The sequence below is a fragment of the Kribbella sp. NPDC049227 genome (assembly GCF_043197265.1).
Lineage (GTDB): Bacteria > Actinomycetota > Actinomycetes > Propionibacteriales > Kribbellaceae > Kribbella.
In genome coordinates this window covers 607,440-663,898 of sequence record NZ_JBICST010000007.1, presented here as the reverse complement: position 1 = coordinate 663,898, position 56,459 = coordinate 607,440, and the positions used below count along the sequence as shown (strand labels likewise).

Sequence of the window (56,459 nt, the reverse complement as noted above, 5' to 3'; positions counted from 1 at the left end):
GGTCAGCATGTACACGACACCCGAACATCGAACGATAGTGGCGATGCTGGCCGCGGGGAGCCCCGTTTGGTACGTCGCTGCGGTGATGAAGAGCGACCGGCACTACGTCTACAAAGTCGGTGCACGGCACGGCTATCCGGATCGTGCCGCGATGAGGCAGTCCCTGCAGCAGTTGGCTGAGGCCGGCTAGATCTCCGCGTCGTACCCGACGAGTTCGATCAGCGCTGCCCGGAGAGCCTCCAGTCGATCCTCGCCGACCTGATCGGCCCAGGCGCGCTCGACAGTGCCTCCCGCCTTGCGGGACTTCGGCCGGATCGCAAGCCCTGCCTCGGTGAGTACGACGAGCCACGCGCGCCGATCGTTGGGATCCGGACGCCGCTCGACCAGGCCGGCCGCGATCAGCTGCTCGACACTCTGGGCCATGGTCTGCTTGCGCACGTTGGCCTTGGTAGCGAGCGCCTGGACGCTGACACCCTCAGGCGGTACGAACGGGATCACTCGCGCGTGTGCCGCCGTGAGGCCGCGGACACCGAGCTTCTCGAGCTCCGCGTCCATCTCCGTGGACCAGCGCTGGTTCGCCAGGCGCAGCAGCAACCCGATGAGTGGTTGGGGATGCCCAGGCATATAGACAGCCTCCTGTCTTTCGATTACGGTGGTGGACAGTTGCCTGTCTATCTTAGGAGGAACACGACCATGAACGCACCGACACTCCCGTTCGGCACCGCGATGGCGCTGGCTGAGCGCAACCTGCGCGGTCCACTGACCCGGATCCTCACCGAGGAGGACCTCGAGCCCGGCGCATGGTTCACGCTCAACGCTCTTGGCCTGCGCGGCACTACCCCGACGAGGACCGTCAAGGATCTGCTGTCCACCAGCGGGTACGACGGCCCGAGGGCCGACGCGCTGCTCGCGCGCCTCGCCGCAGGCGGACTCATCGAGGACCGCGACGAGCAACTCCACCTCACCCCCGCAGGAGCCGAGCGCTACGCGTCGGTCCGTGACCGGATCGGAACAGCGAGCGGCCGGGTGTTCAGCCTCTTCGACCCGACTCGGGTCGAGACAGCCCGCGCCTTTCTGCAACAGCTCGCCGAGACCGACCCGGCGACGATCGAAGCGGTCGCATTCGACGAGGCGCCGGCGTGAGAAACCCGCGCCATACGGTCCGCTCGCTGCGCCGGTGACCGCCAGGTAGTGGTTACTGGCGGGCCATTGCTGCGCGGAGTTCGCTTTCGGTGTCGGTGATGAGGTCGCCGGACACGTCGATGGTGACGGTTCGGAGGGTGCCGGTGAAGCGGAACGGGGACGGGTAGTCCGGGGTGACCGGGGAGCCGGGGTTGGCGCCGCAGGTGAGGGCACCGGGGTTGAGGATGAAGGGCGTGGTCACCGGCGCCTCGGCCTGGGCGACGAGGGTCTCGTCCACGTAGAGCTGCATCTTTCCCGGTGTTCCGCGGCCGTTGGCCATGTCCGGTTGTCCGGTCGGCTCGAACTCGAAGCGCAGCTTGTGCGGACCGGCAGGGAGCGCCTCCGGAGTGGACACCTTGTACAGCCCTCGGCCGACGTAGTTGTGCACGTAGTGCAGCTTGTGGTCCTTGATGAACAGCGAGTAGCCGCCGGCCGCGGTGCCCTGGCTCAGCAGAACTCCCTCGGCGCCGTCCTCGGGCAGGTCCACATCGGCGGTGATGCTGTGCGGCCGGTTCAGCACCCGCGGCCCGGCGTTGAACGGGATCGACTGGGTGCTCGGCCGGTAGACGTACGTGTCCCGCGGTACGGCGGCCTGCGGCTTCTCGGCGAGGATCCGCGCAATGCCACTTCCGTCCACGGGCAGTACGCCGTACTTGCCGGCCTCGGCGTACCACAGGCCGATGAGTCCGATGAGTTTGTCGCGGTGCTTGCTCGCGACATCGTGGTTCTCGGCGAAGTCGTCGGCCACGTGGTACAGCTCCCAGCCCGTCGCGTCGAGCTCGGTGAGCCGGTCCGCCGAGATGGGTTCGCCGAAACCTACTCCGGCCTCGGCGAACGAGGGGCCGGGCCATGGGCAGACCGCGCGCCAGCCGTCGTGGTAGATCGAGCGGTGACCGAGCATCTCGAAGTACTGGGTGTGGTGCTTGGTCGGGGCGTCCGCGTCGTCGAACGTGTGCGCGAAGCTCACCCCCTGAAGCGGCGACTGCGTGACACCCCGGATCGTGGCCGGCGGCTCGAGGCCGAGCGCGTCGAGGACGGTGGGCACCATGTCGATGAGGTGCGCGTACTGCGTGCGTACCTCGCCGCGGGCCCGGATGCCCTGGGGCCAGCTGACGATGAACGGGTCGGAGCTCCCGCCCCGGTAGGTCTCGCGCTTCCACCGGCGGAACGGCGTGTTGCCGGCCCACGTCCAGCCCCACGGGTAGTGATTGAAGTGCTTGGGACCGCCGATCTCGTCGATGACCGCGAGGCTGTCCTCGAGCGACTCCTGGGCGTTGTTGAAGAACTGCGCCTCGTTGGTGGTACCGGTCGGGCCGCCTTCGGCGCTGGCGCCGTTGTCGGAGATCACCATGACGATGGTGTTGTCGAGCTCGCCCTGCTCGCCGAGGAACTCCAGCAGGCGGCCCAGATGGTGGTCGGTATGGCTGAGGAAGCCGGCGAAGACCTCCATCATCCGGCTGTACAGGCGGCGGGCCGGTGCGGGCAGGGACTCCCAGTCGGGTACGTCGGGGTCGTGACGGGACAGCTCCGCATCGGCAGGGACGATCCCCAGCGCCTTCTGCTCGGCGAACACCCGCTCCCGGTACGCGTCCCAGCCGTCGTCGAACTGGCCGGCGTACTTGTCCGCCCACTCCTTCGGGGCGTGGTGCGGCGCATGGGTCGCGCCGAAGCACAGATGCAGGTAGAAGGGTTTGCCCGGATCGACCTGCTTCGCGTCGACGACGAACTGGATCGATCGGTCCACCAGGTCCTCGGTCAGGTGGTAGCCCTGCTCGGGCGTCGCCGGCGGCTCGACCTGGTGGTTGTCGTAGACCAGGTCGGGATACCACTGGCTGGTGTCGCCGCCGAGGAATCCGTAGAACCGCTCGAAGCCGCGCGACAGCGGCCACCGGTCGTACGGCCCGGCCGCAGTCTCCTGGTTGCTCGGAGTGAGGTGCCACTTGCCGACCATGAACGTGCTGTACCCCTGCCCGAGCAGCATTTCCGACAGGAACCCGTTCTCGAACGGGACCACACCGTTGTACCCGGGATAGCCCGTGGCGAACTCGGTGATGCACGCCATCCCGTTGCTGTGGTGGTTGCGTCCGGAGACGATGCACGAACGGCTCGGCGAGCACAGCGCCGTGGTGTGCATGTTGTTGTAGCGCAGCCCACTGGCGGCCAGACTGTCGAAGTTCGGCGTCGCGATCGGGCTGCCGTAACAGCTCAGTTGGCCGAAGCCGGTGTCGTCAAGTACGACCATCAGCACGTTGGGAGCACCTGGCGTGGCACGGGTGGGCTTCGGCCACGCGGGGGACGACTCGTCCGCTGTCCTGCCGATCGTGCCGGTGAATCCGGTGCCGGCTTCGTACTCGTTCAGCGCCATCCATGGCCCCCTCGCAAGAATGTCCACCCACCTCAGCCGAACGCCGCGCGCGTCACATCCCCCGCGTGGGGTGATTACTCCGTGGTTGGCAGCTGGGTACCTGAGTGCTACTTCCGCCCGATCGTTCGAAGGAGCACTCAATGTTCGCGATCATCGCCGCTGTGATCTTTGGGCTGGCACTCATCCTGGACTGGGCCAACGCCAGCGTGAGTGATGCGTTCACGCCTCAGACGCTGCTGATGGCCGGCCTGCTCTGCATCGCGCTGCATTTGGCCGGTGTCGGGGCCGGGCGTCGGTGGGGGCGGCGCCGCTGACCGTCGTACCGCTCCCGCCGTGCAGCGGTGAACGATCATCCGGCCGGGACGATGTGGCCGGGGGCCTCGACCACGGATAGTGAGGGAGGTCGTCGGCGAGCTCAGGCGCCACGGCAGGTTCTCGCCGAGGTGCAGAGGGGGCCGCGGGGTTGTTCTCGTTCGGGAGGCACGTGTCATGACCGACTCGCAACGCCCAGCGGCCGCAGCACGCACAGCTGAGCGGCCGCCGGGCGGTCCACCGGCGATGGACCCGACCAAGGTCATCCGTTCGAAGCCGTATCTTTCCGCGCTGCTGCTCGCCGCGATCCTCGGCATCCCGATCTCGGCCGTCGCGTACGGTTTCCTCGCTCTGGTCAGCGCGATCCAGCAGGCCGTGTTCGACGATCTTCCGCAGCAGATCTTCAGCGGAGGCGTACCAGCCTGGTGGCCGGTGCCGTGGTTGGCGCTGTGCGGACTGTTGACCGGGTTGACCATTCGGTATCTGCCCGGCAACGGGGGGCACTCACCCGCCTTCGGGTTCCAGACCGGCGGAGGTCCACCGGCTGACCGGGACCTGCCCGCCATCATCCTGGCTGCCTTGACCACCCTCAGTCTTGGCGCCGTCCTCGGGCCTGAGGCTCCGCTCCTCGCCATCGGTGGTGGCCTCGCGGCACTGACCGTGCATCTGGTCAAGAAAGACGCGCCCCCGATGGCGCTGACGATCATGGCGTCCGCTGGTAGCTTCGCGGCGATCAGTACGCTGCTCGGCTCCCCGCTGCTCGGCGCGTTCCTGATCATGGAGGTCGCCGGCGTCGGAGGTGCGACGCTGAGCCTGGTGGCGCTGCCCGGCTTGCTGGCCTCTGGGATCGGCGCTCTGGTCTTCGTCGGTCTGGACAACTGGACGGGGCTCGGCAGCTTCTCGCTGGCCCTCCCCTCCGTGCCGCCGGCGGTGGATCCGACGGTGGCCACGATGGCCTGGGCACTGGCGATGGGCGCGGCTGGGGCGCTGCTGGGCTGGGTGATCCGCTGGATCGGGCTGTCGCTGCGTGCGGTCGTCCACGTGAACCGGGTGCTGGTGACGGCGGTTCTCGGCCTGCTCATCGGGCTGATCGCCATGGCCTACCAACTGATCTCCGACAACAGTTTCACTCAGGTCTTGTTCTCCGGCCAGGATGCCCTGCCCGCGCTGGTCAAGAACGCCGCAACCTACTCGGTCGGGGTGCTGATCCTGCTCGCCGTCTGCAAGTTGCTCGCGTACGGGCTCGCGCTGAGCGCGTTCCGGGGCGGCCCGGTCTTCCCCGCCATGTTCATCGGTGCGGTGATAGGGATCGCCGCGGCGGGTCTGCCCGGCATGAGTCTGGCGCCGGCGATCGCCATGGGCATCGGAGCGATGTGTGCCGCGATGCTGCGACTGCCGTTGACCTCGGCCCTGCTGGCCACCCTGTTGCTCGGTACCGACGGTGTGTTGGTGACACCACAGGTCGTGGTCGCTGTCGTGGTGGCCTTCGTCCTCACCAACGTGCTCCCGAATCCGGGTCCGCAACCGGCCAGACACCACTCATGAAGGCCACCGTCGTACTGCCTGACCGATACACCGTTCGTCCTCCTGAGCCCGGTGATGCCGAGGCGATGTTCGACATGCTGTCGGCCTACAACACGGCGGTGGTCGGGTTCGCCGACTGCACCTTGGAGGAAACCGCCTACTGCATCAGCGAGCCTGGCTTCGAGCGCACGACTGACGGCTGGCTCGTGCTCGCGGAGGGCGGTCTGCCGGCCGGATATGCGACCGCGAACGGCAGGGGCGATCGTGGAGTGGTCGGCATCGAGGTGGCGGCCAAGGACCCCGAGGTCGCCGGCTGGCTGGTCGAACAGACGATGCGGCGCGCCCGGGCGATGGCACGCGAACGTGGCCATGCCGAGGTCACCATCGACGCGTTCGTGTACCGCGCCGACGACCTGCTGCGCGGGTTGTTGTCCGACCACGACTTCGCCGCCGGTACGACGTACCACCGGATGCAGATCGACCACACCGGACCGGGGGCCACGCCGGAGATCCCCGAGGGCGTCGTGGTCCGCCGAGGCGCGTTCGATGCCGCCACCCGGTTGGCTGCTCACGAGGCCGTCAACGAGTGCTTCCGCGGACAGTTCGGCTGGGTCGAAGACCCGCACGACGAGTGGCTGGCGCACCACGAGGGCCTGCCCATCTTCGAGTGGTCCCAGTTGACGCTGCTGGAGGTCGAAGGCCGGCCGGTGGCGATCCGGGAGTGCACCGACGGGCATGTCGAGGCCGACAACTGCGGCCACATCGGCATGCTCGGCGTGGTCGAGGAGTTCCGGGGCCGTGGCTTGGCGAAGTTCCTGCTGCGCGATGCCTTCGCCCGCGACACCGCCGCAGGCCGGGCCGGCACGATCCTGCTCGTCGACACGAACAACCCGACCCCAGCCCTCGGTCTCTACCTGTCGGTCGGCATGAACCCCACCCTGGTCGTCGACGGCTGGCGCCGCGTCCTCCCTGTCGCCTAGACCCGGACTGCCTGTCCGCTTCGCAGGCGGTCCGGTCGAACCTACATTGGCTGTGTGAGCACGAAGATGCAGGACCTGATGTTCGGGAGCATGCCGCTGCTGCGGCATGAGCCGACCGAGATGCGGATCAGGGTCAGCGACGGGGTACTCCAGGTGGCGGACACGACGCGGGCGGTCCTGGTCTGGGAGCCGCGCCGGATCGTGCCGTCGTACGCCGTCCCGGTGGCTGATCTCCGCGGCGAACTGGCGGCCGGGACCCTGCCGTCGATTCCCGCGCCGGAGCGGATCCTCGATCCCGGGATCCCGTTCGCTGCCCACTCCTGCGACGGGGAGGCGGTCGACCTGGTCATCGGTGACACCAGGTTCGCCGGTGCCGGGTTCCGGCCGCAGGACCCGGACCTGGCCGAGTACGTCGTACTCGACTTCGCCGCGTTCGAGGCGTGGCTCGGTGAGGACGAACGGCTGATGGCACATCCGCGCGACCCGTATCACCGCGTTGACGTGCGGCAGAGCTCGCGGACGGTCCGCCTCGAGCTCGACGGCGCAGTCGTTGCCGAAAGCAACCGTCCGGTGCTGGTCTTCGAAACCAGCCTTCCGACGCGCTTCTACCTCCCGCGGGAGGATGTCCTCGCCGAGTTGACTCCGACCGAACGACGTACGGCCTGCGCCTACAAGGGACAGGCCTCCTACTTCACCGTGGCCGGCTACACCGACCTGGCCTGGACCTACCTCGAGCCGCTCGACGGAGCCACCGGGCTTACCGGGCGGATCGCCTTCCTGGACGACAAACTGGACGTCTTCGTCGACGACCGCCACCGCGACCAGCCACACTCCCCCGCCGCCGAACTCTTCCGCGACCGCTTCGGCCTGAAGGACACCTGAGCTACGTCTGCGGGTGTTCTCGACGGATGCGCGAAGGTGGTCAGGAGCTGCCGGATTCCCGCCAGGCTACTTCGGCGAAGCTGAACAAACGCTGCGGGGTCATCCGCAGCCAGGCCGTCGCCCAGTCCACGCTCCCGCCGTCGTTGCGGCGCCGCGTCAACTCCCACACGTCGTCGGGTACGGCGGTCAGCACCTCAGCCGGCCCCTCCGTGAGCACCGCGGCGTGCGCGTCGTGGTCACCTTCGAGGACGGACAGGGCCAGCCACGGATGAGCCTGCACGTTGCGGAGCCGGACCGCGCCGCCGACCGTGGGAAGCCAGAACGCCTCCGCGTAAAGCGAGTACAGGGTCGGCGCGGCGTGTGCACGACAGTCTGGCCGGGTGGAGGACGCGAGCGCGTAGCTCCGGCGCTCCAGATATCCGGCCAGCTGGGCGCCGGTCATCCGTCGCTCCGGCGGGTACGCCGTACGCGTAGCCGACCCCGCCCGGTCGAACGACTCGTCCTGCAACCGCCCCAACCAGATCGCGAGCTCGGGATCCTCCACCCGCCGGATCTTATCCGGCGAGCAGTCAGGGTCGGGCCAGGTAGGCGTAGTAGTTGCAGGCAGCGAAGAAGGTGCCGTCGGCGGCCGAACGGCGTTGGTGTGCGAGCCACTCGTCGACCTGGGCTACGGGCAGGAGGCCCTGCGAGGCGATCAACGGCGCGTAGGTCTCGGCCAGGTTGAGCATGAACGTGCTCGAGCCGGTCTCCGCGTAGACGTTTGCCTGCGTGACAAGCAGCCGGAGTCCCGCTTTCGGCAGCAGCCGCGGGAGCTCGCGCATGACTCGTGACGAGCTCATGATCATCGCCTCGAGCGCGGCTTCGACAGCCTTGCCGAGGGCCGGATCAGCGCAGTCGAAGGTGAGCGACGCGTAGTCGCCGTCGAAGACCGCAACGATGCCGTCTGGGCGGACGACACGCGCCATCTCCTTCAGTACCGCGAGTGGGTCGCGGACGTGGCTGACGAGGGTGTGGGCGATGGCAGCATCGAAGCCGGCGGTCGGGAGGTCGAGCTTGTGCGCATCGCCGACCGCGAACTGGACGCGGTCGGTAACGCCTTCGTTCGCCGCGAGCGTCTGGGCGACCGCGATGAAGTCCTCGCTCTGATCGACTCCCGTCAGCGTGCCGGCGAATCCATCGCGCGAGGCGATCGCGCGGGACACGACGCCGGTACCGCAGCCGACTTCCAGCACCCTGGCGGTCGGCGGCAGGCCCATCGCGTCGAGGTAGGCCTCGCGGTAGGCCACGAACGTCGGATCCTTGCCGCGGAGCTCGAGCCGTTCGATGAAGCGCTCGACTGTCGCGGCGTCCTGCTCGTTGACGAACTGCATCGCGTCCCGAACCTGCTGCTGTGTCGTCATCGCCCCTCCCCCATCGGCTGGCTCGTCCTTCGATGCTGGCCCTCAGGCGGGGCCCCGCACAATCGGGAGGTCCGTCCTACCTCCCGGCGACCGACGTCCTATCCCGGGCGCATACTCGAACTAGACATGGAGCCAGGACCGGCGTGGCCGAGGTTCGTGGGGCGGGCCGACGCGCTGCAACGCCTCGATGCGACGCTCGCTGCCGCGGCACGCGCTCGTGGGTCCACGGTCCTGGTCGAGGGCGAAGCCGGCATCGGCAAGACCCGACTCGTGTCCGAGCTGGGCGGTCGGGCGCAGCGAGCGGGTGCAACCGTACTGCGGGGGCGCTGTATCGACCTCGTCGGCAGCGGCATGTCCTACCTCCCTCTCGTCGAGGCCTTGTGGCCGCTGCGGGGATCAGCGGCCCTCATGGGTTGCTCGCTTCCGGAGTTGTCGCGGCTTGTCCCGGAGCTGACGGAGCCGCGGACGACCGCAGCTTCGGGCGGTCCTGACTCGCGGCTCCGACTGTTCGAGGAGACGCTCACCCTGCTCGAACACCTCGGCGCCCAAGCGCCGGTCGTCCTGGTCGTCGAGGACCTGCACTGGGCCGACCGATCGACGCTGGATCTCGTGTCGTTTCTCGCGCACGCCGCGCGTGAGCGGAGGCTGCTGCTGGTCGCGACGTACCGCAGTGACGAGCTCGTCGCGGACAGCTCGCTGCGACGCCTCGTCGGGGAGCTCTTGCGCGCGCGGGCTGCAACTGCTCTGGTGTTGGAGCCGCTGGAGCGTGACGAGGTTGCGCAACTGCTCGCCGGGACCGCAGAGGCACCTGTACCGGCGGAGCTGGCGAACGAGATCTACGAGCGCTCGCAGGGGAATCCGTTCTTCGCCGAAGAGCTCCTAGCGGCTGCCGTCCGTGGCGAGCAGACGCTTCCCCGGGTACTGCGCGACGTACTGCTGCAGCGACTCGACGGCCTCGATGGCGAGAGCCGCGCGCTCCTCCGCATCGCCGCCGCCGCTGGGCGTGACGTCCCGTACCGGCTCCTCGCCGCGGTCGCAGGCATGCCCGAGGAACGACTCGTCGAGGCGTTACGCGAGACGGTCGAGTACGACGTACTCCGGCCTGACCAAACGGCAGGGTCCTACCGATTCCGGCACTCGCTCCTGGCCGAGGCCGTGTACGCGACCCTCCTGCCGGGCGAGCGCGAGGAACTGCATGAGCGTCTCGCCCGCGCGCTGCGCGCGGAACCCGGTCTCGCCGGTGGTTCGACGGCGGCCGAGTTGGCGCACCACTGGTCGGCAGCCGGGAGGCCTGTGGAGGCGCTGCAGGCGTCGATCGAGGCGGCGCTGGACGCGGAGGCTGTTTCCGGGCCGGCGGAGGCACTCCGGCACTTCGACCGCGCGCTCGAGCTTTGGGAGCAGGTCGACGATCCCGAGTCCGCGGCCGGGCACGATCTCGGCGCAGTACTGGCCCGAGCGGCCGAGGTCGCGTACTTCGCCGGCGCCGGCAAACGGGCTCCGGAGCTGCTGCACCAAGCGATCTCGCTGGCTGATGACGATGCGGAGCTCGGCCTGCTGTACGAACGACTCGGCACGTACCTCCTCCCGATCGGCGATCGGGACGGCGCCAGGGCAGCGTTCGAACGGGCGGTCGAGCTTGTTCCGGAGCAGCCGCCCTCGCCGGAGCGAGCCCGTGTCCTCTCCGCACTCGGCAATGCGCTGAGCCTTTCCTTGCGGCCCGTCGAGTCACGCGCCGCCTGTGAGCAGGCTCTTGCAGTAGCCGCTGCGATCGGCGACGACTTACCCGCTCTGAGGGCGCTCGCCGTCCTCGGCCTGGACCTGCAACTCCTTGGGCGCGGCGCCGAGGGCGTCGAGTGTCTTCTGGACGCCCGTCGGCGCGCGGTGGAGCGTGGCGCGGTGGTCGAGGAGCTGCGAACGTACGTGTTGCTCTCGGACGTGCACCTGATCGGCGGCCGGCTGCGCGCGGCGGCCCAGGACGCGCTCGAGGGTGTCGCCAAGTCTCGCCGGTACGGGTACGAGCGAAGCAGTGGCATCGTCATCGCATCCAACGCGGCAGAGGCGCTCCTCGGGTTGGGCGACTGGACTCGCGCCGAGGAGGTACTCGACGCGGCGCTCCACCTGACCAGCAGTTTTCGGCCCGAGGGCGTGCACCTGATCCGCGCAGAGCTGGAGCTACGGCGTGGCGAGTTTGCCGTCGCACGGCAGCACCTGGAAGCGGCGGGGCCGGCGGCGCTCGAGCCGCAGCTGACGGCGGCGTACTCCGGCCTCGTGGCGGAGCTCGCCCTGTGGGAGCGGCGGCCCGAGGATGCGGCGAGTGTGGTCGATGCCGAGCTGCGCCTGGAATCGCCGGGCGAAGTGAAGATCCGCGAGCCGAGGTTGTGCGCTCTGGCCATCCAAGCCGAGACAGACCGTGCGCAGCTTGCGGCGGTCCGCCGCGACACAGCGGGTGTCGACGACGCGCGCCGTCGCGCGAAGCACCTGCTCGAACTCGCCCGCCACTCGGCCGCCGATGCGGCTGCGGTGACACTGGACGCGGCCGGCTGGCTCGCGATCGCCGAAGCCGAGCATTCCCGCGTCGAGGGCTGTTCCCAACCCGCGCTGTGGGGGGCGGCGAGCGCAGCCTGGGATCAGCTGGAGCGTCCATACCCTGCCGCCTACTGCCGCTGGCGGCACGCCGAGGCGCTCGTCGCCGCCGGCGCTTCGCGAGCGGACGCGGCGGTCCCCGCCCGCGACGCGCACCTGGTTGCGAGCAGGCTCGGCGCGCGACCGTTGACGAAGGAGCTCGAGCTGCTCGCGCAGCGGGCCCACCTCGACCTCACGGATCAACCCGCGCTCCGCGACCAGGACGACGCCCTCGGTCTCACGGCGCGCGAACGCGAAGTACTCCGGCTGCTCGCTCGCGGCTACACGAATCGGGAGATCGCCGCCGAACTCACGATCAGCATCAAGACCACCAGCGTCCATGTCTCGCACATCCTGCGGAAACTCGACGTCCCGAGTCGTCTCGAAGCAGCACGGATCGCTCACCAACTGGCCGCCGGCGACTGACGACTCAACCGGTGCCGCTGACGTCGAGGATGAAGCGTTGCGCGGGACTCAGCCGCTTGTACGTCTCGACCCGGAGGTACGCCTGCTGGTCGAGCTGCTGCGGCAGGTGGCGCAGCGCGAAGTAGGAGTGCATCGCCCTGCGCGGCTTGTCCGTGCGGTTCAGCGTGCCGCCGTGCCACAGGTGGCTGTTGAACACCACGACCGTCCCGGCCTTGCCGGTCAGCTGGATCTGCTCCGGGTGCTCGTCACCTGGATTGGCCATCTCGTCTCCAGGCATGGTTCCGCGCCGATGCGACCCCGGTACGACGCGTGTCGCGCCGTTCTCCGCAGTGAAGTCGTCGAGCAGCCAGATCGAGTTGCACACCTCGTACGCGCCGGGCTCGACCGGGTGGCCGAAGTCGGCATGCAGACCCTGGTGCCCCTGACCTGGCAACGCCGCGCGGCTGTTGAGGGACGACAACCTGAACTCGCCGAGCACATGCCGCATCGCGGCCAGGACGCGTGGGTGGCTGAAGCACACCTCGAACCTCGGGTCCTTGTTGACGAGGTCGGCGAGTCGGTCGGTGCCTTTCTCCTGGTGGACTTCCAGGCCCGCCCGGTCGCCCTCGGCGGCGGTCAGCTCCGCCATCCGCTTGTTGAGCCCGGACACCTCCTCCGCCGTGAGGATCCCCTCCAGCGAGAGGAATCCGTCGCGGTCGAGCTGGTCCTTCTCGCCTTGCGTGAGTACGTCGTCGGTCACGCCGAGGTCGCGCAGTGCGGTCGCCATATCCATCCAAGCACTCCTTCACAGATGCACGAATCGATGCCAGCATCGACGCGACGTACCAGGAAAACAATGCAGAAGGCGACAGCGGTTATGCACAGATCGCTTCGATTGCTCGGCGCCGGCGTACACACCGCCGGGCCGGGCAAGGACTACCCGTCGCACGCGCACACCTCGTGGGAGCTGGTGTACTACGTGCGCGGGCGGATCACCTGCCCGATCGGCGACGAGACGTACGCCGCCACGCCGGGGACCGTGCTGCTCACCCCACCGCGGACGTGGCACGCCGAGCTCAGCCGCACCGGCTACGCCAACCGCTTCCTGCAGGTCGACGCGGCTCCGCGCTGGCCCTGGCCACGCGTCTGCTTCGACGACGGCGACCGCAACCTCGGCCGGGTCTTCGACTCGCTCGTACGCGAGAGCACGCAGCCCAGCGACGACAGCGACCAGCTCTGCTCGTTGCTGCTCGGCGAACTCGACCTGCTGCTGCGCCGCGCGGCAGCTGCGCCGGTGACGGCGGCGGAGCAACTGGTCGCGCAGGCAGAGCGGATCTTCGAGGAGCGCTTCGCGTCGGGGATCCGGATCGCCTCGGTCGCCGCCGAACTCGGCATCTCGCCCTCCGGGCTCCGGGCATCCTTCGCTCGGCTGCGCGGCACGAGCCCGAGTACGGCGCTGCAGCACGTACGGCTCCGGCACGCACTGGGTCACCTCCGCAACTCCACGTTGCCGCTCCAGGCGATCGCTGACCTGACCGGCTACGACTCGGTCAGCCACCTCAGCCGCCACGTCAAGGCCGCCACCGGCTCGGCCCCAGGCGCGCTCCGCACCACCGACTAGGGCATGCTCTCTGGGTGGGCGGGAACCGATATCTGGGGATCGGGCAGAAGCAGGCGTGAACCGAATACAAACGGCCGCCTTCTCCCGCGAACGCCTGCCACCCGAACCGGGGCCACCGCCAGAGGCTGCCCTGAGGACCGATCCGGCCGGCCGGCGTACGGACGCCCAGCTCGTGTCCTCCAGCCAGGACTTCGCTCTGCTGTTCGATCGGTATGCCGTCGCGATCCACCGGTACGTCGCCCGTCGGCTCGGCACCACCGAGGCTGACGACCTGGTCGGGCAGACGTTCCTGATCGCCTTCGAACGCCGGCACCGCTACCACGAGTCCTCGGCGGGCGCGCTGCCCTGGCTCTACGGCATCGCCACCAACCTGATCCACCGACGGCGACGAGACGAGGTCCGCCAGTACCGCGCCTACTCGCGTTCGGATCCCGGTGGATCGTTCGACGGCGCGGACATGCTCGCCGCCGAGGTTGCCGCCCGGGTCGACGCGCAGTCGGCCTCGCGCGCCCTGGCCGGAGTACTGGCCGGTCTGCGGCAAGCCGATCGCGACATTCTGCTGCTCTTCGCGTGGGAAGACCTCAGCTACCCGGAGATCGCCGACGCCCTCGACATCCCGATCGGGACGGTCCGGTCCCGCCTGCACCGAGCCCGCCGCGCCCTGCGCGCCGCGCTGGGCCCCGACTTCCAGGAGAACCCTGATGAATGAGATCGACCTGCTCAAGCGGGTACGCGACGACGTACCCCCGCCGGATCCCATCGCACTCGCCCGCGCCCGTCAGCGTCTGCTGACCCCCTCTCCCGTACGCCGCTCCGTCGGCCGGCGCCGGATGCTGGTGGCCGGCGCCGTGGCCGCGACACTGGCCGTCGGCTTCCTGGTGAACGACGTCGTCATCAAGGACGGCGCCACGAAGCCCGGCGCGGTCGCTGACGCGGGCACCTTCCTGGCCAACGCCGCCGAACTCACCAATGCCAACCCGGACGCGCCGATCCCGCCGGGGCAGTACCGCCAGGTCACCCAGCGACACCAGGGGACGTGGAGATTCGGACCTCACAACTCGTACGTCGGCACGCGCCTCGACGTGAGCGACTGGTGGATCTCAGCCGACCAGAAGCCGCCGTACACAGCGATGTCGGTGCGCAATGCGAAGGAGGACTTCTCCCCCGCAGCGGCCAAACAGCTCTGGAGCAAGCTCGACCCGTTGAACATGAAGTCGGAGACGATCAAGTCGCCCTACGCGTGCGGGGTGGGCACGAGCGGCAGCATCATGCTCCAGAGGAAGGACTCGAAGAACGTCTGCATCCCCAGTTGGAGGATGCCTTCCGCGGATTTCCTCGCCCGCCTGCCGCGGGACCCTGACAAACTGCTGGCGGCGCTGCGCGCGGACGACACCCGGCGACTGGCGCACTGCCCGGCTGAGCAGCCGGACTGTGGTCTCCCGGTCCGAACGGCTCAGGCGGCGGACAACGAGGCGTTCGACCGCGTCGCCACCGTCATGGCCTCCGGGATCGCACCGGCCGACCTCCGAGCAGCCCTCTATCAGGCAGCCCGCAAGATTCCTGGCATCCAGCTCCAGGCCGACGCTGTGAACCTCGACGGGACGACCGGACGTGCGATCGGCCGCGTGCAGTTCTTGGGCGTGCGCCAGGACTTGATCATCGAGCCCACGACCGGCCGGTTCCTGGGCCTTCGCGAAGTCGCCACCGTCACCGCGCCCCGGAACTTCGACGGCGACCCGCAACCGCTGGTGCGTGGCGACATCGTCAACTGGACCTCCGTCAGCACTCGGATCACCCCCGACCGCCCCACAATCCGCTGACCCGAACAGCTGACTCGGCAGCCTCGCTGCCGAGTCAGCTGTGCGTGGGTCAGCTGTGCGTGGGTCAGCCGCCGAACATGTCGCGGAGGGCTGTTTCCTGCTCGGCGGAGAGGTTCGACTGGACCAGGCGGGCTGCTTTCTGGAGGCCGGTGGCTTCGAAGGTTTCCTGGACCTTGTCCAGGACGGCGTCGCTCGACATCAGGAACAGGGCCGAGGTGCCGGGGGTGATCTGGTCGCGGGCGGACTTGATGAAGTCGTCGTCGATGCCTACGTCGGTGAGCGATCCTGCGATGGCGCCTGATGCGGCTCCGATAGCGGCGCCGGCGAACGGCATCAGGAAGATCATCCCGAAGAGCATGCCCCAGAACATGCCGCCGATCGCACCAGCACCGGTCAGACTGCGCAACTGCCGGGTCTTGGGCCTCTTCGCCTCCGGCTGCCACGACACCGACGCCGCGTCGTGCACCCTGATCAGCCCCTGCTTGGCCAACCCCTCCAACGTGCCGATCGCTTGGTTGGCCCCGTCCCAGGTCGAGAACTTCCAGACGGTCAGTGTCGACATCCCGCGCGTCTCCCTCGAACTCCGAATGATCGCTGCCAGCCTCCCGCCCCCATACCCCGATCGCCTCACCCCACTCGGGTGACACCGCGCCGCAGCCAGCCAACGGCTTTGACCATGAGCACGCGCAGCGGGACCGAGGGGCGGTTAGGCTCGCGGGGGTTGGTTGAGCCGGTGGAGTTGGCGTGGGGGCCCGAGGCTTGGGATGCGTGGCGGCCTGAGGAGATTTCTACGCTGCTTGCGGGGGTGGACGCGCGGTGGTGTGTTGTGGGCGGGTGGGCGCTGGATCTGTTCCGGGGGCACCAGACACGGGCTCATGAGGATTTGGAGATTGCTACGCCGCTGTGGGATTTCGACGTACTGCGGGATCGGCTGTCGGCGTACGAGTTCTACGTGGCCGGGCGGGAAGGGTTCTGGCCGGTCGACGGGGCCGGTGGGGCGTACTTCGAGTACCAGCAGACCATGGTGCGGGATCCGGCGAACGGGAAGTGGCGCGTTGACGTGATGCGCTGCCCGGACGACGGCGCGAACTGGATCTGCGCCCTCGACCGAGCGGTTCACCGGCCGTACGACGAGTCGGTCGCCCACACGTCGGACGGCATCCCGTACCTCAAGCCCGAGCTCGTCCTGCTGTTCAAGGGCTTGCAGACCCGTCCGAAGGATCAGGCGGACTTCGAGGCCACCGCGCCGCTGCTCGATGCGGGCGCGCGCAGGTGGCTCGCGGAGGCGTTGACGGAGACAAAAGGTAGCGACCACCCCTGGATCAAGTCGCTGGACTGATCCCTTTCCGGGCCCAGGGAAACGATTCTTTCGGGTTATCCGGCCGACTTATCGGAATCAATTCGATATGCCGATATGCTGGCTTAATTCGGGATTTTGTGCTATTCTCGAAAAGCTTTGTATTGTGACCGCATGGTTCAAATCATTCGGTATCCGCAGGACGGTGTCGAGCTGGTCGGGGAGCTGTACGGCGTGGCGTCGTCCCCGCAGCCCGGGTTGCTGTTGATCCACGGTGGGGCTGGGCTTGACGAGCATGCGCGGGAGCAGGCGCAGCGGTTCGCGAGCGAGGGGTACGCGGTCCTCGCCGCCGACATGTACGGCGAAGACGTCCGGGGCGATCGCTCCAAGCTGATGGGCCTACTGGCCACCTTTCGCGACGACCACCATTCCCTTGCGAGTCGGGCGCAAGCCGGGCTGACCGTTCTCACCGAGCACCCCGCGGTCTCCGAGGTGGTCGCCGCGATCGGCTACTGCTTCGGCGGGATGGCCGCACTTTCCCTGGCCCGCGCAGGCGTGGCTCTCGCCGGCACGGTCAGCATTCACGGATCCCTTGCGACGCCAACCCCGGCGGCGGCCGGATCGATCGCCGCCAAGGTCCTGGTGTGTCACGGCTCGGCCGACCCGCACATCCCCCTGAGCGATGTCACCGCGTTCGCCGAGGAGATGGACGGAGCCCAGGCGGAATGGCAGCTCAATCTCTATGGCAACGCCCAGCACGGCTTCACGCACCGGCACGCGACTCCGGGTGATACGCCAGGCGTCGCCTACCAACCGGCTGCCGATGAGCAGTCATTCGACGACGTACTGCGATTCCTCACCACGCTGAAGAATTAGAGCCTCAGATGGGCCGGACGCCGGTGATGGTGCCGTCGGCCGTGGTGGCGTAGAGGCCCTTGGACAGGTCGACGAGGACGAGTTGGTTGCCGAAGGGGTCGCGAACTACGGCGACCCGGCCGACCGGGATGTCCAAGGGCCCGGTCACGACAGTGCCGCCGTGATCGGTGATGGTGGCGATCGCCGTGGGTACGTCGTCCACCAGCCAGTTGGGCTCGTACGGACTGGTCGTGGTCAGCACCAGTTCGCTGTCCCCGTCCGGGAGTTTGAGGCCGGCTTGCCCCAGGTCGTCGTTCCGCCAGAGGAGCCGGTGGCCGAGGGCCTCGACGTAGAAGGCGAGGCCATCGTCCAGGCTCGGCACCGGGACCTGTACGGCGTCGACGCGTCGCAGGAGTCCGTCATCAGGCATGCTCCCAGCCTCCGTCATCAGGCGGGAATGGTCACGCTGAATCAGAGCGCTCCGGAGATGGCCTTCTTGCGGAGATCGGAACGGTAGGCCTCGAGCGCGATCAGCTCGCCGAACATCTTGTTGTAGTCGTCGGCTCGATCGATCGGGTTCGTCCGCTGCAGCTTCGACTTCAGATCCTGGATCCGCCGAGCACACGTCAGCTCCTGCAGGCGAGCCAGCAACGCCAGCGCATAAGCCTCATCCGGTTCACGACCCAGTCGCAGCGGGTCGACCGCGAGCGCGCTCACGACGGCGGCGGCCGGATCGTTGCCGATGGCATCGCGTACGGCGACCACCCACGCCTCAGCCGCAGGCGCGGCCGACGGCCCACCGGCCTTCGCCATCGCGGACCGCACCGCGGCCAGCCACGGATGGGTGAAGTCGTGATCGTCCAACTCGTCGAACGCGACCCCGACCAGCGCGGGATGCTGCATCGCGATCTTCAGCACATCCCACTCGATCACGAACCGCTGATCCCGCGGCGACGGGATGTCGACGCGAGGCGGCGGCGCGGCGACCTCAGGCTGCCCCACCGGAGCACGGCGGTCCCCGACCGGCTCCGGCCCTCGCGACGCAGCGCGATAGACCTCGGACCGGACCTGGTCGACCTCCATGCCGAGCTGCCCGGCCAGCTCACGAGTGAACGAGTCCACCTTCGACCGGTCGCGGATGCTGACGACCAGCTTCGCGGCCTCGCGCAGCGCGTCGATCCGCGTGTCCGCGCGGTCCAGGTCGTACTTCGACAGCACGTTGGTCAGCACGAACCGGTACAGCGGCACCCGCCGGCCGATCAGCTCCCGGACCGCGGCGTCGCCCTTCTGCAACCGGACGTCGCACGGGTCCAGCCCGTCCGGCTCCACCGCGACGTACGTCTGCGAGGCGAAGGCCTGGTCGCCCGCGAACGCCTTCAGCGCCGCGCGCTGACCTGCCTCGTCACCGTCGAAGGTGAAGATCACCTCGCCCCGGAACTGGTCGTGATCCAGCAGCAGCTGCCGCAGCACCCGGGCGTGGTCGTCGCCGAACGACGTCCCGCAGGTGGCGACCGCCGTCTGCACGCCAGCCAGGTGACACGCCATCACGTCGGTGTAGCCCTCGACGACCACGGCCTGGCGGCCCTTCGCGATCTCGCGGCGTGCGAGGTCGACGCCGTACAGGACCTTGGACTTCTTGTAGATCGGGGTCTCGGGCGTGTTCAGGTACTTCGCTTCGATCCGGTCGTCATCGAAGAGGCGCCGGGCGCCGAACCCGATCACGTCCGACGACGCGTCCCGGATCGGCCACATCAGCCGGCCGCGGAACCGGTCGTACAGCCCGCGCTGACCGTCGGCGGACAGCCCGGACGCGACCAGCTCGGCGTTGGTGAAGCCGCGGCCACGCAGATGCGCCGTCAGCGCCTCACCACCGCGCGGTGAGAACCCGACCCCGAAGTACACGGCCGCGTCCCGGTCGAACCCGCGCTGGTCCAGGAACTGCCGCCCGGCCGCCGCGTCGGAGGCGCCGAACAGCTGCTCCACGAAGTACTCCGCGGCGACCTTGTGCGCCTCGACCAGCCGCGGCCGCTGGTTCCCCGGGCCGCGCTGCATCGGCGCGCCGGAGTCGTCGTACCGGAGCTGGATACCGACCTTCGCGGCCAGCGTCTCGACCGCCTCGTGAAAGGTGATCTGGTCGATCTTCTGGATGAAGTCGATGACGTCGCCGCCCTCTTGGCAGCCGAAGCAGTAGAAGAACCCGCGCGCCGGGGTGACGTTGAACGACGGCGACTTCTCGTCGTGGAACGGGCACAACCCCTTCAGCGAACCACCGCCGGCGTTCTTCAAGGTCACGTACGAGCCGACGATGTCGTCGATCCGGGCGCGCTCGCGCACCAGCGCGATGTCCTCGTCCTTGATCCGGCCTGCCACCCCGTGAGTCTACGATCATCGGCAAGCACTCCCGGCCACGGGAGGACGAACTGGGGAAAAGTACGTGCGCCTTCTTGCTCTTGCCGCGGCGTTCACCGCCGTGATCCTGACCGCCGGACCCGCGATCGCCGACCAGACACAAGATCCACCGCAAGCCCAGGCGGCCACCCGCCCGGCCCAGCCGAGACCCTTCGTCGAACTCGTCGCCCCGGGCGGCGTCGGCCGCCTCTACACCGCGGATCCCGGCGAGCTCGCCGCGGCGACCGGTGCGGGGTACAAGCGCCAGCCCGGCCAGGTCGGCTTCCTCGGCCAGGTGCAGCAGACCGGCGACACACCCCTCTTCCGGCTCAAGCCGACGGCGACCGCGACCAAGTGGCTCTTCACCTCGTCCACGCAGGAGCGCGACGCGCTGGTCCAGCAGAAGTGGATCCTCGAGGGCACCGCCGGGTACGTCGCCCAGCAGCCCGGCCCCGGCCTGATCCAGCTGCGCCGGTTCACCAACGGCAAGGAGTGGCGCCTGGCGCCGGAGTCGAGAACCACTGAACTCCTGAACGCCGGCTACACGCTCGACGGCCCGGTCGGGTACGTCCACCAGACCTGGATCCGCGCCGGCGCCGTGTACTTCGGCATGTTCAACACCCACGGCCACGGGACGATCATCGCCCGCACCAAGGAGATCTACGGCCGCGACAACGACTGGTGGGGCGGCGTCCGCGACTTCCACGACGGCACTCACTACGCGACCGACAACTGGCCCGGCCAGGACTGGTCGTACCTGAAGCCGTCCATCGGGTACTACGACGACTCGCAGCCCGCGACCCTGGAGAAGCACATCACCCAGGCGACGTCGGCCGGGCTGAGCTTCTTCAACTTCTACTGGTACTGGGACAACACCAAGCAGCAGCAGACCGTCACCGCGGCCGCACTGGACGCGTTCCTGCAGGCCCGCAACAAGGAGAGCATCGACTTCACCGTCGGCATTTGCGCCCACCCGTACGACACGCTCAAGATCCCGACCACGCAGTACGACGCGGTGGCCACGAACCTGATGCGGTTCCTCGGGCAGGACAACACGCTGCGGACGAACGACGGCCGCAAGATCCTGAACATCTGCGACGCCCGCGGCCTCGGCGACGGCAGCAACGCGCAGGTGAAGCAGTTCGTCGACGCGGTCCGGGCGAAGGCCCGCAGCCAGCTCGGCGAGGACATCTACGTGATGATCAACCAGGCCGGCTTCGACCCGAAGCAGGTCGGCAACGCCGGGGCGGACGCGCCGTACTGCACGACCGACGGTCCGGCAGTCGAGAGCCGCTCGTACGCGACGTACCTGCAGGGTCAGCGGGCCTTCTACAACCAGGCGCCGGGTGCGTACGGCCGCTGCATCCTGTCCGACTTCGACGAACGGCCGCGGTACCCGATCGAGACTCCCGACGTGAACGCGATCCGCTGGATGCCGGACCAGTCGTTCGACGGCTACCGCCAGGCGGTCCGCAACGCGACCGCCGACATGGCGACCTCGACAAGGCCGTCCACCGTGGACAACTACCTGTTCCTCTACGCGTGGAACGAGTGGCACGAGGGCGGCATCATCGAGCCCAACGAACGCGACGGCTGCGCCTACCTGGACATCCTGCACACCGAGCTCCAACTCCAGGGCCCCGGCTGTGTCGCTGATCCGGAAGGCACTCCCCCGAGCTGATGACATAGGTTGGAGGGCGTGCCACGAACCCTGCGCCCTGGTCAACGGTCCGAGCTCTACGTCGTCGACATCGCCACGGGCGAGCGTCGTCTGGTGCACAGCTCATCCACTCTGCTCTTCGAAGCACCCAACTGGATGCCGGACGGGCAGCTGATCGTCAACGGCGACGGGCGGCTGTTCAGAGTCGGCAGTGAGCTGCAGGAGATCGACCTCGGCGGGGTGCCGGCGATCAACAACGACCATGTGGTGAGCCCGGACGGTACGACCGTGTACGTGTCGGCCGACGACGGCCACGTGTACGCCGTACCGTTCGACAGCTCGGGCCCGCGGCGGGTGACCAACGACCGCGGACCGGGCTTCCACCACTACCTGCACGGTGTGTCGCCGGACGGGAAGACGCTGGCGTACATCGGACTGGAGCAGGTCGACGGGCGGCGGATCGCCAACGTGTGGACCATCCCGGCCGTGGGTGGGGCCGACGTCCAGGTGACGAACGACGTGTACGCCGACGACGGATCGGAGTACAGCCCGGACGGGAAGTGGATCTACTTCAACTCCGAGCGGGCCTCAACGACGCCGGGGCATGCGCAGCTGTTCCGCATCCTGGTGAGCACGGGTGAGGTCGAGCAGCTGACGTTCGACGAGCGGGTCAACTGGTTCCCGCACCCGGCGCCGGACGGGTCAGCGATCGCCTACGTCAGCTTCCCGTCCGGCACGCTGGGTCATCCCGCGGACGTGGACGACGTACGCCTGCGGCTGCTCAGCCCGGGCGGCGAGATCCGCGAGCTCGGGACGCTGTTCGGCGGCCAGGGCACGATGAACGTGCCGAGCTGGTCGCCGGACAGCCAGTCCTTCGCGTACGTCGCCTACCCGCTCTAGACGTCCGCCAGCTCCACCGACGTGTCGGCGAGCCGGGCCGGGTCGACCTGCTTCCCTGAGCGGATCAGGTCCTGGATGGTGTCGATCGTGTCCCAGTTGTTGACGTGCATGCCAGCCAGGACGTGCCGATCGTCGTCCAGCCAGAACGCGAAGTAGGCACCGGACTTCGGGTCGCCGCGCAGCACCACCTGGTACGACGTCCCGCGCGGAACCTCACCGGCGTACTCCATGCCGAGGTCGAACTGGTCGGTGAAGAAGTACGGGATCGCGTCGTGCGCAACGTCCTGGCCGAGCATCGCCTTGGCCGCCGCGACGCCGCTGTCCTTCGCGTTCTGCCAGTGCTCCACCCGGACCGACCGGCCGAACAGCGGGTGGTCCCACCGCGCCACGTCGCCGGCGGCGTACACGTCCGCTACCGACGTCTTCAGGTCGGAGCCCGTGACGATGCCGGAGCCGTTCTCCCGGGTCGCGACCTCGATGCCGGCCTCGGCGGCGAGCTCGGTGTTCGGCTGTACGCCGACGCCGACGATCACCAGGTCCGCCGGGATGACCTCGCCACCGGAGAGCCGTACGCCGGTGACCTTGTCGGTGCCCTCGAAGCCCTCGACCCCGGTGCCGAACCGGAACTGGACCCCGTGCTGGCGGTGGAACTCGGCGAACAACTCGCCGATCTCTTGACCGAGCACGGACGCCAACGCGGTCGACTGCGGCTCGACGACCGTCACCTCGGAGCCGCGTTCCCGAGCGGCCGACGCCGTCTCGAGGCCGATCCAGCCCGCGCCGACCACGACCACGCGCGGCTTGGCGGCGTACGCGTCGTCCAGCGCCTGCGACTCCTCGGCCGTCCGCAGGTAGTGGACCCCGGGCAGGTCACCACCGGGTACGTCGAGACGCCGCACGCGACTGCCGGTCGCGATCAGGAGCTTGCCGTAGGACACCTGAGAGTCGTCGTCCAGGGTGACGGTGTGGCCGGCGGCATCGATGCTGGTGACGGTCTTGCCGAGCCGCAGGTCGATCTTGTTGTCGTCGTACCACTGCTGGTCGTGAAGTTGCGCGACGTCTGTCTCGTCCTTGCCGAGCAGCACCCCCTTGGACAGCGGTGGTCGCTCGTACGGCAGCCGGGTCTCGCTGCCGATCAGGACGATGCCTCCGGTCCAGCCGTCGTTCCGAAGCTCCTCGGCCGCGGTCGCACCCGCGAGACTCGCGCCGACGATGACAATGGGCTGCTGGTCTGCGTCACTCATACCCAGCAGATTAACCCTTCAACGACGTGTGCCAGGCAAGAGCTGACGGGTCGGTCAACGACGCGACCTGGTCGACGATGACGCGCAGCCGCGCGCCGTCGTCGGCGGCCTCGGCGAAGTCCGCGGCGAACGCGGTGTCAAGGTGCTGTGGAGCGGTTTTCCACAGGGCTTCGACCAGCTCGGTGAGCAGTTCGCGCTGGGTGGCGCGCCGCGCCTGCCGCTCCGGCGAGTTCAGCACGTGGAACATGCCGACGCCCTTCAACAGACCGATCTCCACCCGGATGCCGTCCGGGACGACCAGGTCCGCCTCGTAGCGGATCAGCCGCGAGCGGCCGAAAACCGCATGCGTCGCCTGCTCGGCCGCCGTGCAGAACCGGCCGATCAGCTGACTGGTCACGTCCTTCAACCCGCCGAGCGCGCGCCGGCTGTCGTCGAACGGCGTCGCCGGCCAGTAGGCCAGCGAGGTCAGCCTGCGCCAGCCGGCGTCCAGCTCCGCATCCGTTGCCTCCGGCAAATACATCTGCCGGACCGTCTGCCAGTACGGCGCCCGGTCCGCTCCGACCTGCGCCAGGTCGATGTGGTGGGCAACGATCCCGTCCTCGACGTCGTGCACCGAGTAGGCGACGTCGTCGGCGAAGTCCATCACCTGCGCTTCCAGACACCGCTGCTCGCCGACGCCCTGGCGCAACCAGGTGAAGACAGCGAGATCGTCGTCGTACACACCGAACTTGCGCTCTCCGGAGCGGCGGGACCACGGGTACTTCGTCGCGGCGTCCAGCGTGGCGCGGCTCAGGTTGAGGCCGACGCTGCGGCCGGCCGCGTCGAACGTCTTGGACTCCAGCCGGGTCAGCAGTCGCAGCGTCTGCGCGTTCCCCTCGAAGCCGCCGATGTCGGCCGCCACCTGGTCGAGCGCGCGCTCGCCGTTGTGACCGAACGGCGGGTGGCCCAGGTCGTGCGACAGACAGGCCGCGTCGACGATGTCCGGGTCGCAGCCGAGCGTGAGGGCCAGTTCGCGACCGATCTGCGCGACCTCGAGACTGTGCGTCAGCCGGTTGCGGACGAAGTCGTCGCTGCCGGCCGTGACCACCTGGGTCTTCGCCGCCAGCCGCCGCAGCGCCGCGCTGTGCAGCACTCGCGCACGATCGCGAGCGAAAGCAGTCCGGCCCGGCCGTTTGACCGGCTCCGCCACCCAGCGCTCGGCGTCATGCTCGTCGTACCACTCGTGCTGCTTCCTCATCACCGCTCACAGTAGCCGCCGGCACCGACAGTTCAGGCGGAGACGCAGTACCGGAGCCAGACGATGCCACCTTCGAAGACCTCGGTGCCGGCATGACGTAGCGGCACCTCCTCCAACCCGCACCATCGCCGGCCGGATCCGACGACGACAGGGTGGACCAGGAGCGCGATCTCATCGACGAGACCGAGCTCGAGCAGTACGGCGATCAGCGTCCCACCTGAGTCGACGCGGACGGTCCTGGCACCGCGATCACCGAGGACATCGAGCACCTCGGCCAGATCGACCCGGTCGTACCCGGTCACGAGTTCGCGGGTTGTCGCGTCAGGCGGCCGGGCCGGCGTCTGGTCGGCGTACAGGGCAAGGACATCGGACCAGTGGCCGAGCCGGCGTAGCCCCTCCCACTCGCGGACCCGCGCTCGGCTGTCCACGACGGCGAGCAGCGGCGCGGCCGGCCGTGGACCGGGATGCGGCGCGGCGCGAACCGCCGCCTCCTGGGCCAGGATCGTGTCCGCACCGACCAGCGTGACGTCCTCCTGCCACAACGTCGCGAGCGCGTAGAACCGCGCGAGGTCGGCGTCGAACCCGGACGTCCTACCGTCCAGCGACACCGCCACCTGAGCCACTACCTGAGGCCGCATGCCCCGAACGCTAGGAGCCGCCACCGACAAACGGCATTGCAGAGACTCCTTTGCAGAGACTACTCTGCAACCATGCGACGACGGATCGACGCCCGCAGTCTGCGCGGACTCGCCCACCCGCTGCGGATGAGAATCCTGGAGGCGATCGAGCTCGACGGCCCGGCCACCTCCACCAGCCTGGCGGCCCGGCTGGGCGAGAGCACCGGCACGATCAGCTGGCACCTCCGACTGCTCGCCGAGCACGGCTACCTCGAGGAAGACGTCGAGCGCGGCACCAAGCGCGAGCGCTGGTGGCGGCTCGCGGCGCGGCAGACCGTCCTCGACCCGGGAGAGTTCCGCGACGATCCCGAGACCAGCGGCGCGTTGAACGTCTACCTGCGAGATCTGGTCGAGCGGTACTTCGACCGCGTCCGCGCGTACGTCGACGAGAACTGGCCCGGCGAGTGGCAGCACGCGGCCGCCCTCTCCGACTGGCGCGATCTGCACCTCACTCCGGACCAGCTGCACAACCTCAACGAAGAGATCGCCACGGTCGTCGAGCAGTACACCAGCACGGAACCCGCGGGCGAGAACACCGAGCGGGTGATCGTGCAACTGCAGTCCTTCCCGCGCAGATCATGAGCCTGCTGCGACGGCACCGCGACTTCCGGCTGCTCTGGACCGGCGAGACGATCAGCCGGTTCGGCTCCGCGACCTCGTCGGTGGCGCTCCCGCTGATCGCGATCTCGATGCTCCAGGCAACCACCTTCCAGGTAGGCCTGCTGACCGCGGCCGCCTGGGCACCCTGGTTGCTGATCGGACTGCCCGCCGGCGCCTGGATCGACCGGGTACGCCGCCGCCCGGTCCTGCTGGGTTCCTCGGCCGCATCGTTCCTGCTCTTCGCCGCGCTCCCCCTCGCCGCGTGGGCCGGCGTACTCACGATCCACCTGCTGCTCGCCGCCGCGATCCTCGCCGGCGCCGCCGCGGTCGTCTTCCAGACCGCCTACACCGCCCACCTGCCCAACCTCGTCGACCCGGCCGACCACGCCGAAGGCAACGCCAAACTCCACGGCAGCGCCTCAGCCGCTCAGATCGCCGGCCTGGGCTGCGGCGGCCTGGTCGTCCAACTGGCCGGACCGGCCAATGCACTACTCGTAGACGCAGCAACTTTCCTGGTCGCCCTCACGTGCCTGGCCGCGATCGGATTCCGGGAGCGCGGTACGACCTCCGGCCGCCAAGCCGGCGCGATCCGGGTAGGCATCGCGTTGGTGGCAAGGGATGTCTGGCTGCGAACTCTGACGATCTTCGGTGCGGTCTCGAACCTCGCGTTGATGGGCTACCAAGCCATCGTGGTCGTGTTCCTCGTCCGCGAAGCCGGCCTGACGGCGGGCACAGTCGGCGCGTTGGTGGCCGCCGCGACCAGCGGTGGAGTTGCCGGCGCTTTCGCGGGCCGTCGTCTCGCCGCGCGCTTCGGTACGGCGCGAGCACTGCTGATCTGCGAACTCGGTCTACCGACCCTCGCCCTGCTCATCCCGCTGAGCAGCCTCAGCCCTTGGCTGTATCTGGCCGGTGGCTTCGGCGTCAGTCTCGGCGTCGTCGGCGGCAACGTCGTGAAGGCGACCTTCCTGCAGTCCTACTGCCCACCGGACCTGTTCGGTCGCCTGACCGCGACGAGTTCGTTCGTCAACTATGGAACGATCCCGCTGGGCGCGCTCCTCGGTGGAACCCTCGGCCAGACTCTCGGCCTCGGGCCGGCGCTCTGGATCACGACCGCGGGAGTCCCACTCGCGGGCCTGGTCCTGCTCTGCTCACCGATCCGCCGGCGCCGCGATCTCCCCACTCACCACGGCAGCGTCGTTCCGCTGACCAGGACCGATTCCAGCCGGGACCGGATGGCCTGACGCGCCCGGTCGTAGGCCTTGCCGTCGTCGTGCAGGATCGACGCGAAGTTGGCTGCCTCGTAGTACGCGTTCAGGTCGAAGGCCAACTGGTTGGCGTCGGCATTCACCTCGCCGGACTCGACGGCCGCCCGGACGGTCTCCTCGATCAGCTCCATCCACTCCACATGGACGTCGATGAGCGCGTCGTGCACGGCGCCGTCGCGGCCGGCGTACTCGTGCGACACCTTCTGGAAGAAGCAGCCGCCCGGGAACACCCGGCTGCTCGAGTAGTCCAGCCAGGACTCGCTCAGTGCCCAGACCCGTCCGAGGCCGGGCGCGACCTCGAACGCCGGCGTCACCACCTCGTCGGCGTAGATCCGCCGCGCGGCCCGGATCGTCGCGAGCTGCAACTCCTCCTTCGACCCGAAGTGCGCGAACAGCCCGCTCTTGCTGATCCCGAGCTCGGTCGCGAGCCGCCCGATCGACAGTCCCTCGAGCCCGTCGACCGAGGCGATGTCGACCGACCGGCGCAGTACCGCGCGCCGGGTCTGGTCACCACGCACCAACCGCCCGTCGACCTTTTCCACGACTCACGATCCTAGTGCCGGTTGACGTCGAGCTTCGGACAAACTAATAATACGACCGTTCGTATAGTTTGTTGAGGAGGAGACATGAAGCAGCTGATCCGGGCCGGACTGTCGACCGTCGAGAGGTTCTCTCCCCGGTTGGCCGGGCGCCTCGCGTTCGCGCTCTGGCGCCGGCCGCTGGGCCGCGGCCGGGTGCGCGAGTCCGAGCGGTCGATCCACGAGGCCGCGCGGGTCGAGGTCGTCGACGGCGTCGTCACCTACACCTGGGGCGACGGCCGCCGCCCGGTCCTGCTCGTGCACGGCTGGCGCTCACGCGCGTCGCGGTACGCCGGTTTCGTCGCCAGACTGCTCGAGCTCGGCTACAGCCCCGTCTCGTTCGACGCTCCTGGGCACGGCGACACTCCCGGCCCGATCGTCTCGATCCTCGGCTACCAGCGCATCATCCGCGGACTGGAGGAACGCCACGGCCCGTTCGAAGGCGTGATCGCGCACTCCCTCGGCGTTCCGTTCGCCCTCTACGCCGTCCGCGAGGGCGTCGCCGCCCGGCGACTCGTCATGATCAGCGGCGTCGCGGAGTTCGGCTACCTCGCCGACACGTTCTGCCGCGAGCTCGGCCTCGGGCCGAAGACCAACAAGGCACTCCGGCGGTCGATCGAGCGCGGGTACTTCGACGGCGACCAGCAGATCTGGGACAGGTTCTCGGTCGCGACCGCCGACGCGGACCTGCTGGTGATCCACAACGACGAGGACGACGTCGTGGATCCCCGGCAGGCCCGGGTGCTGCTGCGGGCCTACGGGCCGCGCGCGCATTTCCTGGCGACGACCGGCCTCGGTCACCGCCGGATCATGACCGATCCGGAGGTGATCACCGAGGCCGTCGCCTTCCTGCAGGACGCGCGCGGGTCAGATGTCGCGGAAGGTCTCGATCTGAGCGCCTAGCGAGTTGAGCCGGGCGGCCAGTTCCTCGTAGCCGCGGTTGATCACGTAGACGCTGCGCAGGACCGACGTACCCTTCGCGGCCATCATCGCGATCAGCGTGACGACGGCCGGCCGGAGCGCCGGCGGGCACATGATCTCGGCGCCGGAGAAGTGCGTCGGCCCCTCGACCATCACGCGGTGCGGGTCGAGCAGCTTGACCCGGCCGCCGAGCTTGTTCAGGTCGGTCAGGTAGATGGCCCGGTTCTCGTAGACCCAGTCGTGGATCAGCGTCTGCCCGGTCGCCGTCGCCGCGATCACCGCGAAGAACGGCAGGTTGTCGATGTTGAGACCAGGGAACGGCATCGGGTGGATCTTGTCGATCGGCGCGTGCAGCTTGGACGGCCGGGTGGTCAGGTCGACCAACCGGGTCCGGCCGTTCTCGGCCAGGTACTCCGCGCTGCGGCTGTAGTCGAAGCCCATCTCCTCCAGCAGCGCCAGCTCGATCTCGAGGAACTCGATCGGCGCCCGCCGGATGGTGATCTCCGAACCGGTCACGACCGCCGCGGTGATCAGGCTCATCGCCTCGATCGGGTCCTCCGACGGCGCATAGTCGACGTCCACGTCGATCTCCGGCTTGCCGTGCACGGTCAGCGTCGTCGATCCGATGCCGTCGATCGTGACGCCGAGCAGGTCGAGGTAGAAGCACAGGTCCTGGACCATGTAGTTGGAGCTGGCGTTGCGGATCACGGTCACGCCGTCGTACCGGGCCGCGGCCATGATCGCGTTCTCGGTCACGGTGTCGCCGCGCTCGGTCAGCACGATCGGCTTGCCCGGCGACAGAGCCCGATTCACCACCGCGTGGTACTCACCGCCGGTCGCCTTCACCTCCAGCCCGAACGGCCGCAGCGCCGCCATGTGCGGCTCGACGGTCCGCGTACCGAGGTCGCAGCCACCGGCGTACGGCAGCTGGAAGGTGTCCTCGCGGTGCAGCAGCGGGCCGAGGAACATGATGATCGAGCGGGTACGACGGGCCGCCTCGGCGTCCATGCTGCCCAGGTCGAGGTGGGCCGGCGGGACGATCTCGAGGTCGCCGGCGTCGTTCAGCCAGGTGGTCCGGACACCGATCGAGTTCAGTACCTCGAGCAGCCGGTTCACCTCTTCGATCCGGGCGACCTTGCGCAGCGTGGTGCGGCCCTTGTTCAGCAGGCTGGCGCACAGCAGTGCGACGCCGGCGTTCTTGCTGGACTTGACGTCGATCGCGCCGGAAAGCTGCCGCCCACCGGCGACGCGAAGGTGGACCGGACCGCCACCGAGAGAGACAATTTCGGAGTCGAGTGCCTCGCCGATCCGGGCGAGCATCTCGAGGGTGAGGTTCTGATGACCCTTTTCGATCCTGTTCACCGCACTCTGGCTGGTGTTCAGTACTTCCGCGAGTTGCGTCTGTGTCCAGCCGCGATGCTTGCGGGCGTCCCGGATGAGATTTCCGATCCGGCTCAGGTAGTCATCGGTCATGCGCCGGACCATATCTCACATGTGAGATATCTCTGCATCGACCCGCCGTTGCCAGCGTAGCCAATGTCACGCCGATGCTCCCACCGACCCCCGGACGGGCCCCTCACCGTCCGTCGAAACCACCGCCGCCTAGAGTTACCCCAACTCCCGCCGCCACCCGGAGAGGACCAGCAGATGCCCGATGACACCTCCGCCGCGGTGGTGAACGAGTTCGAGGCGGAGTCGTGGCCACTCGATGCGGCTGCGGACAGCCTGCACCAGGTGATCGACGGGTTCCAGAACGGTGACACCCGGCCCCTGGTGATCGGCGACGGTGACCAGCCGGTCCTCGTGGTGCTCGCCGTTGCCGACCTGGCCGACTTCCGCGCCCGCGTCGCGGAACTGCTCGCCAACCCGGTCGACGCCGGCTGGCTGCGGTACTACCTGCGCTCGAACTTCGACATGAGCTCGGAGCGGCTGGTCGAGTTGCTCGGCGTCGACGCCGAGCACGGCTTGTCGTCCCTGGCCAGCCAGGTGAACGTCGAGCAGGCCGCCGTACTGATGCCGGACCATCTGCGCCGGACCGAAGCCGGTGCGAACCCGCTGATGCTGATCGGCGACGGGATGATGGCCACCGCGGCGCTGGTCGCGTTCCCGGCGTTCCAGGTGCTGCTCGCGCTCGAGGGCGGCAAGGTCGACGACGACTCCTGCGCGCACGACGACGAGGAGAAGCCGACCACGCCACTGGAGGTCCTGGCCGAGCGGCTCGGTCCGGTGTCGACGCAACTGGTCGCCCAGATCAACGCCGGCCGCGAGCCCGGCCTGCCGCGGTACGAGCTGCACTTCGAGGACGACCTGCTCGAGCACCTGCGCGACCTGGAGGCACGGGCGCAGAAGGCTCCCGGCGGCGGTGCGTACGACGAGCTGAACACGCTGCTGCACCAGTTCGACGAGATGCGCAGCGGGTTGACCCAGGTCGAGGACGAGGAGCTGGACGAGGCGCCGTACCTGGAGGCGACCGACCTCAAGGCGGCGTTCCCGGACCTGCGGGACAACTTCCGCGAAGGCTCCGACGATCCGTACCTGATCGGTCTCGACGGGCGTCCGCTCGCCGGGCTGATCACCTACGACCTGTACGAAGAGCTGCAGAAGGTCTCGGTGGAGCTCGACGGCACCGACGAGGCACCGGTGCTCCCGCTCCCCCAGCCGCGCTGGGAGAACGGGCCCCGGCTGCTGCCGTTCGAGGCCGCGATCGAGGTCTGCGACGCGGTGATCGAGGACATCTCCAACGGCGAGGCGTCAATGGTGTTCGTGGCCGACGAGGACGGCGAGCCCGAGCTGGTGCTCGCGCCGCTGGTCTGGCTGTGGGCGTACGTCGACCACCTGGACCTCGAAGGCGCGGAGCTCTAGCTCAGCGGGAACAGCGGCTGCCACTCCGCGAGGGTGGCGATCTCGTACTCGTTCGCCGGGGTGTAGGGGTCCTTGGCGAGGATCTCGCGGAGCTCGGTCTCGTCGGCGACGTCGTACACGAGCAACGCGCCGGTCTGGTCGGCGAAGGGTCCGGCGGCGACGAGCTTGCCGGCCGCCTTCAGCTCGGTGAGGTACTCGCGATGGGCCGGACGGACCTCCATCCGGCGGTCGGTCTGGGCAGGATCGAAGCGCAGCTGCACGACATATTGGGCCATGGCAGAAACCCTACCTGGCCTGCTCTGCAAGGGATTTGGTGCGGAAAGGGAGTCACGAGCCGCCACAGCGGCTGGTTCAGGTCAGACCCGAAAGTCGACGAGTGATCTCCCTTCCCGCCCGGACATTTTCACCACTCGGACCGCCGCTACGCAAGGGTTTGGTAAAGAGAATTGCTGCGGACAGTTCAGGCCCGTGACGCTTCGTGACGGAATGTCCGATCACGGCCAGCGATGCGCCGAACACCCGCACCGTCCGTCACGCCGCCCGGCTGTCAAGCCCCACAACCGGGCGGCGACGGAGTCAGTCCAGGGTCGCGCGACCGGCTTCGAGACGGGCCACCGGGATGCGGAACGGTGAGCAGGAGACGTAGTCGAGGCCGGCTTCGTGGAAGAAGTGGATGCTGTCGGGGTCGCCGCCGTGCTCACCACAGATGCCGAGCTTGAGATCCGGCTTGGTGGCGCGGCCGCGGTCGACGCCGGTACGGACCAGCGCACCGACACCTTCCCGGTCGATCGACTCGAACGGCGACACCGCGAAGATGCCCTTCTCCAGGTAGCGGGAGAAGAAGGCGCCCTCGACGTCGTCGCGGCTGAACCCCCAGGTGGTCTGGGTCAGGTCGTTGGTGCCGAACGAGAAGAAGTCGGCCGCCTCGGCGATCTGGTCCGCGATCACCGCCGCGCGCGGCAGCTCGATCATTGTCCCGATCGGGATGTCCCACTCGACGCCCAGCTCGTCGATCACCCGTTCCACCTCGTCCCGGGCCAGGTGCAGCTCCTGGACCGCGCCGACCAGCGGGATCATGATCTCCGGCTGCGGGTCCTTGCCCTGCTGCTTCAGCTCGATGGCCGCGGACGCGATCGCCCGGACCTGCATCGCGAACAGCCCGGGGATGACCAGACCCAGCCGCACACCCCGCAGGCCGAGCATCGGGTTCTCCTCGTGCAGCCGCTCGACCGCCGTCAGCAGCGCGGCATCGTGACCCGGGTCCTCACCGCGCTCGCGGGCCAGCGCGACCTTGACCGCCAGATCCTCCATCGACGGCAGGAACTCGTGCAGCGGCGGGTCGATCAGCCGGATCGTCACCGGCTGCCCGTCCATCGCGGCCAGCAACTCCAGGAAGTCGCCGCGCTGCAACGGCTCGAGCTCGGCCAGCGCCGCATCGCGATCACCGTCGTTGTCGGCCAGGATCAGGCGCTCGACGGCCTCGCGCCGCTCGCCCAGGAACATGTGCTCGGTCCGGCACAGCCCGATCCCCTCGGCCCCGAACCGCCGCGCCCGGGCCGCGTCGTCCGCGGTGTCCGCATTGGTCCGTACGCCGAGCCGCCGTACCTCGTCCGCATGCGTGATCAACCGGTGCACCGCGGCCACGAGCTCGTCGCCCGACTCGGGAGCCAGCGAACCCTCGAAGTACTGCACCACCGGGGACGCGACCACCGGAACCTCGCCGCGGAACACCTCGCCGGTGGTCCCGTCGATGGAGATCGTCTCGCCGGCCTCGATCACCGTGCCGTTCACCTTGATGGTGCCCTGGGCAACGTTCACGTCGAGTTCCTCGGCGCCGCAGACACAGGTCTTGCCCATGCCGCGGGCGACCACGGCCGCGTGCGAGGTCTTGCCGCCGCGGCTGGTCAGGATGCCCTGCGCCGCGATCATCCCGTGCAGGTCGTCCGGGTTCGTCTCGCGCCGGACCAGGATCACCTTCTCGCCGCGGTCCGCGGCCTCGACCGCGGCGGCCGAGGTGAACACGATCGTGCCGGACGCCGCACCCGGCGACGCACCGATCGCCTTGGTGATGAGGTCGGTGTCCGCATCCGCGTCGAACCGCGGGAACATCAGTTGCGCGAGCTGCGCACCCTTCACGCGCTTCAGCGCCTCGTCGGTGTCGATCACGCCCTCGTCGATCAGGCTGGTCGCGATCCGGAACGCGGCCGCCGCGGTCCGCTTGCCGACCCGCGTCTGCAGCATCCACAACTTGCCGCGCTCGACGGTGAACTCGATGTCGCACAGGTCGCGGTAGTGCCCCTCGAGCTTGGCCATGATCGCCATCAGATCGTCGTACGACGTCTTGTCGATCTGCTCCAGGTCCGCCAGCGGGACGGTGTTGCGGATGCCGGCCACCACGTCCTCGCCCTGCGCGTTCTGCAGGTAGTCGCCGTACACACCGGGCTGACCGCTCGACGGGTCGCGGGTGAACGCAACGCCGGTGCCGGAGTCCATGCCGAGGTTGCCGAACACCATCGAACAGATGTTGACCGCCGTACCGAGATCGGTCGGGATCCGCTCCTGCCGGCGGTAGAGGATCGCGCGCTCGGAGTTCCACGAGCCGAAGACGGCCTCGATCGCCAGGTCCATCTGGGTCCGCGGATCCTGCGGGAACTCGCGGCCGGTGTGCTCGTGGACGGCCTGCTTGAACGTCTCGACCAGGCGCTTCAGGTCGTCCGCGTCCAGGTCGAGGTCGTTGCGGGTGCCCTTGGCTTGTTTGGCCGCCTCGATCGCGTCCTCGAACACGTCGCCGTCCATGCCGAGCACGGTCTTGCCGAACATCTGGATCAGCCGGCGGTACGCGTCCCAGGCGAACCGCGGGTTGCCGGAGTGATGCGCGAGCCCGTTCACCGAGTCGTCGTTCAGGCCGACGTTCAGAACGGTCTCCATCATCCCGGGCATCGACACGGCGGCGCCGGACCGGACCGAGACGAGCAGCGGATCGTCGGCCTGGCCGAGCTTCTTGCCCATCTTCTGCTGCAGTACGTCGACGTGGTGGTCGATCTCGTCGGCCAACTCCGGTGGCACCGAGCCGGTGGCCAGGTACGCCCGGCAGGCCTCGGCGCTGATGGTGAATCCGGGTGGCACCGGCAGGCCGAGGTTGGTCATCTCGGCCAGGTTCGCCCCCTTCCCGCCGAGCAGCTCCTTCATGTCCTTGTTGCCTTCGGCGAAGTCGTAGACGAGTTTCGGCACGATCACTCCCTGAGGTTCGGGCGGTGCTTCTGAGCGCGGTGAGGTGGCCCGCTGGCCCATCGACTCCAGTGGCGGGGGCGTTGCTCTCAGAGTAAGCCCAAAAACCAGTCCAGTTGAACACTGGTCTCACGATGCCGACGTGACTCTGCCCACAGGTCGAAGGCCGGAAAACCCTTCCCCCGTTGACAACGCAAGACAATCGGCACGTCCACCAACGAAACCTTCCGGCGAATCGCTCCCGGGGTTTCGTCGCGTCGACGGCGGGCATCGCGCGAGTGGTGTTCGTCTCGCCGTCCGGCGCGTCGCGGTGCCCGCGGGGTACGCTCGGCACTGCCGACGGTTCGCCTGGTCGGGTGGTCGACGACGAGGCGAGGCAAGAGGGAACCCGGTGTGAATCCGGGACTGCCCCGCAGCGGTGAACGGGAACGACAGCCGTCAGACAGCACTGGACGCCCGCGTCCGGGAAGCGACGGCCAGTAGGCCGACCGGTCGGACCGACCGGACTGCCCGTGAGTCCGAAGACCTGCCGCCGGTCCGCGCACCACCCGGTGCGCGGTGGATCGGTGGTCTCGTGGGAGGACCCGTCCGGCGTCTCCGCGACCCCGCCGATCCCTGGCACGCTCGCGAGGAGAGAGACGTGAACACCATCAAGACAGTGCTGGGCTATCCGCGCATCGGCCCGGACCGCGAACTCAAGAAGGCCGTCGAGAAGTACTGGTCCGGCGACAGCGACGCGGCCGAACTCGAGGCGACCGCCCACCAACTGCGCGCCGCCACCTGGCGCGACCTGGCCGGCCGCGGACTCGACGTTCTCCCCGGCAACACCTTCTCGTACTACGACCAGATGCTCGACCATGTGCAGCTGTTCGGGATCATTCCCGAGCGCTTCCGCGCCCTCGATCGCTCCGGACTCGACACGTACTTCGCGATGGCGCGTGGCCACGCCGAGGTCGCGCCGCTGGAGCTGACCAAATGGTTCGACACCAACTACCACTATTTGGTCCCCGAGCTCACCGACGACACGGTGTTCCGGCTCGACCCGGCCAAGCCACTGGAGGACCTGGCGGCCGCGCGAGAAGCCGGCGTGGAAACCCGCCCGGTCCTGATCGGACCACTGACCTTCCTGCTGCTCTCGAAATCCACAACTCCGGGCTTCGAACCACTCAGCCTGCTCGACCGTCTTCTGGAGGCGTACGCCGAACTGCTCGGCAGGCTCGATGCCGCGGGAGCTGACTGGGTGCAGCTGGACGAGCCGGCCTTGGTCCAGGACCGCACACCGGCTGAGCTCGACGCTCTTCGTCGCGCGTACGACCGGTTGGCGAAGCTCACCGAACGCCCGCGTCTCCTGGTCGCGACGTACTTCGGAGATCCCGGTGCTGCCCTGCCGGTGCTCGCGTCCACCGCGGTCGAAGGGCTGGCGGTCGACCTCGTGTCCACTCCTGGACTGGTCGACCGACTGGCCGTCCTGCCTGCCCTCCAACGGAAGACCGTTTTCGCCGGGGTGGTCGACGGCCGGAACGTCTGGCGCACTCCCCTGGGTGAAGCGTTGTCGACCTGCGTGCAGCTGCTCGGCTCCGTCGGCCGGCTCGCGGTTTCCACCTCGTGCTCGCTGCTCCACCTGCCGTACGACGTGGATGCGGAGGACGAGCTTGATCCGCAGGTGCGGGCGCGACTCGCGTTCGCGCGGCAGAAAGTCGACGAGGTAGTCCGGCTCGGCCGTGCGCTCAGCGAGGACGAGCCCGGCGTACTGGTGAACCTCGACAGTCCGTCCCGCGGCCCGCTGAAGGAATCCGGCCTCGCTCGTGAGCAGGCGGTCCGCGACCGGGTCGCCGCGATCCGGCCCGAGGATCGGCAGCGAGCGCCGTACGACGAACGCCGGACCGCGCAGGAGTCGATCGGGTTGCCGGATCTCGCGACCACCACGATCGGCTCGTTCCCGCAGACCGCGGACCTCCGGCGAACCCGCACCGAGCTGCGGTCCGGCCGGATCGACCAGGCGACGTACGACGAGCGGATGCGGGCCGAGATCGCGCGGGTGATCAGCCTGCAGGAAGAACTCGGACTGGACGTGCTCGTGCACGGCGAGCCCGAGCGCAACGACATGGTGCAGTACTTCGCCGAACAGCTGGACGGCTTCGCTTCCACCAAGCACGGCTGGGTGCAGTCGTACGGCAGCCGGTGCGTCCGGCCGCCGATCCTGTACGGCGACGTGTCACGACCCGAGCCGATGACCGTGCGCTGGGCGTCGTACGCGCAGTCGCTGACCGAGCGGCCGGTGAAGGGGATGCTGACTGGGCCGGTGACGATCCTGGCCTGGTCCTTCGTCCGCGACGACCAGCCCGCCGCCATCACTGCCGATCAGGTCGCGCTGGCCCTGCGGGACGAGGTGGCCGACCTGGCGTCGGCCGGGATCAGGATCGTGCAGGTGGACGAACCCGCGCTGCGCGAGTTGCTGCCATTGCGATCGGCGGAGCAGAAGGCGTACCTGGACTGGTCGGTCGGTGCGTTCCGGCTGGCCACCGGCGGCGCGTCCGCCGAGATCCAGATCCACACGCATCTGTGCTACTCGGAGTTCGGTGCGGTGATCGCCGGGATCGACGGACTGGACGCCGACGTGACCACGATCGAGGCCGCGCGGTCACGCATGGAGATCCTCGGCGACCTGGCCGCCTCCGGGTTCCGCCGCGGCGTCGGGCCAGGCGTGTACGACATCCATTCGCCCCGCGTACCCACCCGCGACGAACTCTCGGACCTGATCGCCCACGCCCTCACCACAGTCCCCGCCGCCCGCCTCTGGATCAACCCCGACTGCGGCCTGAAAACCCGCACCTACGACGAGGTCGCGCCCGCCCTGCGACACCTCGTCGAGGCCGCCCGGACAGCCCGAAGCTGAAACCTGCCGTGGGCACCTGATAGGTGCCCACGGCAACCGGTTCAGAGTTTGCGGCGGGTTCGGAGGTAGTCGCCTACCACGGCGGCGCCTAGGCCGTCGGGGTCGGGGGCGAGGACTCGGCCGCCGCTGCGGCGGGCGAGGAGGTCGACGAAGGCGTTGAGGCGGGGGTCGTCGCCCAGGCGGAAGACCGTGAGCGACGCGCCGAGTTTGGCCAGGCGGTCCACCTCGAAGATCGTCTTGCGGAGCGTGGCCGGCTCGGGCGGGTAGGAGAACTCCGCCGTACCGTCCGGCTCGAGGTGCGCGGTCGGCTCGCCGTCGGTCACCATCAGGACCACCGGCTGCGCGTCCGGATGACGACGCAGATGACGGCCGGCCAGCAGCAGGGCGTGATGCGCATTCGTCCCCTGCTCCCAGGCGCCCTCCATCCCGATCAGCTGCGGCAGCTCGACGACTCCGGCGTACCTCCCGAACGTGATCAGCTGGAGCGCGTCGTTGCGGTAGCGGGTCGAGATGAGCTGGTGCAGCGCGAGGGCCGTCCGCTTCATCGGCAGCCAACGGCCCTCCTGGACCATCGACCACGACGTGTCGACCAGCAACGCGACCGCGGCCCGGGCCCGGTGCTCGGTTTCCGCGATCTCCACATCGGCCACATCCAGCTTGACCGACCCGCTGCGGGTAGCACTCCGCAGTACGGCGTTCCGCACGGTCCGAGGCACATCCCACGGCTGGGTGTCGCCGAACTGCCATTGCCGGCTGGAGCCACTCAGCTCCCCAGCCGCCCCGGCATTCGCAGCGTCGCGTTCACCCGATCCCCGAGCAGCCCGCAGTACGTCGGCCAGCGCGGTCTGCCCGAGCTGCCGCAGCGCCTTCGGCGACAACCGCAACGAACCATCGGGCGCTCGCTCGAGCAAACCCTGGTCGCGCAGCTGCCTCTCCAGCTCGGACAACCGGCGAGCATCCACTGTTGCCTCGTCGCCGAGCTGCCGGGTGAGCGCATCGAGGTCGATGTCCTCGAGCCGCGCGCCCGGATACGACTGCGCCAACTGCTCGGCCAGCGCATCCAGCTCGGCGAGGTCGGACATCGCCCGCGCACCGTCGGCGAGACCGAGCGGGTCGTCACCACTCATCCGCTCCGACCCGGTCCAGTCCTCCCCCGGCCGCAACGACTGCAGCTGGGCGTCCAGCTGCGCCAACTGCTGGGCGAGTTGCGGACTGCCGAACGCCTGCTGCGACAACTCCATCAGCTCGGCCCGCTGCTCGGCGGTCATCGAGTTCATCATCCGCTGCGCCGCGGCCGCCCGCTGCGCCAGTACGTCGATCAGTTCGTCGACGTTCTGCGGATTCTCCGGGAAGAACTCGCCATGCTTGGCCATGAACTCGTCGAACAACTCCGGCACCTCGGGCCGGTCCTGCGCATGCGCGGCGAGCAACGCGTTGAGGTCGGTGAGCATCTCGTTGATCCGCTCGACGTCCTCAGGCGTGGTCTGCTGCAGCGCCTCCTTCATGCCCTCGAACCGCGACCCGAGCAGCTCGCGCCCGAGCAACTCCCGGATCTCCTCGTACTTCTGCCGCGCCTCCGACGACTCCCACTGGTAGTTGGCCAGCTCCCGTACGGCGGCCGCCGTACCCGACGGAAGCGCGTCGAGCTCGGCCTCCTTGAACCGGGCGTCGTCGGACGGGTTCGGGAACAGCTCGCGCCGCTCGGCCGCCAGCGCCTCGTCCAGCAACCGCTGGACGTCCCGCAGGGTGCCGTCGAGGTTGTGCCGCCGCTGGATCTCGCGGCGGCGCTCCCACATCCTGCGGGTGAGGTCGTCCAGGCCCTGGGTGTTCCGGGTGCCGCGCCGGAGCAGTTCCTCCAGCGCGGACCGCGGCGACGAGCCATTCATCACGTCGCGGCCGATCTCGTCCAGCGCGTCCCGCAGGTCGGCCGGCGCGGCGAGCGGATCCGGCCCGTCGTGCCACGGACCGTACGACCAGCCTTCCGGTATCGACGCGGACATGTCAGATCCCGTAGATCGTCGTGTCGTTGTCGGCGTCCTTGGCCAGTCGTTTCGACAGGTACAACGCCTCCAGGGCGAGCTCGACCGCGGCGGCGATGCGGCCGGGCGACTCGTCCGGCTCGACGCCGGCGCGCGCCGCGACGTCGTGCAGAACCGGCAGCTCCGGCAGCGCGGCCAGCACGTCGCGGCCGGGCACCCGCTCACCCGTGGTCACAAGGTTGCCATCGGCAACAGCGTGGGCCAGCGGGCTGAGGTCGAGACCGGCGAAGCGCTCCCGTGCGGTGTCGGCGACCGAGCGACGCAGCAGGTACTCGAGCAGCTCGATCTCGCGCCCTTCCTCGCCGGGTTCGAACTCGAGCTTGCCGCGCAGTACGGCGGGCACGGCCTCCAGGTCGACCGGCCGCGCGACGGCCGGCTCCTCGCCGGTGATCGCGCTGCGCCGGAGCGCGGCGGCGGCGATCGTCTCGGCCGCGGCGACCGCGAACCGGGCCGACACACCCGACCGCTGGTCGATCGACGTCGACTCGCGCAGGTGCCGGACGAACCGGGCCAGCACCTCGAGCAGCGGCTCGCCGACCTCGGCGGTGAACTCGGCCTCCTGCCGGATCACGTCCACCTCGGCGTCGATGTCGAGCGGGTAGTGGGTCCGGACCTCGGCGCCGAACCGGTCCTTCAGCGGCGTGATGATGCGGCCGCGGTTGGTGTAGTCCTCCGGGTTGGCCGTTGCCACCAGCAACACGTCGAGCGGCAGCCGCAGCGTGTACCCGCGGACCTGGATGTCGCGCTCCTCCATCACGTTGAGCAGCGCGACCTGGATCCGCTCGGCCAGGTCCGGTAGCTCGTTGATCGCCACGATGCCGCGGTGCGCCCGGGGCACCAGACCGAAGTGGATGGTTTCCGGGTCACCCAGACTGCGGCCCTCGGCAACCTTCACCGGGTCCACGTCACCGATCAGGTCGCCCACCGAGGTATCCGGTGTCGCGAGCTTCTCGGCGTACCTCTCGCTGCGATGGATCCAGGTGACGGGCAGTTCGTCGCCGAGCTCCGCGGCGCGGCGGCGCGATGCCGGCGTGATCGGGTCGAGCGGGTGCTCGGGCAGTTCGGCGCCCTCGATCACCGGGGTCCATTCGTCCAGCAGACCGACCAGGGTGCGCAGCAGCCGGGTCTTGCCCTGGCCGCGCTCACCGAGCAGGACCACGTCGTGCCCCGCGAGCAGGGCGCGTTCGAGTTGCGGAATCACCGTCCGGGTGAACCCGACGATGCCGGGCCACGGATCACGCCCGGCCCGGAGTTCTGTCAGCAGGTTGTCACGAATCTCGGCCTTGATCGACCGTGGGAGATACCCGGCGGCCCGGAGGTCACCGGCCTTACGAGGAAGTTCAGCAGGTGCACTAGTCACAGGTGAGACGTTAGCTCGCTCACCCCAAATCGCACCCCGAATATCTCAGCAGGCGGTTCCGCTCAACGCTTGGGCGTGACCCGGCCGGAGGTGAAGACGTGACTCGGCGTGAACGTGACCGGGACCCACGGATGCTCCGGCGCCTCGCGGGTGACGAAGTGATCGCCGTCCACGGGCTCGGTCGGGCGCAGCTCGTACTCCTGCACAGGCTGCTCGGCGAACGACAGCCGGTCACCGGTGGCCTGATACGCCATCACCAGCGCGTCGTCGCGCCGTATGACGTCCAGCCGGACGCTGGCCCGCTCGTAGCGGCCGACATGGCGGTCGTCGACCGAGGCGTCGGCCGGCTGCGGTGAGGCCGGGTGGCCGACCCCGGTGAAGTGCGTGAAGACCTCCGTGGCCAGCGGCTCGAACAGGGTCGTGCCATTGCCGGAGTTGGTCAGCAGGCACATGATCAGCCGCGCCTCAGGGTCGATCCGGAGGAACGCCAGCTGGGAGATCGTCGTACCGTCGTGGCCGAACAGGCCGCGGCCTTGCCAGTCGTAGATCCGCCAGGCCAGGCCGAGGTTGCTGAAGCCGCCGATGCCACCGGCGTACGGGACCTGCGGCTCCTGCATCGACCGGTAGCGGTCGTCGGTCAGGTGCATCCGGGCGAACTCGAGCAGGTCGCCGGCGGACGCGGTGACCCCTCCGGCCGGACCGATGCTCCGCGGCAACTGCCACGTCTTGACCGGCGAGCCGTCGGTGCCCAGGTGACCCAGGGCGGCGCGGTGCAGGATCGCCTCCTCCGGCAGCGTGACCGTCCTGGTCAGCCCGAGCGGCTCGACCAGCCGCTTGCGCAGCGACTCGTCCCAGCTGCCTGCGTCGAGCACCTCGATCAGCCTGCCGAGCAGCACGAACCCGGCGTTGCAGTACGAGTACGCCGTACCTGGCTCGAACAACTGCTCGACGTCGGCGAGGAGAGCGACGTACCGCTCGAGGCACTCGTCGCCGCGGCCGGTGTCGGTGAACACGTCGCCGTCGATGCCGCTGGTGTGAGTGAGCAGGTGACGGACGGTGATCCGCGGGTCGATCGATGCCTCCGGCAACAACTTCACCACGGCGTCGTCCAGGTCCAGCCGCCCATCCGCGGCCAGCTGGACGATCATCGTCGCGGTCCACGGCTTGCTGACCGACCCGAGCTGGAAGACCGAGTCCTCCGTCGTTTCCACCCCTGTCGACGCGTTCAGCACGCCGTACGGCGCGATCGTCGTCTCACCGTCGTGCCAGATCCCGAGCACCGCCCCCGGAACCTTCGCCGTCACCGCCAGTTCACTCAACCGCGCAGACCAGTCAGGCATGCGCCCAACCTACTTCGTCGCCTCCTCCAGCAGCGCACGGAGGGCAGTCCAGGCAGCGGTCTCGTCGAAGTTCTCCGCCAGCAGGATCTTCGTCGCCAGGCCGGCCGAGTCCCGGTAGAACGCCAGCAGCAGGTGCTCGGTGCCGATGTAGTTGTGCCCCAGCGTCAGCGCCTCCCCGACCGCGCCTTGCAGTACGTGCGCGGTCCGCCGGGTGAACGGCGGTCGCTCGGCGTCGAGCGTCTTCGGCGGGTCGGTCGGCTCCTCCGCCGGATTCACCTCGTCGACGGCGGCGCGGACCCGTTCTTGTGTGATGCCGTGGTGCAGCAGGGCCTTCGTACCGAGCGACTCGGGTTCGGCGTAGAACGCGAGCAGCAGGTGCTCGGTGCCGATGTAGTCGTGGTTGTCGCCGCGGGCCACGTCCGCCGCGGCCTTCACCACAGCCATCGCGCGCTTCGTGTACCGGTTGAAGGCGGGCTTGCTGGTCCACGAGTCGGCGAAGCGCTTGTGCGCGGCCTGCTTACTCACGCCGAGCACCGCGCTGATCTCGACCCAGGATTTGCCGGCGCCGCGGGCGCGGTCCACGAAGAAGCCGAGGGCGGCGTCGCCGGTGCTGGTCAGTTCGCTGATCGTCGACGCCGCGGCGGCCAGTTGCTCGAGTTCGTCGTCGCTGCCGGCGTCCGCCTTGATCGTGTTGATGAGTTGCTGCAGGTCAGGTCCAGGAGTCATGCCGTCAACCTTAGGTTGACAATCCGCTCGGGGTCAACCCTGGGTTGACGCGCGTGGATGTACCTAAGGACGGGAGGTGTCGGTCACGGAGCCGCTCCGACGCTGACCTCAGGCGTGAGCGGCCCTGCGGGCGACGACTACCTCCCGTCCTTAGGTACGGTTTGGCGCGTGCAACCTCTGCCGGACGTGATCAGTGACGGGCTGCGGGTGCTGTTCTGCGGGATCAATCCCGGGCTGATGTCGGCGGAGACCGGTCATCACTTCGCCCGGCCGGGGAATCGGTTCTGGCCGGCGCTGCACCTGAGTGGGTTCACGCCGCGCCAGTTGCGGCCGGACGAGCAGGGTGAGCTCCTGACCTACCGCCTCGGGATCACCAACGTCGTCGACCGCCCGTCCGCGCGAGCCGACGAACTGACGCGCGCGGAGTACCTGGCCGGCGGGGAGAACCTGGTGACGAAGGTCCTTCGCGTCCAGCCGGAATGGCTCGCGATCGTCGGCGTCACGGCGTACCGGGACGCTTTCGGCGAGCGGAAGGCTGCCATGGGCAAGCAGGACCGCATGATCGGGGACACCCGCGTCTGGGTCCTGCCGAATCCGAGTGGACTCAACGCGCACTACACCTTGCCGAAGCTCGCCGCCGCCTTCGCGGAACTCGAGCAGGTCAGTTGACAGGCCGCCGTACTGCGGCTCGACGCGACCCTGCCCGACAGACCTGACACCCGGGGTAGGCAGGATTGGGCCCATGCGTGCGAGCGAGCTGATCCAGTCCGTCGACAAGCTTCCGTACGACGCGCGGCAGCGGGCGGCCGCACTAGCGGGCCGTGGGCTGAATGGGTCCGCGCTCCTTGACGAGCTGGCGCGCGGTACGTCCTACGAGCGGACGCTCGGGCTGACCGTGGCGCAGGCGGCCGGGAACGTCGCTTACGTGACGGCGTTGCTCCGGGACTCAGATCCCTCGGTGCAGGCGCGGGCGCTCGCCGCGGTTGCCGGCGGCGTCCCGGTGTCTGATGACGATCTGCGGATCCTGTACGACGACGCACCCGCCGTACTGCGGACCAAGCTGCTGCACGTGATCCGCAAGACCGGACGGTCGCATCTGGCTGCGCGGCTGGTCGACGACCACCGGGAGCGGTGGGGCGATCGGGCCGCAGCGGGTCTGCTGAACAGCACCGACGATGCGACCGTCGAGCGGTTGCTCCCGGAGCTGGCGTACTGCCTCGGTAGTGGTGAGTGGCAACGACTTGGCTCGCGGCATCCGAAGGTTGTGCTGGCCTACGCGAGTAGCACGCTGCCGTCCGGTCCGGACAAGACCGAGTGGTGGCAGGGCCCGGCGTACGGCGTCGTCGGCGCGCTCGACCACGATGCGGCGCAGGTCGCGTCCCTGCTCGTCACGGCGCTCCCGGCGGACCAGTTGCCGACGGCAATCGTCTCGATCCTGGGCCGGTTGATCGACGCCGATCCCGCCGGTGTGCTGGCGATTCTGCTCGCTCCCGAACGTGCTCGCTCGTTGCACATCGCCCTGAGCCCGGCGGTCCGGCGCCGGTTGCACCGGTACTCCGACGACGACCTGATCGCCCTCGGCCGACTGCTCTGGCCGGATCTGACCCAACTGCTCGAGGATCTGCCGCCGTCGCGCCGGGCAACGATCTTCACCGCGGTCACGGGCACCGTGGAGCTGGGGCAGAGCGTGCTCTCCGCCGACCTGCTCGCCGTAGTCCCCCGCGAGCTCAGGTACGAGCAGGCGCGGCGGATGCTGGCGCTCGCGCCGATCGCCGAGGACACGCGCGAGCGGTGGCGGATCACCGCCTTCCTCCCCTACGACGAGGCGTTCGCACTGCTGTCGCCGGAGGTCAGCCGGCCGGATGCTGACGATCGGCATTGGGTCTATCGCGCGGTGATCGCTGCGGCCGGGCACTCTCGGCAGCCTGAGCAGGTCGCGAGCGCGATCTCCTGGGCGACTCGGGTGCGTAACGACCGCGACACCGTTCGCCAGGGCGTGCTGCTTGCTGTCAACGAGCTCTCGCCGTCGACGTACACCGACGCTGCGGTGACTGCGCTGGACACCCTGCTGACCGCCGTACTGGAGGCTCGCGACAGCTCCTGGTACACCCAGTCGACGCTCGGCCACATCGCGGAGACCGCCGTACGGGAAGGTGCGCTGCGGCAACAGGAACGGTTGCTCGACTGGGGATTGCAGGCGCATGCGCGGATCACCGAGAACCAGGGCAGCCTGCAGCTCTACGGAATCGTCGATGGTCTGCCGCGTGGGCGTGAGACGGCGGTGTACGACGTACTCCGCCGGTATGTCGACGACAGTGTGGCGCGACGCGAGTTCACGCTGACCTTCGCGATCGCGCGCGCGTTCGAGAAGCGCGGGTGGTCGAACGAGCATCTGCACAACGCGCTGGAGCAAGCGCTCTGGTCGAACCAGGAGAACACCGTCGGTCAGGCGGCCGAGCTGTGGCTGGAACCTCCCGCGACCAGGGCCGAACGGATCGGTCGCGTCATCGGGCGAGACGCCGGTATGGCGCGATGGGACGCGGTCTGGCGTGCTGTCACCGAATCGCGGACCGATCTGCTGGATGTGGTCCTCTCTCAGCCCGCGCGCATCCGGCGATTCGATCGCAACCATCCGGCGTGGCAGGTCTCCAGCACCGCGCTCCGCCGCTGGCTCCCCCGCCAGCAGGCCAGGTACGCCGAACTCGTCGCCGAGGCAGCCGGGGACGCGCGGATGCCGGACTGGGCTCGGGCGAATGCGGTGTCGATGCTTGGACACGTGCCTGGGGTCGGACGTACTGCGCTCGAACCGTTCCTGCGGCACGAGTTGGTGTTGTTGCAGGAGGCTGCGCTGGGTGCGTTGGCGTGGACGGACTCACCGCAGCAGGCGTTGCCGGTGTTGCTGTCTCATGCTGGTGACGATCGGGCACGGGTCGCGATCTATGCGGCGTCCAGGGCGGCCCGGTTCGTCCGGCCGAGTGTGTTGCCGGGGTTGCTCCATCCGGTGCTGGTCGCTGAGGGCGTGAAGGTGACGTCGCGGAAGGAGGCCGCCCGGCTGCTCGGCGAACTCCGTGCTCCGGGTGCGAGCGCCGTACTGACTGATGCTTGGGCTTCGGCGCATCGGGATGTGAAGGCGGCGATCACCAGTGCGGCGTCGCAGTACCTGTTGCACGAACCTGCTAGCTGGGCGCTGCTGCAGCAGGCGGTGCACGACAGTGCGGCGACGGCGATCGTGTTGACGCAGCGGTCGGCTTTCGGACTGGCGGCGAAGTACCGGTCGCGGTATGCCGACCTCTTGGTCGCGGTCACGAACCGGCCGGAGCCTGAGGTCGTGCGGGCCGCTTTGTTGGCGCTGCCGCGGTGGGCTCGGTGGAATCGGTCGGCGGCGCCGGTGTGTGCGGGGTTCATCACCGACCTGGCGGCTCGCAATCGGACGTGGAGTGACGCGACGACGGCGCTCGTGGCGATCGTTGCCACGGACCTGCAGCTGGGACTCGAGGATCTGATCTCCGCCGTACGGCTGCTGGTCCGGCTGGAGAACGATCCCAACCTGCCGAACGCCACTCCCGACCGGGACCACCCGGCCCGCCAGCGCCTCACCACCCTCGTCCATCGGGTGGCCGCAGCCTTCAGCGCCAAACCGTTCGAGCGCCGCCGAGTCCTCAAGACCATCGCCGGCGAACTCGAGTCCCCGGACCTCCTGGCCCTCCGCCTGCACCTCCTGACCTACGCAGTCGACTGGTCGAACCTCTCAGCCGAACTCCCTGAACTGCGCAGCAGACTTGGCGACCGCCCGTTGACCGCTTTCTCGGCAGCCAACCTGCTCCGCTCCCGGCTGACGGCAAGCGAAGCCAACTGGTCCCCCGAGTCCCTGGCGGATCCGGCGACACAGCTCGTCCACGACCCGGACCTGGCTGCCGGCCTCCTCGCCTGGTCCCTGATCTCCGCCGCCGGCCCGCGCTCGGGCTGGTCCTCCACCTGGCGCACCCTACTCATTGCCCTGCGCAACCACCCGTCCACCGACGTACGTCAGCTCGCGCTCGAGCTCACGACGGCGAGCGAGGATTAGGGCGCGCCCTAGTCCTCCTTCTCGGCCTTCTCCTTGGCCCGTTTGCGGCGCTTGCCTTCGTGCATGGCGATGACGCGGGCGATGGGGATGGCTCGGCCTTCCTCGAGGAGGTCTTCGGGGAGGGATTGGGGAGCTGGGAGTTGATCGGCCCAGCGGTCGGCGTCGCCCAGTTGACCGACGGCGGTGCGGACGGTGAAGTCGCGCGGAGTGACCCGGTCCAGGTCGTCCCAACCGACCGGGAACGACACCGGCGTACCGGGCCGGACCCGCGGACTGTACGCCGCGACCACCGTCGCCCCACCGGATCGCGTCGAGTCGACGAACACCTTCCCGCCCCGGTCCTCCTTGATGTACGCCGTGGTCGCGACGTCCGGGTCGATCCGCTCGGCCCGCGCCGCGATCGCCCGGGTCGCGGCAGCCGCATCCTCGATCGACACCGACTCGTCGATCGGCACGAACACGTGGACACCCTTCGCACCGCTCGTCTTGACAGCACCAGACAGCCCGGCATCGGCCAAGGCCTGCCGCACCAGGAACGCCGCCTGCACCGCCTTCGCGAACGTCTCGTCTCCCTCCGGCGGGTCGAGGTCGAGCACAAGATGCGTGATGCGGTCCCAACGATCCGCGCGCATCAGCGTCGGGTGGTACTCGACCGCGCGCTGGTTCGCGAACCACAGCAGCGTCCGCCGGTCATCGCACAGTGCATACGACACCTCGCGCTTGGACGCCTCCGCCCACACCGGCACCGTCTTGACCCAGTCGGGTGTGTACTTAGGCACGTTCTTCTGCATGAACTTCGGCTGCCCCGGCCGGATCCGGATCACCGACAACGGCCGCTCCCGCAACTCGAGCAGGATCCGCTCGTGCACCGCATCCAGATAGTCGACCAGATCCCGCTTGGTCGCGTCAGCCCCGTCGAACAAGGGCTGATCCAAGTTGGTCAGGTCGACCCCGTCCCGCGTCTCATCCGGCTTGCTCGCCATTCCCAGAGCTTAGAAGGCCGACGAGGGCTTCGAGAACCTTTTCCTCCTCGCCGGGTTCCACCGTCTGCGGGTTGAGTGCGATCGCGTCGTCCGGCAGGCGATAGGTGCCGACGGCGATCCGCGGGTCGCCGTCCCACAACGCCGCGACCAGGTCGTCCCGGGTCCAGCCGGAGGTTGTCGACAATCGCACAACCGCTCGGCTGTGTGGCTGACCCGCCTCGCTCGGGTAGCCGCGAGTGACGGTCACTCCCGGCATTCCCTGCAATCCGCGGATCCAGTTGTCGACAATCCGTTCGTAGCCGGCGAGCATCGCCGCCTCATCCTGCTCAAGCGTCCACTCGACCGCCGCGAGCAGACCGAGCAGTTCCTCCTTCCCGACCTTCATGCCGCGCCCGATGTCCTGGTTCGGCGATGCATGCAGCCGGCAACGGTCCACGATCCACCGGCGGCCCAGCACCAGGCCGCTGGCCTGCGGACCGCGTAGCCCCTTCCCACCGCTGAGGATCAGTGCGTCCGCCCCCACCTCGCGAGTGAATCGCCACAGTGTCGAGACCGGTGGGATCTGTGCAGCCGCATCAACGATCACCGGCACGCCGGCCTCCGCGGCGACGCGGACCACGTCCTCGACGGCAAGCGCGCCGGCTGCGAAGTGAGTCCCGGCGAACCACAGGACACAGGCCGGCCCGCGAGCTAGGGCTGCTCGCAACTCGTCGATCGACGGACCGATCTCGATGATCCGAGCCCCGGTCAGCTGGATGCCGTAGTCGTAGCCGTTCCGCTGCGAAGCGAACATCACCACCTCGGTGTCGACCGGGAACACCTGCGACTGATCGGTGATGCAGGCGGCAACGGTCAGCGTGATCGCCGCCGCCGCACCGCAGGTCACGTACGCCGCCTCGTTGTGCGTCAGCGCGGCCAGCCGGTCGCCCACGCGAGTGTGCAGCTCGTCCAGATCGACGAAGTGAGCGGCCGCGTCGTTCATCGCTTTCAGAACCGGGGCCGGCATCAAGGAGCCACCGAGCATCGTCAGCGTGGCGGACGCGTTGATCACCGGCCGCACCCCGAGCTCGCCGAGTGTCGTGAACGCACGGACCGGCGGATCTACCTCGAGCGGATCACTCATCCGACCACGAACCTTGACATCGACCTGACCCCGGACAGCTCGGCCAACCACGCGTCGAGGAAGTCGTTGTCCGTCCCATCGAGGTGCGTCAGCTTGTAGACACCCGCGGCAGGCAGAGCGTTGATCAGCGATGCACACCAGTCCGGATCGTCTGCCGCGACCAGGCTCGTGGCGGTCACCGCTGGCGCGTGCCGGGTCGGATCGAAGTAGGAGAGGGTGTTGTCGACAATCTGCACCGACGATCCGGCTCGAAGGTGATCATTGAGCTCCTCGAGCGGATACGAAGTGGACCTCAGCCGCGCCTCCATCGCCCGGTAGAACAGCAGATCGGTCACCGGAGCGCGGTGAAACCGGGCCGTCGCGCGGCCGTCAGCACGGCCAGGTCGTCGCCGGTCACCGCGACCCGTGCCGGATCGACCTCCGACAACCCCAGCAGGAACTCAGCCGCCCGGAGACAGTCCGCCGCGATCCCGCGATAGATGTACGACGCCGGATCGTCGATGCCCATTGTCAACAATCCTGGGTACGCCGCCGAGAATCCTTCGTCGGCCAGTCGCTGACCACGATGCATCAGACCGAACACGACGTACCGGCTCCGGTCGTTGGGGTGCGGTACGTGATTGACGCTGCCGTACCGCGGTGTCTGGAGCAGCGCGGGGAACGGGCCGTCACCGGTGGGGATGCTCAGGTGGCCGAAGACGCGGTACGGGCCTGTGCTCGTCAGCCGGACGGTGTAACTCGTCGCCTCGTCGCTCGCCCGGGCCGGCACCACGTCGAGCACTGGACGGGCGGGTATCGCGGCGAGTTCCTTGTCGACCGCGGCCCAGTAGTTGTCGAAGTCCATCAGTCACCGTCCCGGTTGCAGGTGCTCGGCAAGGAAGTCCTCCACGATCCGCATCACGCCCGGCAGCCCGGCGTGATGCGCGCAGTGCGGGAAGGTGTGTAGCGTCTTCTCGCAGGTCAGCGTCCGATGCAGCGCGAACCCGGTCTCCGGCGGGCAGACATCGTCCTCCAGCCCGAGGTACAGGAGCGTCGGGGCCTGCACCTTCGGCGCGAAGTTGAGACCGTCGTAGTAGGCGACCGACTCCCGCACCCGATCCACGTCCTTGGGGTGCACCCGCAGGTACTCGTTGATCTCCTCGTACGGGTACGACCGGGTCAGCGTCGGCGCGGTCATGATCCCGCACAAGTACGGCGCTCCGGCCGCGACGGCCTTGATCGCGTCGGGTCGCAGCGCCGCCGTACTGATCCCGAGCCCGCCGCCCTGGCTCGATCCCTGCAGCCCGATCCGCGCATTGTCGACTTCCGGACGACCGAGCAGTACGTCGACCGCCCGCACGACGTCGAGGTAGAAGCCGCGATACCCGTAGGTGTTGTGGTCGACGATGTTGTGCGTCAGGAGCCCCGGATAGCCCGGGTTGAACACGTCGTTCGACCGGAGCTTGCCGCGTGGCGCCACCGCGAGGGCGGCGTACCCGAGCTCGGACCATTCCTTCGGGATCGTCGGCTCGGAGATGTAGCCGGGGATCGTCACCAGTGCCGGGCACGGCGCCGGCCGGTCGCGCGGGATGGTGTACCAGCCGGCGATCCGTAGACCGCCGAAGCTGGTGTAGCGCAGATCGTAGACAATCACATTGTCCGTGGAGAGTGCTGGCATCTCGGTGAGCACCGGCTCCAGCGGGTACGACGCACAGTCCGCCAGGCCGGCCGCCCAGAATTCGTCGAAGTCGTCCGGCAGCTCGACCTCGACGGTCGCGTTCGCAGGGTCTCTCAAGAGCATTCCTCTCGACGGGGGTGCTATGCAGAGCGTGCGCGAGGCGCGGGGTCCAGCGTCCACGAGGCGCGGGGTCCAGCGTCCACGAGGCGCGGGGTCCAGCGTCCACGAGGCGCGGGGTCCAGCGTCCACGAGGCGCGGGGTCCAGCGTGCACGAGGCGCGGGGTCCAGCGTGCACGAGGCGCGGGGTCCAGCGAGCGCGAGGCGCGGGGCCCAGCGTGCACGAGGCGCGGGGCCCAGCGAGCGCGAGGCGCGGGGCCCAGCGTGCACGAGGCGCGGGGTCCAGCGAGCGCGAGGCGCGGGGTCCAGCGTGCACGACGTACTGGGTGCTTGGCGCGCTGCGCGCTGGGTGCTGGGTGCTGGGTGCTGGGTGCAGGGTGCTGGGTGCAGGGTGATGGGGTACAGCGTGCGCTGGGTGCTGGGCGCTGGTGATGGGTGATGGGTGATGGGGTACAGCGTGCGCTGGGTGCTGGGCGCTGGTGATGGGTGATGGGGTACAGCGTGCGCTGGGTGCTGGGTGCTCATACGCGCTGGGGTGCTTGCGGGGCGATGCCGTCGGGGGCTGTGAACAGATGCAGCCGGTCCGGGTTTGAATCCGGCAGAAAGAGATTTCAGGGGACGCAGGGTGATGCGCCGGAGCGGAAAGCGGCGGCCCTCACCCGACCCCTACAGCCTGGTGCTCGGGCTCGATGACGGCCACGACGCGCTCCTCACCTCGGGGATAGGGAGCGCCGGCGTACTTCATGGCCAGATTGTCGACAATCTCCCAGGCTTCGTCGCCCTCGATCCATTCGACGACCCGGCCGCGGATGACGACCGGCTCGAAGGGATTGTCGACAGGCGCGATGGACAGCGCCATCCGAGGGTCGCGGCGCAGGTTGCGTGCTTTGCGCATGGTCGGACCGGTGAAGAAGACGATGCGGTCACCGCGAGCGCCGACGTACACGGGAGTGCTGTGCGGCGAACCGTCGGCGCAGATCGTGGCGAGGTGAGCGATCGAGGTGCCGTCGAGGACGCTGCGTACTTTCGGGTCAAGCATGCTGTTCTCCTTCAGCGAGGGTTTTCGGCGCGCCATGCGACGTAGTCGGCGACTGCCTTGGCGACATCGAAGGCCGGCTCGAAGCCGGTGTCGTCGGTGAGCCGGGTGATGTCGAGGTACGGGTTGTCGCCGGGACCGCCCTGCCGTCCCGGCAGGAGGTCGAGCTTCAGGCCGGGAGTGATCGCCTGCAGAGCATCCGCGAAGTCGCGGTTGGTGTACGGCCGGCCGCTGGACACGTTGTAGACGTTGTGCGGCAGGGTTTTCGCGGTCGTCAGGAGTGCGATCGCGCGGCCGGCGTCCGGCGCGTAGCAGCAGTCCCCGCCGTCGTCGGCGTACAGCGGCTCCGGCTCCTCACCCCGGAGTACGGCACTGATGTACGGCGGGATGTAGAAGAACGGTGATTCCGGGTCGACGAGCGGTCCCCAGATGGTCCCGATCCGGAGTACGACGGGCTGGACGCCGCTGCCTTCAAGGCTGTGCATGGCGAGCGGCTCGACGGCCTTCTTGAACGCAATGATCAGGTGCGGCAGCTCAGTGGTGGGCAGGTCGAGTTCCTCGTGCCACCGGGTTTCGGTCCGGCCGATGTACACGCCGAGGCTGCTGGCGACGGCACACCTGCGGACGCCCCAAGCGCGGGCGGCGTCGAGCGCGTTGAGCAGACCGGTCGTGTCCGTGCGGAGGAAGTCCACCGGGTTCTCGCCCGGAACACTGCCCGCGAGGTGGACGATGTCGCTGATGTCGTGGCGGGCGCCGAGGGCGAGGAACGCGTCCCGATCGGTGACGTCGAGGGGTTCGACGATCACCCGGCCGGCGAGGAACGACGGGACCTCGGTACGGCGGTGGGTGGTGACGACGACCTCCTGCCCGAGGTCGAGGAGCGCGCGGGCGGTGTGGGCGCCGATCATGCCGAGCCCGCCGGTGACGAGGATCATCGGACAACCTCGTAGTGCAAGTGGGTCACGCCGGGCGCGGGGATGGCCTCGAGCAGGCGGAGTTCCACGTGGTCCGGGAGTTCCTGGAAGAAGCTGCGCCCGGCGCCGAGCAGGATCGGCACCTGGTGGAGGATCACCTCGTCGACGAGGCCGGCCGCTAGCGCCGACGTCACCGCACCGCCGCCCATGATGGCGACGTCCTTGTCGCCGGCGACCTCGCGTGCCGCGGCGACAGCGTCCTCGATCCCGGTCGTGATCAGGGTCTGACGCGGGTCGCTCATCCCCGGCACCGGACGGTGGCTGACGACGACCAACGGCGCGGTCGGGTGGGGTGCCCCGCCGTTGACCCAGCCGGAGTCGTCGTACGTGTTGCGACCAGCCAGGCTGGCGCCGACGCGGTCGGCACTCTCGTCGAAGAACCGGACACTGGCCTCGCTCAGCTTGAAGCCGTCGAACACCTGGCTCGGCGTGTCCCCGTCGAAGTACCAGTTGAACAGCATGCCCCCGTCGCCGAGCCCACGCCCGGCGCCGGGATCGCGACCGGTGATGTACCCGTCGACCGAAACCGAGTGGGCACTGATGACCTTGCTCATGGCTGTCCTCCGTGGTGATCAGATGGCTTGCGGGAAGTCGAAGAATCGGTGCGGGTCGTACGCGCGCTTGACCTCTGTGAGCCGCCGATAGTTGGCCGCGTGGTACGCCGATGCCCAGTCGTCGAGCGCGCTGTCGGGGAAGTTGGGGTAGACGCGGCCGGACCCGTCGGCGTGCGCGGTCGCCCAGGACTCGTCGACCCAAGGATCGTCCGCGTCGGCGATGTGCTCGAGCAGGAAGCGCGTACTGCGATGAGCGAAGGCCGTCGCGTTGTCGACAATCCTGTTGTAGGCCCCGCCCATCGCGGTAAACGCCAACTCTCGTCGGCCGGTGGTCCTCGAGAACTGGGCCAGGAGGGATGCGATGGTGCCGTCGGCCATCGAGTCGGCGAAGAACTCCGACCTGAACCGGGTGAGGCGTTCGGGCTCATCGAGTGGGTCGCCGAAGGTGCTCTTCAGTCGGCTGTAAGGCAGGCCAGCGGGCAAGTCGACGGTCCCTGCCCGATCGGTGAACTGCTGCAACAGCTCCCTGGTCGTCGTCTCGTCGAGCAGCGAGGCGCCGAAGATCGTCGCCTGGACGGGTACGCCGGGCTCGGACACCAGGGAGAGGTTGACGGTGAGTTCGTCCGGGGCGTTTGGAGCCCAGGCTTGCCAGGCCGAGACCAGTTCCTCGAGAGCCATGTCTGACCAGCGCGCCTCGATGCGGGTGGTCATCGGCTCAGGGACGGTGTCGAATCGCAGTGACGTGACGACACCGAACTGGCCGCCGCCGGCGCCGCGAAGACCCCAGAAAAGGTCTGGTTCGTGGTCAGCGTCGCACTCCACGACGCTGCCGTCCGCGAGCACGACCTGTGCGCCGACGAGGCGATCGCAGGTGAGCCCGTACTTGCGCCCGAGCAGACCGATTCCGCCGCCGAGGGTGAGGCCCGTGATGCCGACGGTCGGACCGCATCCGCCCGGCACGGTCCGGTCGTAGGCGTGCAGGGCGGCGTACACCTGCGCCAGGCGGGCGCCGGCTCCGATCGTCGCGATGCCATCAGATCCCACCACGATGCCGTCGAGGCCGGACAGGTCGAGCACGATCCCGTCCGTCGACGATCGGCCCGCGAAGCAGTGGCCTCCGCCTCGTGGGGCGAGGCGGTCTCCGGTGGTTGCGGCGTACTTGATGACGCTGACGACGTCCGCGACCGAGCGGCACAGAGCGACGAGCTTGGGCCGCGCGTCGCGGTAGGCGGGGTGGAACGGGCGGCGGAGCTCTTCGTAGCCCGCCGAGCCAGGGCTGAACAGCTCGCCGTCGAATGCGTCGGTCCAGTCGGTCATGAGTCAGACGCTATGACCGGCACGCCGGCGGGGTCTTGAACAAATCGCGCACGGGTCAGACTCGGAGCGGCTGCCTCCGGGTAGCGAGGAACGGCTTGTACGACGCGGAGTGGTCGTGGCCGCACATGCACCGGTCGACGGTGCCGCCGAGGGGCTGGCTCGGGTTCAGGCCGAGGAGTTGGCTCGGGGTGAGGCCGGTCAGGCGGAGGCACTCCCGGCTGAGGTGCGCCTGGTCGGCGTACCCCGCGTCGATCGCCAGGCCCGCCGTACCGTCCGCACCACGCCGGCCCGTGGGCGCGGCGCCGGCCTGCGCCAACGCGAGAAACCCCTGGAACCGCAAGGTCCGTTGGAGCACCTTGGGGCCCATCCCCACCGCGTGCAGGCAGCGGCGACGCAGCTGACTCGCGGAGAGCGCCAGATGGTTGGCCAGCGTGTCGATGTTGAGCGGGTGCCACGGCATCAACGCCTGCACCGCCTCGCCCACCAGAGGATCTACGCGCACCGCAGTACGAAACTCCTGCAGGAGGTGGGCTTGCAAGAACATGAGCGCTCGTTCGGGCGTGCCGGCTCGGGCCATCGCGTCGACGAGACGGTCCTCCAAGCTTCCCCAGAGGTCCACCAGGCTGACGCGCTGATCCACGAGATCGTCGAGCACCGTCGGCAAGGGCGGTGCCGTGCCCGGGTGGAACCGCACACCCACGATCGTGGTGTGGGCGGGGATGACCTCGACCTCCGGACCAGTCAGCGGGCCCACCAACTGCGGACGCCCGCCGATCGGAAAGTGAATCTCCACGCCACCGGTAGGCAGATGCCGCTGCACGTACGCCGCGTCGCCGGTCCGCTGGATCCAGACCGTCCGCACCACACCCGCCAGCCCCGCCAACGGCGGCCGCTCGACGTAGGACTCCACAACGCCCATCCTGACACCGAAGCGGCCAACCACGCCCCCGTCAAGAGCTTCGAACAGCGTGCCTACGACCACCCGACCTCGGCGCGCCCGCAGCCGAAGACCGCGCCCTCCCCCGCAAACACAGTTCGTTCGCGCAGCACCTCCGACCGGGGAACGAACGCGCACCGCCCCGCAGGCGCCAATCGCACACTGCGGCCGAAGGCCGTGCCCTCCTCGCCAACACAGCTCGTCCGCGCAGCACCATCGACTGGGAAAGGAACCCACGCCGCGGGCGCCGATCGGACAACCGCGGCCGAAGGCCGTGCCCTTCCACGCCAACACAGTCCGTCCGCGCAGCACCTCCGACCGGGGAAGGAGCGCGCGTCGCACCGGAGGCGCCGATCGGACAGTCGCGGCCGGAGGCCGTGTCCTCCCACGCCAACACAGTCCGCCCGCGCAGCACCTCCGACCGGGGAACGAACGCGCACCGCGCCGCAGACGCCGATCGCACAACCACAGCCGAAGGCCGCCTCCTCAAACACCAACACAGTCCGCCC

General features: G+C 68.9%; 50 protein-coding genes and 1 riboswitch. Of the genes, 21 read left to right on the top strand and 29 right to left on the bottom strand.

Translation table 11 applies throughout. The features are described from left to right. The first annotated feature begins 7 nt into the window (after window positions 1–7). Window positions 8–190 (top strand): hypothetical protein, encoded by a 183-nt coding sequence (locus ACGFH6_RS32710; RefSeq protein ID WP_393391592.1) that lies wholly within the window; start codon window positions 8–10, stop codon window positions 188–190. On the opposite strand, the gene ACGFH6_RS32705 is transcribed toward ACGFH6_RS32710, so the two are convergent. Then, window positions 187–624, bottom strand: coding sequence for a MarR family winged helix-turn-helix transcriptional regulator (locus tag ACGFH6_RS32705; RefSeq protein ID WP_393391590.1), 438 nt, complete (start codon window positions 622–624; stop codon window positions 187–189). The genes ACGFH6_RS32710 and ACGFH6_RS32705 overlap by 4 nt on opposite strands. A gap of 69 nt (window positions 625–693) precedes the next feature. On the opposite strand from ACGFH6_RS32705, the gene ACGFH6_RS32700 reads away from it, so the two are divergent. After that, on the top strand, window positions 694–1,143 hold the full coding sequence (locus ACGFH6_RS32700; protein ID WP_393391588.1) for a hypothetical protein: 450 nt from the start codon (window positions 694–696) through the stop codon (window positions 1,141–1,143). A gap of 52 nt (window positions 1,144–1,195) precedes the next feature. Here the strand turns inward: ACGFH6_RS32700 and ACGFH6_RS32695 are convergent, their stop codons facing one another. After that, the gene (locus tag ACGFH6_RS32695) at window positions 1,196–3,547 is read right to left on the bottom strand and encodes an arylsulfatase (RefSeq protein WP_393391586.1); all 2,352 of its coding nucleotides are present in this window, start codon (window positions 3,545–3,547) and stop codon (window positions 1,196–1,198) included. Between the two features lie 140 nt (window positions 3,548–3,687). Here ACGFH6_RS32695 and ACGFH6_RS32690 point away from each other — a divergent pair, with 140 nt between their 5' ends. The 4 genes from ACGFH6_RS32690 to ACGFH6_RS32675 all read left to right on the top strand — a co-directional run bounded on the left by ACGFH6_RS32690 (window position 3,688) and on the right by ACGFH6_RS32675 (window position 7,245). After that, window positions 3,688–3,861, top strand: coding sequence for a hypothetical protein (locus tag ACGFH6_RS32690; RefSeq protein ID WP_165555453.1), 174 nt, complete (start codon window positions 3,688–3,690; stop codon window positions 3,859–3,861). Between the two features lie 175 nt (window positions 3,862–4,036). After that, complete coding sequence (locus ACGFH6_RS32685; protein WP_393391584.1) at window positions 4,037–5,404, top strand: chloride channel protein; 1,368 nt, start codon at window positions 4,037–4,039, stop codon at window positions 5,402–5,404. Next, window positions 5,401–6,363 (top strand): GNAT family N-acetyltransferase, encoded by a 963-nt coding sequence (locus tag ACGFH6_RS32680; protein ID WP_393391582.1) that lies wholly within the window; start codon window positions 5,401–5,403, stop codon window positions 6,361–6,363. The genes ACGFH6_RS32685 and ACGFH6_RS32680 overlap by 4 nt, the downstream gene beginning before the upstream one ends. 54 nt (window positions 6,364–6,417) lie before the next feature. After that, window positions 6,418–7,245, top strand: a complete 828-nt coding sequence (locus tag ACGFH6_RS32675) for a DUF427 domain-containing protein (protein WP_393391580.1) — start codon at window positions 6,418–6,420, stop codon at window positions 7,243–7,245. A 40-nt stretch (window positions 7,246–7,285) separates the two neighbouring features. Here ACGFH6_RS32675 and ACGFH6_RS32670 read toward each other — a convergent pair whose 3' ends face one another. Together ACGFH6_RS32670 and ACGFH6_RS32665 are read right to left on the bottom strand one after the other, a co-directional pair. Continuing rightward, window positions 7,286–7,789, bottom strand: a complete 504-nt coding sequence (locus ACGFH6_RS32670) for a pyridoxamine 5'-phosphate oxidase family protein (protein WP_393391578.1) — start codon at window positions 7,787–7,789, stop codon at window positions 7,286–7,288. A 25-nt stretch (window positions 7,790–7,814) separates the two neighbouring features. Further along, window positions 7,815–8,645 (bottom strand): methyltransferase domain-containing protein, encoded by an 831-nt coding sequence (locus ACGFH6_RS32665; protein WP_393391576.1) that lies wholly within the window; start codon window positions 8,643–8,645, stop codon window positions 7,815–7,817. 126 nt (window positions 8,646–8,771) lie between these two features. On the opposite strand from ACGFH6_RS32665, the gene ACGFH6_RS32660 reads away from it, so the two are divergent. After that, window positions 8,772–11,693: an AAA family ATPase gene (locus ACGFH6_RS32660; protein ID WP_393391574.1), complete on the top strand. Its 2,922-nt coding sequence runs from the start codon at window positions 8,772–8,774 to the stop codon at window positions 11,691–11,693. 4 nt (window positions 11,694–11,697) lie between these two features. Here the strand turns inward: ACGFH6_RS32660 and ACGFH6_RS32655 are convergent, their stop codons facing one another. Further along, window positions 11,698–12,465 (bottom strand): phytanoyl-CoA dioxygenase family protein, encoded by a 768-nt coding sequence (locus ACGFH6_RS32655; RefSeq protein ID WP_393391573.1) that lies wholly within the window; start codon window positions 12,463–12,465, stop codon window positions 11,698–11,700. Window positions 12,466–12,549: 84 nt separating this feature from the next. Between ACGFH6_RS32655 and ACGFH6_RS32650 the strand changes: the two genes are divergently transcribed. The 3 genes from ACGFH6_RS32650 to ACGFH6_RS32640 are packed head-to-tail and all read left to right on the top strand — an operon-like array spanning window position 12,550 to window position 15,113. Continuing rightward, the gene (locus ACGFH6_RS32650; protein WP_393391572.1) at window positions 12,550–13,293 is read left to right on the top strand and encodes a helix-turn-helix domain-containing protein; all 744 of its coding nucleotides are present in this window, start codon (window positions 12,550–12,552) and stop codon (window positions 13,291–13,293) included. A 55-nt stretch (window positions 13,294–13,348) separates the two neighbouring features. After that, window positions 13,349–14,002 (top strand): RNA polymerase sigma factor, encoded by a 654-nt coding sequence (locus tag ACGFH6_RS32645; protein ID WP_393391570.1) that lies wholly within the window; start codon window positions 13,349–13,351, stop codon window positions 14,000–14,002. Next, complete coding sequence (locus tag ACGFH6_RS32640) at window positions 13,995–15,113, top strand: CU044_5270 family protein (protein ID WP_393391569.1); 1,119 nt, start codon at window positions 13,995–13,997, stop codon at window positions 15,111–15,113. Before ACGFH6_RS32645 ends, ACGFH6_RS32640 begins: the two co-directional genes overlap by 8 nt. Window positions 15,114–15,177: 64 nt before the next feature. Here the strand turns inward: ACGFH6_RS32640 and ACGFH6_RS32635 are convergent, their stop codons facing one another. Then, complete coding sequence (locus ACGFH6_RS32635; RefSeq protein WP_393391568.1) at window positions 15,178–15,675, bottom strand: DUF1269 domain-containing protein; 498 nt, start codon at window positions 15,673–15,675, stop codon at window positions 15,178–15,180. Between the two features lie 114 nt (window positions 15,676–15,789). Between ACGFH6_RS32635 and ACGFH6_RS32630 the strand changes: the two genes are divergently transcribed. Next, window positions 15,790–16,452 carry a nucleotidyltransferase domain-containing protein gene (locus ACGFH6_RS32630; protein ID WP_393391566.1) on the top strand — a complete coding sequence of 221 codons (663 nt, stop codon included), beginning with the start codon at window positions 15,790–15,792 and terminating at the stop codon, window positions 16,450–16,452. A gap of 132 nt (window positions 16,453–16,584) precedes the next feature. Beyond that, window positions 16,585–17,286 (top strand): dienelactone hydrolase family protein, encoded by a 702-nt coding sequence (locus ACGFH6_RS32625; protein ID WP_393391564.1) that lies wholly within the window; start codon window positions 16,585–16,587, stop codon window positions 17,284–17,286. A 4-nt stretch (window positions 17,287–17,290) separates the two neighbouring features. On the opposite strand, the gene ACGFH6_RS32620 is transcribed toward ACGFH6_RS32625, so the two are convergent. Together ACGFH6_RS32620 and dnaG are read right to left on the bottom strand one after the other, a co-directional pair. Continuing rightward, window positions 17,291–17,695, bottom strand: a complete 405-nt coding sequence (locus tag ACGFH6_RS32620; RefSeq protein ID WP_393391562.1) for a VOC family protein — start codon at window positions 17,693–17,695, stop codon at window positions 17,291–17,293. 41 nt (window positions 17,696–17,736) lie between these two features. After that, entirely contained in the window at window positions 17,737–19,635 is a 1,899-nt protein-coding gene (dnaG, locus tag ACGFH6_RS32615) for a DNA primase (RefSeq protein ID WP_393391561.1), read from the bottom strand. A gap of 64 nt (window positions 19,636–19,699) precedes the next feature. On the opposite strand from dnaG, the gene ACGFH6_RS32610 reads away from it, so the two are divergent. Together ACGFH6_RS32610 and ACGFH6_RS32605 are read left to right on the top strand one after the other, a co-directional pair. Beyond that, window positions 19,700–21,334, top strand: a complete 1,635-nt coding sequence (locus ACGFH6_RS32610) for a glycoside hydrolase family 99-like domain-containing protein (RefSeq protein ID WP_393391559.1) — start codon at window positions 19,700–19,702, stop codon at window positions 21,332–21,334. An 18-nt stretch (window positions 21,335–21,352) separates the two neighbouring features. Further along, window positions 21,353–22,213, top strand: a complete 861-nt coding sequence (locus tag ACGFH6_RS32605; protein WP_393391558.1) for a TolB family protein — start codon at window positions 21,353–21,355, stop codon at window positions 22,211–22,213. Here ACGFH6_RS32605 and ACGFH6_RS32600 read toward each other — a convergent pair. The 3 genes from ACGFH6_RS32600 to ACGFH6_RS32590 are packed head-to-tail and all read right to left on the bottom strand — an operon-like array spanning window position 22,210 to window position 25,332. Then, window positions 22,210–23,457, bottom strand: a complete 1,248-nt coding sequence (locus ACGFH6_RS32600; RefSeq protein WP_393391556.1) for an NAD(P)/FAD-dependent oxidoreductase — start codon at window positions 23,455–23,457, stop codon at window positions 22,210–22,212. The two genes, ACGFH6_RS32605 and ACGFH6_RS32600, sit on opposite strands and share 4 nt — an antisense overlap. Before the next feature lie 10 nt (window positions 23,458–23,467). Then, window positions 23,468–24,694, bottom strand: a complete 1,227-nt coding sequence (locus tag ACGFH6_RS32595) for a deoxyguanosinetriphosphate triphosphohydrolase (protein ID WP_393391554.1) — start codon at window positions 24,692–24,694, stop codon at window positions 23,468–23,470. Between the two features lie 32 nt (window positions 24,695–24,726). Further along, on the bottom strand, window positions 24,727–25,332 hold the full coding sequence (locus tag ACGFH6_RS32590; protein WP_393391552.1) for a RibD family protein: 606 nt from the start codon (window positions 25,330–25,332) through the stop codon (window positions 24,727–24,729). A gap of 72 nt (window positions 25,333–25,404) precedes the next feature. On the opposite strand from ACGFH6_RS32590, the gene ACGFH6_RS32585 reads away from it, so the two are divergent. Next, window positions 25,405–25,953 carry a helix-turn-helix domain-containing protein gene (locus ACGFH6_RS32585; protein WP_393391551.1) on the top strand — a complete coding sequence of 183 codons (549 nt, stop codon included), beginning with the start codon at window positions 25,405–25,407 and terminating at the stop codon, window positions 25,951–25,953. Beyond that, on the top strand, window positions 25,950–27,212 hold the full coding sequence (locus ACGFH6_RS32580; RefSeq protein WP_393391549.1) for an MFS transporter: 1,263 nt from the start codon (window positions 25,950–25,952) through the stop codon (window positions 27,210–27,212). Before ACGFH6_RS32585 ends, ACGFH6_RS32580 begins: the two co-directional genes overlap by 4 nt. Here ACGFH6_RS32580 and ACGFH6_RS32575 read toward each other — a convergent pair. Beyond that, window positions 27,152–27,778: a TetR/AcrR family transcriptional regulator gene (locus ACGFH6_RS32575; protein WP_393391547.1), complete on the bottom strand. Its 627-nt coding sequence runs from the start codon at window positions 27,776–27,778 to the stop codon at window positions 27,152–27,154. The two genes, ACGFH6_RS32580 and ACGFH6_RS32575, sit on opposite strands and share 61 nt — an antisense overlap. Before the next feature lie 84 nt (window positions 27,779–27,862). Between ACGFH6_RS32575 and ACGFH6_RS32570 the strand changes: the two genes are divergently transcribed. Beyond that, window positions 27,863–28,717, top strand: coding sequence for an alpha/beta hydrolase (locus tag ACGFH6_RS32570; protein WP_393391545.1), 855 nt, complete (start codon window positions 27,863–27,865; stop codon window positions 28,715–28,717). Here the strand turns inward: ACGFH6_RS32570 and ACGFH6_RS32565 are convergent. Further along, complete coding sequence (locus ACGFH6_RS32565) at window positions 28,682–30,208, bottom strand: helix-turn-helix domain-containing protein (protein WP_393391544.1); 1,527 nt, start codon at window positions 30,206–30,208, stop codon at window positions 28,682–28,684. The genes ACGFH6_RS32570 and ACGFH6_RS32565 overlap by 36 nt on opposite strands. Before the next feature lie 174 nt (window positions 30,209–30,382). Here ACGFH6_RS32565 and ACGFH6_RS32560 point away from each other — a divergent pair, with 174 nt between their 5' ends. Next, on the top strand, window positions 30,383–31,597 hold the full coding sequence (locus tag ACGFH6_RS32560) for a hypothetical protein (RefSeq protein WP_393391542.1): 1,215 nt from the start codon (window positions 30,383–30,385) through the stop codon (window positions 31,595–31,597). Here ACGFH6_RS32560 and ACGFH6_RS32555 read toward each other — a convergent pair. After that, window positions 31,594–31,872 (bottom strand): YciI family protein, encoded by a 279-nt coding sequence (locus tag ACGFH6_RS32555; protein ID WP_393391541.1) that lies wholly within the window; start codon window positions 31,870–31,872, stop codon window positions 31,594–31,596. The genes ACGFH6_RS32560 and ACGFH6_RS32555 overlap by 4 nt on opposite strands. 301 nt (window positions 31,873–32,173) lie before the next feature. Further along, entirely contained in the window at window positions 32,174–34,828 is a 2,655-nt protein-coding gene (ppdK, locus tag ACGFH6_RS32550) for a pyruvate, phosphate dikinase (RefSeq protein ID WP_393391539.1), read from the bottom strand. A 320-nt stretch (window positions 34,829–35,148) separates the two neighbouring features. After that, window positions 35,149–35,374: riboswitch (cobalamin riboswitch) on the top strand. A gap of 91 nt (window positions 35,375–35,465) precedes the next feature. On the opposite strand from ppdK, the gene metE reads away from it, so the two are divergent. Then, complete coding sequence (metE, locus tag ACGFH6_RS32545) at window positions 35,466–37,721, top strand: 5-methyltetrahydropteroyltriglutamate--homocysteine S-methyltransferase (RefSeq protein WP_393391537.1); 2,256 nt, start codon at window positions 35,466–35,468, stop codon at window positions 37,719–37,721. A gap of 41 nt (window positions 37,722–37,762) precedes the next feature. Here the strand turns inward: metE and ACGFH6_RS32540 are convergent, their stop codons facing one another. The 4 genes from ACGFH6_RS32540 to ACGFH6_RS32525 form a co-directional block, all read right to left on the bottom strand. Further along, window positions 37,763–39,721 (bottom strand): VWA domain-containing protein, encoded by a 1,959-nt coding sequence (locus tag ACGFH6_RS32540; RefSeq protein ID WP_393391535.1) that lies wholly within the window; start codon window positions 39,719–39,721, stop codon window positions 37,763–37,765. A gap of 1 nt (window position 39,722) precedes the next feature. Beyond that, window positions 39,723–41,120, bottom strand: coding sequence for an ATP-binding protein (locus tag ACGFH6_RS32535; protein ID WP_393391533.1), 1,398 nt, complete (start codon window positions 41,118–41,120; stop codon window positions 39,723–39,725). Window positions 41,121–41,182: 62 nt separating this feature from the next. Further along, window positions 41,183–42,460, bottom strand: a complete 1,278-nt coding sequence (locus tag ACGFH6_RS32530) for a serine hydrolase domain-containing protein (protein ID WP_393391532.1) — start codon at window positions 42,458–42,460, stop codon at window positions 41,183–41,185. 9 nt (window positions 42,461–42,469) lie between these two features. After that, on the bottom strand, window positions 42,470–43,186 hold the full coding sequence (locus ACGFH6_RS32525) for a Clp protease N-terminal domain-containing protein (protein WP_393391530.1): 717 nt from the start codon (window positions 43,184–43,186) through the stop codon (window positions 42,470–42,472). Between the two features lie 168 nt (window positions 43,187–43,354). On the opposite strand from ACGFH6_RS32525, the gene mug reads away from it, so the two are divergent. Then, window positions 43,355–43,855: a G/U mismatch-specific DNA glycosylase gene (gene mug, locus ACGFH6_RS32520; protein ID WP_393391528.1), complete on the top strand. Its 501-nt coding sequence runs from the start codon at window positions 43,355–43,357 to the stop codon at window positions 43,853–43,855. A 73-nt stretch (window positions 43,856–43,928) separates the two neighbouring features. Continuing rightward, window positions 43,929–47,252, top strand: a complete 3,324-nt coding sequence (locus tag ACGFH6_RS32515) for a hypothetical protein (RefSeq protein ID WP_393391527.1) — start codon at window positions 43,929–43,931, stop codon at window positions 47,250–47,252. Window positions 47,253–47,260: 8 nt separating this feature from the next. Here the strand turns inward: ACGFH6_RS32515 and ligD are convergent, their stop codons facing one another. The 10 genes from ligD to ACGFH6_RS32465 all read right to left on the bottom strand — a co-directional run bounded on the left by ligD (window position 47,261) and on the right by ACGFH6_RS32465 (window position 55,932). Then, window positions 47,261–48,235: a non-homologous end-joining DNA ligase gene (gene ligD, locus ACGFH6_RS32510; RefSeq protein ID WP_393391525.1), complete on the bottom strand. Its 975-nt coding sequence runs from the start codon at window positions 48,233–48,235 to the stop codon at window positions 47,261–47,263. Then, window positions 48,216–49,358 (bottom strand): aminotransferase class V-fold PLP-dependent enzyme, encoded by a 1,143-nt coding sequence (locus ACGFH6_RS32505; protein WP_393391523.1) that lies wholly within the window; start codon window positions 49,356–49,358, stop codon window positions 48,216–48,218. The genes ligD and ACGFH6_RS32505 overlap by 20 nt, the downstream gene beginning before the upstream one ends. Then, window positions 49,355–49,693 (bottom strand): hypothetical protein, encoded by a 339-nt coding sequence (locus ACGFH6_RS32500; RefSeq protein ID WP_393391521.1) that lies wholly within the window; start codon window positions 49,691–49,693, stop codon window positions 49,355–49,357. The genes ACGFH6_RS32505 and ACGFH6_RS32500 overlap by 4 nt, the downstream gene beginning before the upstream one ends. Beyond that, complete coding sequence (locus ACGFH6_RS32495) at window positions 49,690–50,202, bottom strand: acetylxylan esterase (RefSeq protein WP_393391519.1); 513 nt, start codon at window positions 50,200–50,202, stop codon at window positions 49,690–49,692. Before ACGFH6_RS32495 ends, ACGFH6_RS32500 begins: the two co-directional genes overlap by 4 nt. 3 nt (window positions 50,203–50,205) lie before the next feature. Continuing rightward, the gene (locus tag ACGFH6_RS32490; RefSeq protein ID WP_393391517.1) at window positions 50,206–51,132 is read right to left on the bottom strand and encodes an acetylxylan esterase; all 927 of its coding nucleotides are present in this window, start codon (window positions 51,130–51,132) and stop codon (window positions 50,206–50,208) included. Window positions 51,133–51,787: 655 nt separating this feature from the next. Next, on the bottom strand, window positions 51,788–52,171 hold the full coding sequence (locus ACGFH6_RS32485) for a PPOX class F420-dependent oxidoreductase (protein ID WP_393391516.1): 384 nt from the start codon (window positions 52,169–52,171) through the stop codon (window positions 51,788–51,790). 11 nt (window positions 52,172–52,182) lie between these two features. Then, on the bottom strand, window positions 52,183–53,103 hold the full coding sequence (locus ACGFH6_RS32480; protein ID WP_393391515.1) for an NAD-dependent epimerase/dehydratase family protein: 921 nt from the start codon (window positions 53,101–53,103) through the stop codon (window positions 52,183–52,185). Further along, window positions 53,100–53,696 (bottom strand): dihydrofolate reductase family protein, encoded by a 597-nt coding sequence (locus ACGFH6_RS32475; protein ID WP_393391513.1) that lies wholly within the window; start codon window positions 53,694–53,696, stop codon window positions 53,100–53,102. The genes ACGFH6_RS32480 and ACGFH6_RS32475 overlap by 4 nt, the downstream gene beginning before the upstream one ends. 18 nt (window positions 53,697–53,714) lie before the next feature. After that, complete coding sequence (locus tag ACGFH6_RS32470; RefSeq protein WP_393391511.1) at window positions 53,715–55,013, bottom strand: FAD-binding oxidoreductase; 1,299 nt, start codon at window positions 55,011–55,013, stop codon at window positions 53,715–53,717. Between the two features lie 55 nt (window positions 55,014–55,068). Continuing rightward, complete coding sequence (locus ACGFH6_RS32465) at window positions 55,069–55,932, bottom strand: helix-turn-helix domain-containing protein (RefSeq protein WP_393391509.1); 864 nt, start codon at window positions 55,930–55,932, stop codon at window positions 55,069–55,071. Window positions 55,933–56,459 lie beyond the last annotated feature (527 nt).

Excerpts from the sequence above, each read along its gene's own strand:
- ACGFH6_RS32710 (WP_393391592.1), top strand. The coding sequence starts at position 8 with ATGTACACGACACCCGAACATCGAACGATAGTGGCGATGCTGGCCGCG.
- ACGFH6_RS32705 (WP_393391590.1), bottom strand. The coding sequence starts at position 624 with ATGCCTGGGCATCCCCAACCACTCATCGGGTTGCTGCTGCGCCTGGCG.
- ACGFH6_RS32700 (WP_393391588.1), top strand. The coding sequence starts at position 694 with ATGAACGCACCGACACTCCCGTTCGGCACCGCGATGGCGCTGGCTGAG.
- ACGFH6_RS32695 (WP_393391586.1), bottom strand. The coding sequence starts at position 3,547 with ATGGCGCTGAACGAGTACGAAGCCGGCACCGGATTCACCGGCACGATC.
- ACGFH6_RS32690 (WP_165555453.1), top strand. The coding sequence starts at position 3,688 with ATGTTCGCGATCATCGCCGCTGTGATCTTTGGGCTGGCACTCATCCTG.
- ACGFH6_RS32685 (WP_393391584.1), top strand. The coding sequence starts at position 4,037 with ATGACCGACTCGCAACGCCCAGCGGCCGCAGCACGCACAGCTGAGCGG.
- ACGFH6_RS32680 (WP_393391582.1), top strand. The coding sequence starts at position 5,401 with ATGAAGGCCACCGTCGTACTGCCTGACCGATACACCGTTCGTCCTCCT.
- ACGFH6_RS32665 (WP_393391576.1), bottom strand. The coding sequence starts at position 8,645 with ATGACGACACAGCAGCAGGTTCGGGACGCGATGCAGTTCGTCAACGAG.
- ACGFH6_RS32660 (WP_393391574.1), top strand. The coding sequence starts at position 8,772 with ATGGAGCCAGGACCGGCGTGGCCGAGGTTCGTGGGGCGGGCCGACGCG.
- ACGFH6_RS32655 (WP_393391573.1), bottom strand. The coding sequence starts at position 12,465 with ATGGATATGGCGACCGCACTGCGCGACCTCGGCGTGACCGACGACGTA.
- ACGFH6_RS32650 (WP_393391572.1), top strand. The coding sequence starts at position 12,550 with ATGCACAGATCGCTTCGATTGCTCGGCGCCGGCGTACACACCGCCGGG.
- ACGFH6_RS32640 (WP_393391569.1), top strand. The coding sequence starts at position 13,995 with ATGAATGAGATCGACCTGCTCAAGCGGGTACGCGACGACGTACCCCCG.
- ACGFH6_RS32635 (WP_393391568.1), bottom strand. The coding sequence starts at position 15,675 with ATGTCGACACTGACCGTCTGGAAGTTCTCGACCTGGGACGGGGCCAAC.
- ACGFH6_RS32630 (WP_393391566.1), top strand. The coding sequence starts at position 15,790 with ATGAGCACGCGCAGCGGGACCGAGGGGCGGTTAGGCTCGCGGGGGTTG.
- ACGFH6_RS32625 (WP_393391564.1), top strand. The coding sequence starts at position 16,585 with ATGGTTCAAATCATTCGGTATCCGCAGGACGGTGTCGAGCTGGTCGGG.
- ACGFH6_RS32620 (WP_393391562.1), bottom strand. The coding sequence starts at position 17,695 with ATGCCTGATGACGGACTCCTGCGACGCGTCGACGCCGTACAGGTCCCG.
- ACGFH6_RS32600 (WP_393391556.1), bottom strand. The coding sequence starts at position 23,457 with ATGAGTGACGCAGACCAGCAGCCCATTGTCATCGTCGGCGCGAGTCTC.
- ACGFH6_RS32595 (WP_393391554.1), bottom strand. The coding sequence starts at position 24,694 with ATGAGGAAGCAGCACGAGTGGTACGACGAGCATGACGCCGAGCGCTGG.
- ACGFH6_RS32590 (WP_393391552.1), bottom strand. The coding sequence starts at position 25,332 with ATGCGGCCTCAGGTAGTGGCTCAGGTGGCGGTGTCGCTGGACGGTAGG.
- ACGFH6_RS32585 (WP_393391551.1), top strand. The coding sequence starts at position 25,405 with ATGCGACGACGGATCGACGCCCGCAGTCTGCGCGGACTCGCCCACCCG.
- ACGFH6_RS32580 (WP_393391549.1), top strand. The coding sequence starts at position 25,950 with ATGAGCCTGCTGCGACGGCACCGCGACTTCCGGCTGCTCTGGACCGGC.
- ACGFH6_RS32570 (WP_393391545.1), top strand. The coding sequence starts at position 27,863 with ATGAAGCAGCTGATCCGGGCCGGACTGTCGACCGTCGAGAGGTTCTCT.
- ACGFH6_RS32565 (WP_393391544.1), bottom strand. The coding sequence starts at position 30,208 with ATGACCGATGACTACCTGAGCCGGATCGGAAATCTCATCCGGGACGCC.
- ACGFH6_RS32560 (WP_393391542.1), top strand. The coding sequence starts at position 30,383 with ATGCCCGATGACACCTCCGCCGCGGTGGTGAACGAGTTCGAGGCGGAG.
- ACGFH6_RS32555 (WP_393391541.1), bottom strand. The coding sequence starts at position 31,872 with ATGGCCCAATATGTCGTGCAGCTGCGCTTCGATCCTGCCCAGACCGAC.
- ACGFH6_RS32540 (WP_393391535.1), bottom strand. The coding sequence starts at position 39,721 with ATGTCCGCGTCGATACCGGAAGGCTGGTCGTACGGTCCGTGGCACGAC.
- ACGFH6_RS32530 (WP_393391532.1), bottom strand. The coding sequence starts at position 42,460 with ATGCCTGACTGGTCTGCGCGGTTGAGTGAACTGGCGGTGACGGCGAAG.
- ACGFH6_RS32525 (WP_393391530.1), bottom strand. The coding sequence starts at position 43,186 with ATGACTCCTGGACCTGACCTGCAGCAACTCATCAACACGATCAAGGCG.
- ACGFH6_RS32515 (WP_393391527.1), top strand. The coding sequence starts at position 43,929 with ATGCGTGCGAGCGAGCTGATCCAGTCCGTCGACAAGCTTCCGTACGAC.
- ligD (WP_393391525.1), bottom strand. The coding sequence starts at position 48,235 with ATGGCGAGCAAGCCGGATGAGACGCGGGACGGGGTCGACCTGACCAAC.
- ACGFH6_RS32505 (WP_393391523.1), bottom strand. The coding sequence starts at position 49,358 with ATGAGTGATCCGCTCGAGGTAGATCCGCCGGTCCGTGCGTTCACGACA.
- ACGFH6_RS32495 (WP_393391519.1), bottom strand. The coding sequence starts at position 50,202 with ATGGACTTCGACAACTACTGGGCCGCGGTCGACAAGGAACTCGCCGCG.
- ACGFH6_RS32485 (WP_393391516.1), bottom strand. The coding sequence starts at position 52,171 with ATGCTTGACCCGAAAGTACGCAGCGTCCTCGACGGCACCTCGATCGCT.
- ACGFH6_RS32480 (WP_393391515.1), bottom strand. The coding sequence starts at position 53,103 with ATGATCCTCGTCACCGGCGGGCTCGGCATGATCGGCGCCCACACCGCC.
- ACGFH6_RS32475 (WP_393391513.1), bottom strand. The coding sequence starts at position 53,696 with ATGAGCAAGGTCATCAGTGCCCACTCGGTTTCGGTCGACGGGTACATC.
- ACGFH6_RS32470 (WP_393391511.1), bottom strand. The coding sequence starts at position 55,013 with ATGACCGACTGGACCGACGCATTCGACGGCGAGCTGTTCAGCCCTGGC.
- ACGFH6_RS32465 (WP_393391509.1), bottom strand. The coding sequence starts at position 55,932 with ATGGGCGTTGTGGAGTCCTACGTCGAGCGGCCGCCGTTGGCGGGGCTG.